The following is a 57,335-nucleotide window of genomic DNA, read 5'->3' on the forward strand; positions in this document are numbered from 1 at the left end:
TAAATACAACACACCGCTCCTCCCACTCCATAGCCCGGGCCGCTCGCTCAGCATCAACGTCCAATCCAATTGTTGATACCGCTACTCCGATTGCCTCTCCTATAAAAACTCAAAGATCAAAACTGCCGCCTGAAAAAAAGGCAAAAAGAACAAGAACAGAAGGAAATCCCGCACGAACTAAACACCAACAACAAGCATATGAAAAAGAAAGTAAATTAGCTGCCGACGCACGCAAATATGACGCACGTGAAGATAACCCAAGCAATTATGAAAATACGGAATTGCGAAATAAATTTGACGTACTAAACCAAGAACTAAGTGATATCAGAGCGCGACGGGCTCCATATGAACAGGTCGAGATGGTACGCAAGCGCGCTGGTTATGCTCGAAGAATTGCCAAGCAAAGCGCTATTACAAGTATTGAGAATCAAGCCAAAACAATTAGAAACAAATAGAGCAAAACTAACGTTGCTACAACTTCATACCCAAGCACCATAACTTCGGCGCGCAGACTACGGCTCCAACCCAATCCCCCGCAATATCACACTGGTCACCGTCTGTACCGCCCGCTCGAACTGCATATCCGACAACGGCTGATGATCATTGAGAATATTCACCTGATGATCAAAGTCAGCATAATGTTGAGTCGATGCCCAAATCATATAAAGCAGGCTCGAAGGCTCCACCGGCAAAATGCGTTTGTCCTCCACCCACTGGCGGATTTTCGCTTCTTTCATCTTGGCCCAGTCGTACAGGCTCGCATCCAGTTTCTCACCCAGGGTCGGCGCGCCGTGGATGATTTCGTTGGCCCAGACTTTTGACCCGTAAGGCCGGCTGCGGGAGTGGTTCATCTTGGCGCGGATGTAGCTGCTGAGTACCACCCGTGGGTCGTCGAACATCTCGAAGCACAGGGCGTCCTGTTTCCAGACTTCGAGCAGGTCGAAAAGCACGGCGCTGTACAGCTCGCTCTTGGTGCTGAAGTAGTAATGCAGGTTGGAACGCGGCAGCTGGACCTCGGCGGCGATGTCGGCCATGGCGGTGCTGCCGAAGCCTTTTTCGGCGAAGACCTTTTCGGCTCCCAGCAGAATTTTCTCGACGTTACTGCGGCGGATTTCGATCTTGTGATTGCCCATGAGGGCTCCCTGACACCAGCGTTGCTCAAGACTAGCATCCGCTCTACTTCGGGGCGACAGGGGAAAACGAATCTTCCTACGCCCGGTTTCATGCTCATGCAGGTAAACTGCCCGCCTCTTCGAACCTGCCTCTGAGGTATCCACGATGCTGCTCAAGAACGCCCTGACCACCGCCGCCCTCCTCGGCTCACTGTTCGCCGCCTCATCGGTGTTGGCCCATGCCCATTTGAAAAGCCAGACTCCGGCTGCGGACAGCACGGTGAGCGCACCGGCGGAACTGCGCCTGGTGTTTTCCGAAGGCGTGGAAGCGACCTTTACCAAAGTCAGCATCAGCAAGGACGGCGCCCCAGTCCCGGTGAAAAGCCTGGCCACCGAAGGCAGCGATAAAAAGACCCTGGTCGTGACTCCCGCGGCGCCATTGGCGGCCGGTGCGTACAAAGTCGAGTGGCATGCGGTGTCGGTCGATACCCACAAAAGCGAAGGCGCCTACGGCTTCAAGGTTGGCCAGTAATTCATGATCAGTGCGATGGTGCTGTGCCGTTTCCTGCATTTCACCGTGGTGTTGATGCTGTTTGGGGCCTGGGTATTCAAGCCTTTGCTGTCAGGCCGTGAAACCGCGCTGGATCGACCTCTGGCGCGGGTATGCCAGTGGCTTGCCGGGGTGGCGTTGTTCAGCGGTGTCGGCTGGTTGCTGCTGATCGCTGCCAGCATGGCCGGTAGCTGGGCGGCGGCATTCGATCCGTCGACCCTGGGCCTGGTGTTGGGCAAGACGTTTTTCGGTCAGGTCTGGCGCTGGCATTTGCTGCTCAATCTGCTGTTGCTGGTGTTGCTGCTGACGCCGCTGCGCGACAACCTCCCCTGGCGAATCGTCTTGAGTGGCCTGTTGCTGGCGACATTGGCCCCGGTGGGCCATGGCGCCATGCTTGACGGCAACGAAGGCCGGTTGCTGATCCTTAACCAGATCATCCATCTGATCTGCGTCGGTGCCTGGCTCGGGGGGTTGATGGTGCTGGTGATGATCCTCCTGCGACCGGACACACACGCCGTCAAAGCGATCTTGCAACGCTTCAGCGGTGTCGGTTATGCATTGGTGGCGGGGCTGGTGATCACGGGGCTGATCAATGTGCGGGTCCTGACCGGGCAATTCTGGCCTACGCCACTGCTGTCGGGTTTCGCACTGATTCTGCTGATCAAGGTGGTGCTGGTCGCCGCCATGTCGGGACTGGCGCTGTTCAACCGACTGCGGATCAAGGATTGCGAACAGCGGCAGTCAACCCTGAAAACAAGTGTGATCCTGGAATGGTTGCTGGGGATTGGGGCGGTGGCGGCGGTATCGCTGCTGGGGACCCTGCCGCCAATGATCATGAGCTGAAATACGCCCCCCTGTAGGAGCGAGCTTGCTCGCGAAGAACCTGAGAGTGCCGCCGGGTGTCAGGTTTCCAGCGTTATCGTTGACGTCCATCGCGAGCAAGCTCGCTCCTACAGAGTTCACCGACATACGACCAAAGTCGTTAAGTCATCGTATAACTTCTAATTGACAATCCCCGGAATCCTCGCAAATAATCGCCCTATGTTGTACGACGACGTATGACGACAATAAAAACAAAAAAGTAAACGGGAGCGTCACAGTGAGCAAGCTCGTCCGCAATTCCTCCGTCAGCACCCCTCGTCCTACCTTCGCACGCCGTCATGCCCTGGGCCTCATCAGCTTCAGCAGCCTGGCTTTCGCCCTGCCCCTGACCGCCAACGCCGAGGGCTTCGTCGATGATGCCAAGGCCACGTTGAACTTGCGCAACGCCTATTTCAATCGCAACTTCACCAACCCGGCCAACGCCCAGGGCAAGGCTGAAGAGTGGACGCAAAGTTTCATCCTCGACGCGAAGTCAGGGTTCACCCCGGGGCCAGTCGGTTTTGGCGTAGACGTACTGGGTATGTACTCGCAGAAGCTTGACGGTGGTAAAGGCACCGGCGGCACGCAGTTGTTGCCGATCCATGACGACGGTCGCCCCGCGGACAATTTCGGGCGGCTGGGTGTGGCGCTGAAAGGCAAAATCTCGAAGACTGAAGTAAAGGTTGGCGAATGGATGCCGGTGTTGCCGATCCTGCGCTCCGACGACGGCCGCTCCCTGCCCCAGACCTTCCGCGGTGGCCAGGTGACCTCCACCGAGATCAGCGGCCTGACGCTCTACGGCGGTCAGTTTCGCGCCAACAGCCCGCGCAACGACGCGAGCATGGAAGACATGTTCATGAACGGCAAGGCTGCCTTTACCACCGACCGGTTCAACTTCGGCGGCGGTGAGTACGCGTTCAACGAAAAGCGCACCCAGGTCGGTGTCTGGTACTCGGAACTCAGCGACATCTATCAGCAGCAGTATTTCAACCTGAGCCACAGCCAGCCCATCGGCGACTGGACCCTGGGCGCCAACCTCGGGTACTTCATCGGCAAGGAAGACGGCAGCGCCCTGGCCGGCGACCTCGACAACAAAACCGCATTCGCCCTGCTCTCGGCCAAATACGGCGGCAACACCTTCTACGTCGGCCTGCAAAAGCTCAGCGGCGACGATGTCTGGATGCGGGTCAACGGCACCAGCGGCGGCACCCTGGCCAACGATAGCTTCAACTCGAGCTACGACAACGCCAAGGAAAAATCCTGGCAGCTGCGCCACGACTACAACTTCGTCGCCCTCGGCATTCCGGGCCTGACGATGATGAACCGCTACATCAGCGGCGATAACGTGCACACCGGCGCGATCACCGACGGCAAGGAATGGGGTCGCGAATCGGAACTGGCCTACACCGTGCAGAGCGGCGCGCTGAAGAACCTTAACGTCAAATGGCGCAACGCGACCATCCGCCGGGATTTCAGTACCAACGAATTCGATGAAAACCGGATTTTTATCAGCTATCCGCTTTCGTTGCTTTAAGGCGTTTTTTGGCTGGCAAATACCTCGGTGCAACACACGTCCCCTGTAGGAGCGCAGCTTGCTCGCGGTGGTTTCAAGAGCGCCGTGTATCCAATCAGCGCGCGTCATCGTTAACGTCCATCGCGAGCAAGCTTCGCTCCTACGGGGGTAGGTCTGCCGGAAAAGATAACCCCCCGTCAATTTCACCCAAAGTCGCGTTGACAAAACCCGGGAAGCCTAACGATACTTTGACCAAGTCGTACGACAACCTACAACGCACCCTAACAATAACTGCTGTCCAGGGACTTCCATGACTACTACTCAAACAGCCCCTTTCAATCGCCTGCTGCTAACCGGTGCCGCCGGCGGCCTCGGTAAAGTGCTGCGCGAAACGCTGCGGCCTTATGCCAACGTGATTCGCCTGTCGGACATTGCCGACATCGCCCCGGCCATCGATGACCGGGAAGAAGTCGTCACCTGCGACCTTTCCGACAAACAAGCGGTGCATCGACTGGTCGAAGGCGTGGACGCCATCCTGCACTTCGGCGGCGTGTCGGTAGAGCGCTCGTTCGAAGAAATCCTCGGCGCCAACATCTGCGGCGTGTTCCACATCTACGAAGCGGCGCGCCGGCATGGCGTCAAGCGCGTGATTTTCGCCAGCTCCAACCATGTGATCGGCTTCTACAAGCAGGACCAGGTCATCGACGCACACTCCCCGCGTCGCCCGGACAGTTACTACGGCTTGTCCAAGTCCTACGGCGAAGACATGGCCACGTTCTACTTCGATCGTTATGGCATCGAGACCGTCAGCATCCGCATTGGCTCCTCGTTCCCGGAACCGCAAAACCGCCGGATGATGAGCACCTGGCTGAGCTTCGGCGATCTCACGCAATTGCTCGAGCGTGCGTTGCTCACCCCAGGCGTCGGTCACACCGTGGTGTATGGCATGTCCGATAACAAGGATATCTGGTGGGATAACCGATTCGCGACCGCCCTGGGCTATGCCCCCAAAGACAGCTCCGAAGTGTTCCGCGGCAAGGTCGAAGCCCAGCCGATGCCCGCCGCTGATGATCCTGCGCGTGTCTATCAGGGTGGCGCCTTCTGTGCGGCCGGCCCGTTCGGCGACTGAACCCGCAACGATCCCAACCATAACAGCCCAAGGGAATGAGTCGCCATGCACGCCGAATTGATTGTCGATGCCCGTAACGCGGTGGGTGAAAGCCCGGTCTGGGTCGCCGAGGAAAATGCCCTGTACTGGGTCGATATTCCCGCTGGCGGCCTGCAACGCTGGCGTGCCGACAGCGGTCATGTCGATGCCTGGACCGCCCCGCAAATGCTTGCCTGCATCGCACGTCAAGGCAATGGACGCTGGGTGGCCGGCATGGAAAGCGGCTTCTTTGAGCTGCACCCGCATAACGACGGCAGCCTCGACAGCGAACTGCTGGCCGGCGTGAATCACGCTCGCCCCGACATGCGCCTCAACGACGGTCGTTGCGATCGTCAGGGGCGCTTCTGGGCCGGGAGCATGGTGCTGAACATGGGCGCCAATGCTGCCGAGGGCAGGCTCTATCGCTACAGCGCCGGGCAACCGGGGCCGCTCGAGGCGCAACTCGGCGGGTTCATCGTGCCCAACGGCCTGGGCTTCAGCCCGGATGGCCGCACGATGTACCTGTCGGATTCCCATCCCCTGGTCCAGCAGATCTGGGCCTTCGATTACGACATCGACACCGGCACGCCGTCCAGGCGCCGGCTGTTCGTCGACATGCATCAGTTCCCCGGGCGTCCCGACGGCGCCGCGGTGGATGCCGAAGGCTGCTACTGGATCTGCGCCAACGACGCCGGGCTGATCCATCGTTTCACCCCTGATGGCCGACTGGACCGCTCCCTCGCGGTCCCGGTGAAAAAACCCACCATGTGCGCCTTTGGTGGCAGTCGACTGGACACGCTGTTCGTGACCTCGATCCGCCCCGGTGACGACCGGGACGAACAGTCCCTGGCCGGCGGTGTATTTGCCCTGAATCCCGGGGTGAAAGGTTTGCCGGAACCTGCGTTCAACCCATTGCCGTAACCGCTTGTGCTGCACCGCTGCGCCTTGAAAACAACAATAACAAGACTGGAGACACAACCCATGGACTTCAAACGCACCTTGCTCGCCGCTGCACTCCCCTTCGTTTTCACCCTCAGCAGTACCGCCCACGCGCTGGAAATCAAATTTGCCGACATCCATCCCGCCGGTTACCCGACCGTGGTGGCGGAAGAACAGTTGGGCAAGACTCTGGTGGCCGACAGTAACGGCAAGTTGACGTTCAAGATGTTCGCCGGCGGTGTGCTCGGCTCGGAAAAAGAAGTGGTGGAACAGGCCCAGGTCGGCGCCATCCAGATGGCCCGGGTCAGCCTGGGCATCGTCGGGCCGGTGGTGCCGGACGTGAACGTGTTCAACATGCCGTTTGTATTCCGCGACCAGGCGCACATGCGCAAAGTCATTGACGGTGAAGTCGGCGACGAGATCCTGGCGAAAATCACCGATTCCGAATTCGGCCTGGTCGCCCTGGCCTGGATGGACGGCGGCACGCGCAACATCTACACCAAGAAACCGGTGCGCAGCCTCGCCGACCTCAAGGGCATGAAGATTCGCGTGCAAGGCAACCCGATGTTCATCGAAACCATCAACGCCATGGGCGGCAACGGCATTGCGATGGACACCGGCGAGATCTTCAGTGCGTTGCAGACCGGGGTGATCGACGGTGCGGAAAACAACCCGCCGACCCTGCTCGAACACAACCACTACCAGAACGCCAAGTTCTACAGCTTGACCGGGCACCTGATCCTGCCCGAGCCGATCGTGATGTCGAAAATCACCTGGGACAAACTCACCCCCGAGCAACAAGTGCTGGTGAAGAAAACCGCCAAGGCGGCACAGGCCCAGGAACGCACGTTGTGGGACGCAAAATCCACCAGCAGCGAAGAGAAACTCAAGGCGGCCGGCGTCGAGTTCATCACCGTCGACAAAAAACCTTTCTATGAGGCCACCGCCTCGGTCCGGGAAAAATACGGCGCGCCCTACGCCGATCTGATCAAGCGCATCGAAGCCGTTCAGTAACCCTCCCTGCATTCATGAAAGGCCCGGCGCCGCTGACGTTGGTGTAGGTCAGCGCGCGCCCGGTTACGGTGGAACCCGATGAAGAATCTGCTGCTGCGTATCAACGACAGGATTTACATGACCTGCATCTGGGTCGCGGGGATGTCAGTCCTGGCCATTTCCCTGATCATTCCCTGGGGCGTGTTTGCCCGTTACATCCTCGGCACGGGCTCGAGCTGGCCGGAGCCCACCGCCATCCTGCTGATGATGGTCTTCACCTTCATCGGTGCCGCCGCCAGCTATCGCGCCGGCGCGCACATGGCCGTGGCCATGCTGACGGATCGCATGACGCCGCACCTTCGCAGGACCATGAGCATCGTCTCGCAACTGCTGATGGCAACGATCTGCCTGTTCATGACGGTCTGGGGCACCAAGCTGTGCATCTCCACCTGGAACCAGTTCATGAGCGCCCTGCCCACCCTGCGAGTCGGCATCACTTACATGCCGATCCCCGTCGGCGGTCTGCTGACGCTGATCTTTGTCCTGGAAAAACTCTTGCTCGGTGACCAGAGCAACCGTCGGGTCGTGCGATTCGACCTGGTTGAAGAAAACGAAGGTGCCGCCTGAATGGACGCTCTGATTCTGCTGGGCAGTTTTATCGCTTTGATCCTGATCGGCATGCCGGTCGCCTACGCCCTGGGCCTTTCCGCCCTGATCGGCGCCTGGTGGATCGACATACCGTTCCAGGCCCTGATGATTCAGGTCGCCGGTGGCGTCAACAAATTCTCCCTGCTGGCGATCCCGTTTTTCGTCCTGGCGGGCGCGATCATGGCCGAGGGCGGCATGTCCCGGCGGCTGGTCGCGTTTGCCGGTGTGTTGGTGGGTTTCGTGCGCGGCGGATTATCGCTGGTCAACATCATGGCCTCGACCTTCTTCGGTGCGATCTCCGGTTCCTCGGTGGCGGACACCGCGTCGGTGGGCTCGGTGCTGATTCCAGAGATGGAACGGCGCGGCTATCCCCGGGAATTCGCCACGGCGGTCACCGTCAGCGGCTCGGTGCAAGCGCTGCTGACCCCGCCCAGCCACAACTCGGTACTCTACTCGCTGGCTGCCGGCGGCACGGTGTCCATTGCTTCGTTGTTCATGGCTGGCGTAGTTCCGGGCCTGTTGATGAGCGCGTGCCTGATGGTGCTGTGCCTGATCTTCGCCAAAAAGCGCAACTACCCCAAGGGCGAAGTCATTCCCATGCGGCAGGCGCTGAAGATCTGCGGCGAAGCGATGTGGGGCCTGATGGCCATGGTGATCATCCTCGGCGGCATTCTTTCGGGGATCTTCACCGCGACTGAATCGGCGGCCATTGCGGTGTTGTGGTCGTTCTTCGTCACCATGTTCATCTACCGCGACTACAAGTGGAGCGAGCTGCCAAAGCTGATGCACCGCACGGTACGGACGATTTCGATTGTGATGATCCTGATCGGTTTTGCCGCCAGCTTCGGCTACATCATGACCCTGATGCAGATCCCGTCGAAGATCACCACGATGTTCCTGACGCTGTCGGACAATCGCTATGTGATTCTGATGTGCATCAACGTCATGCTGCTGTTGCTTGGCACGGTGATGGACATGGCGCCGCTGATCCTGATCCTGACACCGATTTTGATGCCGGTGATCCTGGGCATTGGCGTGGACCCGGTGCAGTTCGGCATGATCATGCTGGTGAACCTGGGGATTGGTTTGATCACGCCGCCGGTGGGTGCGGTGCTGTTTGTGGGGTCGGCGGTGGGTAAAGTCAGTATCGAGAAGACCGTGAAGGCGCTGCTGCCGTTCTATGCCGTGCTGTTCCTGGTGCTGATGGCCGTGACCTACATTCCGGCGCTGTCGCTGTGGTTGCCGCATTTGGTGTTGTAGAACGCGGGTCCCGGCCCTGGCAAAAACATTCGCAACTGTAAAACGCAATGCCTGTAGGAGCCAGGCTTGCCGGCGAAGGCGTATTTGAGATCGTCTTCGCCGGCAAGCCTGGCTCCTACAAGCGAAGGCGTATTTGAGATCGTCTTCGCCGGCAAGCCTGGCTCCTACAGACGAAGGCGTATTTGAGATCGTCTTCGCCGGCAAGCCTGGCTCCTACAGGCGAAGGCGTATTTGAGATCGCCTTCGCCGGCAAGCCTGGCTCCTACAGGTACTCATTCATATCGCGGGGCAACATGACGCCAACACTCCTCGAACTCAAAGACGACCTCACCCACCTCACCCTCGCCCCCGAACTCGGCGGCAGCATCGTCAACTGGACAGTGCGCAGCACCGGCCAACCGCTGCTGCGCCACAGCGACGCCCACGCGCTGAACACCGGTCTGCCGGGCAAACTCGGCTGCTTTCCCTTGGCCCCTTGGTCAAACCGTATTTCCGAAGGGGGATTCGACCGCCCCGACGGCTGGCTGGCACTGACGCCCAACAGCCTCACCGATCCCCTGCCGATCCACGGCAGTGCCTGGCAACAGCCGTGGCAGGTGGTGTCGCACACTCAGGATGAAGTGGTCCTGCAACTCGACAGCACCACGCCCTTCACTTATCGCGCCAGGCAACGTTTCCAACTGAGCGAGGGCAAGCTGAGCATCGGTTTGCACGTCACCCACCTGGCCGAACTCGCCGCCTGGCATGGCCTGGGGTTTCATCCCTACTTGCCGCGCACGGCGGGCACTCGACTGCAGGCACGGGCCCGACAAGTCTGGTTATGCGATGGGGTAAAACTACCGACAAAATTGACGTCGGTGCCCGCCGAATGGGATTTCCAGCACCTCAAAGGCTTGCCCGACACCCTGGTCGACAACGGTTTCTGCGAGTGGGACGGTCAGTGCCTGATCCAGCAACCGGACCTCGGTTATGAATTGCAATGCCAGGCCACCGACAGCGATTTCTACCTGCTCTATTGTCCGGTAGATTTGAAATTTTTCTGCATCGAACCGGTGAGTCACCCGGTCAATGCTCATCATCTGCCCGGGCGTCCGGGACTGGTGTTGCTCGAGCAAGGCCAGTCCACCGAGCTGGGGTTCAACCTGCAGTATCGCGAACTCGGCTAGCCCAGTATCTGGCTCAACACCGCGCGCAACTTGCCGGGCTTCACCGGTTTGTTCAGCAGCGGTGCCTCGAGCCTTTGCAAGGCGCTGCGACACTGGTCGGTGCGATCCGCGGTGATGATCACCGCGGGAATCACCAGGCCGAAATGCTGACGCAAATGCCGGACCACCTCACAGCCCACCACCCCGTGATCGAGGTGGTAGTCGGCCAGGATCAGTTCCGGTGCCTGGCCCTCCAAGGCTGTCAGCGCGGAGGCTTCATCAGTGGCGACCACCACGTCGCAGCCCCACTGCCCCAGCAACGCACTCATGCTTTCAAGGATGCTGACTTCGTTGTCCAGCACCAGCAATCGCCGCCCTGGCAGCGGGTTGCCCGCACCCGGCTGGGGCGCGGCTTGACTGATCGGCAACGGGACCTCATGGGAAATCGGCACGTCGATGCTGAACATCGATCCACGCCCCGGCCGCGAATGCACCTGGATCCTGTAGTCGAGAATTTTCGCGATGCGCTCGACAATCGCCAACCCCAGGCCGACACCCTTGCGATCGGCGGCACGGCCGACGTCCAGCTGGTTGAACTCGAGGAAGATCGAATCCAGCCGGTCAGCGGCAATCCCGCGTCCGGTGTCCCAGACTTCCAGGCGCAGCATCGTACCGCGCCGCCGGGCCCCCAGCAGGATGCTGCCCGCGTCGGTGTAACGGCAGGCGTTGCTGAGAAAGTTGCGCAAGATCCGCGTCATCAGCCGCAAGTCGGTATTGATGGCGTAGTCGCCCATGTGCACGCGCAGGTTCAATCCGGCGGCTTCGGCCACCGAGCGGAATTCCGACACCAGCGGACCGAGCAATTCATCAAGGCGGTACAGGGCAATGTCCGGTTTGACCGCGGCCTGATCGAGCCGGGATATGTCGAGCAGATCGGTGAGCAAATCTTCGGCCCCTTCCAGGGCCTGGTGCGTACGCTCCACCAGCACCTGTTCGACCTCGGGCAGTCTGCGCTCACGCAAGGTCGAGATCAGCAAGCGCGCGGCGTTGAGGGGTTGCAGCAGATCATGGCTGGCGGCGGCGAGGTACTTGTCCTTGCTGCGATTGGCGGCCTCGGCCGCGTCCCGGGCATCGCGCAAGGCTTCGGCGATCTGTTTACGCTGGGTGATTTGCTGCTGCAGGTTGCGGTTGGCTTCGAGCAATTCGTCGGTGCGCGCCGTGACCCGCTGCTCCAGTTGGTCATTGAGCTGTTGCAGGCGCTGCTGGGCGAGTTTGCGTTCGGTGATATCGGCGACAAAACCTTCGACCAATTCTTCCTGATCGGGTTTGAGCAGCAGGTTCATCAGCACGTCGAGACGGCTGCCGTCCTTGCGCCGCAATTGGGTTTCGTAACCATTCAGGCTGCCTTGGTGCCTGAGGATTTCGCCAATGTTTTCCAGCTCCCGTGCCCCGCCGACAAACAGGTTGCTGGCCAGGTCCGCCAGCGAGAACAACACCTCCTGCGGATTCTGATAGCCGAGCATCCGCGCCAGTGCCGGGTTGGCGGCGCGCATGCCTTCGAGCAAGCTGGCCTGGAAGATCCCGTGCACCGCGTTTTCGAACAGCCACTTGTAGCGATTACGCTCGGCTTCCAGCTCATCCAGGCGCGCGGCCAGTTCCGGGTAATGACTCTTGCGCGCCGAATGGCTGCCTAACCCGAGCAGTCCTGCCAGCGCCCGTTGTTGCTCGTCAGAGGGCTTCGCCATAGACGACCTCGACATCACGCTGGCTGGACTCGCGCGGGTTGGTGAGAATGCACGGGTCGTGCATGGCGTGCTGCGACAGGAATGGAATATCCGCGGTGCTGACCCCATGCAAGCCGAGGGTTTCATGGAAGCCGATCGCATGCTTGAGGGCGATCAGGTGCTCCACCAGGCGCCCGCAGATCTGCCGGTGATTGAGGCCCCGGCAGTCAATGCCGAAGGTCTCGGCGATCACCTTGAAGCGGTCAGGCGCCGAGTTGTAGTTGAACGCCACCACGTGTTCCACCAGTACCGCGTTGCACAGGCCGTGCGGCAGGTCGAGAAAGCCACCGAGGCTGTGGGACATCGCGTGCACCGCACCGAGAATCGCGTTGGAGAACGCCAGCCCGGCCTGCATGCTGCCGAGCATGATTTTCTCGCGTAGCGCGATGTCGCCGGGATTGGCGATCATCTGCACCAGGTTGCCGTTGATCAGGCGCATGGCTTCCAGCGCATGGGGATCGGTCAAGGGGCCATGACCGGTAGAAACGAAGGCCTCGATGGCATGTACCAGGGCGTCGATACCGGTACAGGCCGACAGGAACGGGTCCATGCTCAGGGTGGTTTCCGGGTCGATCAGCGACACGTCCGGCACCACGGCCTTGCTGACGATGGAGAATTTCATCCGTTCTTGCTGATTGGAAATGATCACGAATTGCGAGACGTCCGCCGAAGTGCCAGCGGTGGTCGGAATCAGGATCAGCGGCGGGCTGGGCACGCGGATGGTGTCCACCCCCTCGAACTCGAGGATGCTGCGCCCATGGGCGACGACGATGCCGATGCCCTTGCCGCAATCCATCGGGCTGCCGCCGCCGACGGCGACGATCACATCGCAGTGGTTCTCCCGGTACAGCTCGGCGCCGAGCATGACTTCTTCGACCCGCGGGTTGGGCGACACGTCGCTGTACAGGAAGTAGTCGATGCCCTGGGCTTGCAGGCTGGCCTCGACATCGGCCACCCATCCGGCGGCAATCACCCCGGGATCGCTGACCACCAGCACCTTGCGGGCACCGAAGGTCTTGGCGCAGTTGCCGACGTTGTGCCGGCAACCGGCACCAAAGATGATTTCAGGTGAAACGAATTTACGCAGCTGGCTGAGACTCTGGCTCATTGGAAAGCCTGTTTTTTATTGTTTTGGAAGGTAAAGCCACACTAACGCATCCGGCGGTGAATGCAATCAGACCAATGGTGTAGCAGGCTGCGGCTACTCAAATCTTGTATCCACCGCAGCCCCCTGTGGGAGCGAGCTTGCTCGCGATAGCGGAGTGTCAGGCAACATCATTACTTCTGGAAGTCCGCTATCGCGAGCAAGTTCGCTCCCACAGGGGATTTGTGTCGCTTGATTATCCGCGATAGATCAGCCTGGAAGCCTTTTCATTGCGCAACGTCAGGTGTTCCATGCCCGACCCCGGCGCATCGGCCTCCTCCCGGGCCTTGAGGATCACCCCATGGTGCGGCGACTTGCTGCACACCGGGTCGGCATTTTCCGCATCGCCGGTCAACATGAACGCCTGGCAGCGGCAACCGCCCAGGTCCTTGTGCTTTTCATCGCAGGAGCGGCACGGCTCCTTCATCCAGTCATCGCCGCGAAAGCGGTTGAACCCAAACGAATCGGTCCAGATGTGCTCGATGCTGTGCTCGCGCACGTTGGGAAACTGCACCGGCAACTGCCGCGCGCTGTGGCAAGGCAGCGCCGTGCCGTCCGGGGTGATGTCGAGAAACAGGTTGGCCCAGCCGTTCATGCAGGTCTTGGGGCGTTCTTCGTAGTAGTCCGGCGTGACGAAAATCAGCTTGCACGGATGACCCTGGGCCTCCAGACGCTCGCGGTACTCGTTGGTGATGCGCTCGGCTCGCTGCAATTGTTCACGGGTCGGCAACAGGCCAACGCGGTTGAGTTCGGCCCAACCGTAGAACTGGCAGGTGGCCAATTCGACGAAATCCGCCTCCAGCTCCAGGCACAGGTCGATGATCTTCGCGATCTCGTCGATGTTGTGTCGATGGGTAACGAAGTTCAGCACCATCGGATAGCCCTGGGCTTTCACCGCCCGGGCCATCGCCAGCTTCTGGGCGAATGCCTTGCGCGAGCCGGCAAGCATGTTGTTCACCGCTTCGTCGGCGGCCTGGAAGCTGATCTGGATATGGTCCAGCCCGGCGACCTTGAAGTCGCGAACTTTCTGCTCGGTCAGGCCGATGCCGGAGGTGATCAGGTTGGTGTAGTAGCCCATGTCCCGGGCCGCCTTGATCAACTCGGCCAGGTCTTGCCGTACCAACGGCTCGCCGCCGGAAAAGCCCAGTTGCGCGGCCCCCATGTCCCGGGCTTCGCGGAACACCCGAATCCATTCTGCGGTGCTCAACTCTTCACCTGCCTGGGCAAAGTCCAGCGGATTGGAGCAATACGGGCATTGCAGCGGGCAACGATAAGTCAGCTCCGCAAGTAGCCACAGCGGCGGCCCGGGCGGCGAGTCATTCGATCCAGAATTGCGCATGGGCCACCTCCAGGAACGCCAGCACGTCCTCGTCGATCCCCGGCACCCCAGGGAAGTTCTCGGACAGCAGATCGATGATCGCCGCCACGCTGCGCCGGCCGTCCAGCAGGTCTAGGATCTGCCCGGCACTGACGTTGAGCTTGATCATGCCTTCAGGGTACAGCAGCACGTGACAGTCCTGACGCGGCTCCCATTGCAGGCGAAACCCTTGGCGCAGGGTCGGAGCCTGATCGCGTTTGATCGGGCTCACAGGGCGATCCCCCGGTGCCAGACTTTCTCCGTCGTCACCGTGTGATACGGCGGACGTTCCAGCTCGTAGGCCATGCTCATGGCGTCGAGCATGCTCCAGAGCACGTCGAGTTTGAACTGCAGAATCTCCAGCATGCGTTGCTGGCCCTCGAAGGTCACGTAATGCGCCAGGGTGATGCGCAACCCGTGCTCGACATCGCGCCGCGCCTGGCTCAGGCGAGTGCGGAAGTAGTCGTAGCCGGCGGCATCGATCCACGGGTAATGGCTCGGCCAGGCGTCGAGTCGGGACTGGTGGATCTGTGGCGCGAACAGTTCGGTCAGGGAACTGCTGGCCGCTTCCTGCCAGCAGGCGCGGCGGGCGAAATTGACGTAGGCGTCCACGGCGAAGCGTACGCCCGGCAGTACCAGCTCTTGCGAGAGGATTTGTTCGCGATCGAGGCCCACGGCTTCGCCCAGGCGTAGCCAGGCTTCGATGCCGCCTTCGCTGCCAGGCTCGCCGTCGTGGTCGAGAATCCGTTGCAGCCATTCCCGGCGTACCTCGCGGTCGGGGCAGTTGGCGAGGATCGCGGCATCCTTGAGCGGGATGTTCACCTGGTAATAGAAACGATTGGCGACCCAACCCTGGATCTGCTCGCGGCTGGCGCGGCCGGCGTACATGGCTTGGTGGAAGGGGTGGTGGATATGGTAGTAGGCGCCTTTGGCGCGCAGGGCCTGCTCGAATTCGGTGGGGGTCAGCGGGGTGTCGGTCATTGCGGTTCTCCAGGGTTCTGCGGTGTCTGACCTGGCCTCTTCGCGGGCAAGCCCGCTCCCACAAGGACCTGTGGTGTACACAAGGATCTGTGGTTGTACACACAACCCCCTGTGGGAGCGGGCTTGCCCGCGATGGGGCCATCAGCTACAGCACAAATGCTCATGCCGTCATAAGCCACCTCTATCCCCCGCCGCTCCAGCTACGCCCGCTCGGCCGAGGCAGGCCCGGCCAACGCCACGGCTGGCCGGGTGGACAATCAGCGGTTGGCGAAATACATCGTCACTTCGAAGCCAATGCGCAGATCGGTAAACGCGGGTTTAGTCCACATGGGTCAATCCTCTTCTTGTGCCGGACGATTCCGGTAAGGCCATTAATGCACGGGGTGCGGGGCGACCGAATGCTACTTTCGAAGGAGGTGGCGGCGTGCGTTGGTAGGGGGTGTAGCGGGGTGTCAGACACGGCCATTCGCGGGCAAGCCTCGCTCCTACAGATCACCTGTACCTGTAGGAGCGAGGCTTGCCCGCGAAAGCCATCACACGGTTTCGTGTCGAATCAAAAGAATCCCAGCGGATTGATGTCATAGCTCACCAGCAGGTTTTTGGTCTGCTGATAATGGTCGAGCATCATCTTGTGATTCTCACGGCCGACACCGGACTTCTTGTAGCCACCGAACGCCGCATGGGCCGGGTACAGGTGATAGCAGTTGGTCCATACGCGACCGGCCTTGATCGCCCGGCCCATGCGGTAGGCGCGGTTGATGTCGCGGGTCCACAGGCCCGCACCGAGGCCGAACTCGCTGTCGTTGGCAATGGCCAAGGCTTCGGCTTCGTCCTTGAAGGTGGTGATACCCACCACCGGGCCGAAGATTTCTTCCTGGAACACGCGCATCTTGTTGTGGCCCTTGAGCAGGGTCGGCTGGATGTAATAACCCGTCGACAAATCCCCCTCAAGATGCTCGGCCGCGCCGCCGGTGAGCAGCTCGGCACCCTCCTCCTGAGCGATCTTAAGGTACGAGAGGATCTTGTCGTACTGCTGCTCGGACGCCTGGGCGCCGACCATGGTTTCAGTGTCCAGCGGGTTGCCGCGCTTGATCTTGACGATCTTCTTCATCACCACTTTCATGAAGTCGTCGTAGATCGACTCCTGCACCAGCGCTCGCGATGGACAGGTGCAGACCTCGCCCTGATTGAAGAATGCCAGCACCAGGCCTTCGGCAGCCTTCTCGATGAACTGCGGCTCGGCTTGCATGATGTCTTCGAAGAAAATGTTCGGCGACTTGCCGCCCAGTTCGACAGTGCTCGGAATGATGTTCTCGGCCGCGCATTTCATGATGTGCGCGCCAATCGGGGTGGAACCGGTGAAGGCGATCTTGGCGATGCGCTTGCTGGTGGCCAGCGCCTCGCCCGCTTCGCGACCGAAACCCTGGACGATGTTCAGCACGCCGGCCGGCAGCAAATCGGCGATCAGCTCGGCAAAGACCATGATCGACAGCGGCGTCTGTTCGGCAGGCTTGAGTACCACGCAGTTGCCGGCGGCCAGGGCCGGCGCGAGTTTCCAGGCGGCCATGAGCAGCGGGAAATTCCACGGGATGATCTGCCCGACCACGCCCAGGGGTTCGTGGAAGTGATAGGCGGTGGTCAGCTCGTTGATCTCGGCGGCGCCGCCTTCCTGGGCGCGAATGCAGCCGGCGAAGTAGCGGAAATGGTCGGCGGCCAGGGGCACGTCAGCGTTCAGGGTTTCGCGCACGGCCTTGCCGTTGTCCCAGGTTTCGGTGACAGCGAGTATCTCCAGGTTCTCCTCGATGCGGTCGGCGATTCTCAGCAGCACCCGCGAGCGGTCCTGCGCCGAGGTCTTGCCCCAGGCATCGGCGGCGGCATGCGCTGCGTCGAGGGCTTTTTCGATGTCGGCGGCGCTGGAACGAGGGAATTCGGCGATCACTTCACCGGTGACCGGCGAAGAGTTGGTGAAGTACTCACCATTGACCGGGGCGACGAACTCGCCGCCGATGAAGTTGCCGTAGCGCGCCTTGAACGTCACGACGGCGCCTGGTGTTCCGGGTTGTGCGTAGATCATGGTGGGCCTCTGTCTGGGTCGATGCCTGTCGGGCAAACAGGCGATGGATCGATAGTAGAGAGCTCCGCGTGCCAGACGAATGCGCCGTTGGCAGGGGGATTCTCGTTATTTGGTAGTAGGAGCAAGCTTGCTAGCGATGGTCGCCAACGATAACGCTGGTGACCTGACACCCCGCGGTGCTCTCAGGTTTTTCGCGAGCAAGCCCGCTCCCACAGGGGTAAAGGGTGCTGTTTAAATAGCGCACGACGCAGTCTTTGTAGGAGCAAGCTTGCTCGCGATGGTCGTCAACGATAACGCTGGCGACCTGACACCCCGTGGTGTTCTCAGGCTTTTCGCGAGCAAGCTCGCTCCTACAGGGGTTATGCGGTGGATTCAGGGTTAGTGTTTGGCCACGACCAGGTCTTTAGGCAACTTGAAGGTCCAGAGCATCCCGCCCTGGTTGAAGTCCTTGATCCGCTTGGCCACTTCGCCACCCCACAGCGGTACCGCACCGCCCCAGCCCGAGAGCACCGAGACGTACTGTTCGCCGTCCATTTCCCAGGTCACAGGCGAACCGAGCACACCGGAGCCGGTCTGGAATTCCCAGACTTTTTCGCCGGTCTTGGCATTGAACGCCTGCAGGAAACCTTCCGGCGTGCCGGTGAACACCAGGTTGCCCTTGGTGGTCAGCACCCCGCCCCACAGCGGCGCAAAGTTCTTGTGGCGCCAGACTTCCTTGCCGGTTTTCGGGTCGATGGCCCGCAGCACGCCGATGTAATCTTCATTCAATGGCTTGATGGTGAACCCGGCACCGAGGAACGCCGCGCCTTTCTTGTAGGCGATGCCTTCGTTCCAGATGTCCATGCCCCATTCGTTGGACGGCACGTAGAACAGCCCGGTGTCCTTGTTGTAGGCCATCGGCATCCAGTTTTTCGCGCCGAGGAACGCCGGGGCGACGAATACCGAACTGCCTTTGGCTTCCGTGCCCGGCGCACCTGGACGGCTGGCTTCGTTGTAGATCGGCCGGCCCTCTTTATCGAGGCCGGTGGCCCAGGTGATCTTGTCCACGAACGGGAAGCCGCGGATGAATTTGCCGTTGGTGCGGTCGAGCACGTAGAAGAAGCCGTTACGGTCGGCAGTGGCGGCCGCTTTTATCTCTTTGCCGCCCTCGCTGTAGTTGAACGACACCAGCTCGTTGACGCCGTCATAGTCCCAACCGTCGTGGGGCGTGCTCTGGAAGTGCCACTTGATGGTGCCATCGTCCGGGTTGAGCGCCAGGCGCGACGACGAGTAGAGGTTGTCGCCAGGACGCAGGTGCGAGTTCCACGGGGCCGGGTTACCGGTGCCGAACAGCAGAAGATTGGTTTCCGGGTCGTAGTAGCCGCCGAGCCAGGGCGCGGCGCCACCGGTCTTCCACAGATCGCCGGGCCAGGTCTTGCCTGCTTCACCGCCGGAGATGCCGTTTTCTACCGCCTTGCCGTCCTTGTAGACGTAACCCATGTGGCCTTCGACGGTTGGGCGGCTCCACAACAGGTCACCGTTTTTCGGGTCGTAGGCTTCGATCTTGCCGACCACCCCGAACTCGCCACCGGCCACCCCGGTGATCAGCTTGCCGTTGATCACCAGTGGCGCGGCGCTGATCGAATAGCCTTCCTTGTGGTCGGCGACTTTCTTGCTCCAGACCACTTTGCCGGTGTCCTTGTTCAGGGCCACGAGCTTGGCGTCGAGGGTGCCGAAGAACACCAGGTCGCCGTACAGCGCGACACCCCGGTTGATCACGTCGCAGCACGGACGGATGTCATCGGGCAAGCGCGCATCGTATTGCCACAGTTTCTTGCCGGTGCGCGCATCCACCGCAAACACCCGGGAATAGGAGCCGGTCAGGTACATCACGCCGTCCTTGATCATCGGCTGTGCTTGCTGACCGCGTTGTTTTTCGCCGCCGAACGAGAACGCCCAGACCGGTCGCAAGTCCTTCACGTTACTGACGTTGAGGGTGTCCAGCGGGCTGTAGCGCTGACCCTGGACGCCCAGACCGTTGGTGACGATCTGCTCCGGGTTCTTGGGGTCCTGGAGAATATCCTGGTCGGTGACGGCGGCCGATGCCGGGCCGGACAGCAGCATGGCACTGAGCAGCGCGCTGAGGACCAAGGGGTGGCGACGTGCGGGTTGGGTCATGACGGCTTCCTCTGCGGTTTTTGTTATACCCGGGAAATTTTCCCGGTCTGGTGCAGATTCTTGGCCGCTACCGTCCTGGCAACAATTGCCCGCAGTGTCTAGATTGCTAGTTCCTTAGTAGCGGGTCGCAGGGTATGAACACCGGATTTCGCGACCAACACCGCCCCCTGTAGGAGCGAGCTTGCTCGCGAAGAACCTGAGAGCGCCGCATTCCTCCAGCCAACCCTCGTCATCGTTGACCTCCTTCGCTGGCAAGCCAGCTCCTACAGGGGGCCGGTGTTGGTCATTTGATTGCGGCGGAATCGACTCGGGTCATTTGTGCGCGTTCGTAGCGTGGGTAGAGATGACTGACACTGCGGATCAGCTCATAGCGGCTCAGGCTGATCCCGGTAAACCGTTCGGGAATCGGGCTGCGGATCATCTCGGCCATGTCGCTGCCGCTGGCGGCACCGTCGCGCATCAGTTGATCGAGCCAACCCAGGTAATCTCGCATCTGCTCGAACGGCTTTGCATCCGTGGCCACCGGGCCATGCCCAGGCACGATCAGCGTCCAGGGCAACCCTTGCAGGGTCGCTATGTCCGACAGCCAGACAGCAAGCCCCGGACTGTTGGGCGTGGTTAGCGCCCGTTGGTAAAACACCAGATCCCCGGCAAACAGCACGCCGGTTTTCCGGTCGAGAATAACCAGATCCGCACCGGTGTGCCCACCCAGGCTCAGCAGGTGCAAATCGTGATTCCCAAAACCTTGCACCCCGGGCGTCAGCGTCCGGGTTGGCAATACCACCTCGGTGCCGCGCATCCAGTCGCCCACCAGTCGATACATGTTCTCGGCCATCGCATCGCCCTGCTGCCGCAACAGCTCGGTGGTGCCGGCCAACGCGCCGATCGGCACGTCGGTGAAAGCCTGGTTGCCCAGCACATGATCGGGGTGGTGATGGGTCAGCAGGACCTGGATCACCGGTTTATCGGTGATCGCGGCAATAGCCTTGCGCATCGCCTCGCCGTAACGTTTCGATGGCCCTGTGTCGATCACCACCACCCCAGGTTCGGTAACGATGAACGCGGTATTGACGATGTTGCCGCCGTTGGCCTTGGCGAAGTTGTCGGTGCTGCCTTCCAGCAACCAGGTGTCCTCGGCGATCTGCCGGGGCTTGAGTGAGTAGTCGAGCTCGGCCAGGGCCGGCAGGCTCAGGCTCATGAACAACAGCAGCATCCAGTGCATGACGCGCTCCTTGGGGTCAGGGTATGGCCGCATCGAATTGATTGCCGCTGTTGTCGCGCAGCAACAGGCGCGTCTGCCCTGCCCCTTCGATATCGAAGGCCAGGTTGGGGTTTTCGCTGACGGCGGGAAACAGCTCGAGACGGGCCAGCAGTTGATCATTACCGTCGCGCAATTCGGCATGGTTGATGAAGAATTCGGGAATGCCGCCGACCATGCCGTTGTCCATCGGGTGTGCCACTTGCAAGCGCAAACGGCTGAATTCGCCACGGGGATAACGACCGCCGAGCACTTCGCCAATGTGCTCCTCCCAACCCGGCTGGGTCCGCACTACGCTGGGTGCCGTACACCCGCCGCCTGCGGCATCGATCAGGGTCGAGCCGACATGCCACAGGCCATCGCGGGTCAGTACCGCGGCGCGCAGGGGCGTGGCTTGCTCAATACGGATGCGCAACGACAGCCATGGCAGCACCCGATCCAGCGGCTGGAAATCGACGATTTTCGGCAAGGGATTGAGTTCGGCCCAGGCGAGGATTTTCACCACTTCGCCCTTGAAGGCCCGGGCGTCGATTTCCAGCGGCACTTGCCGGGCGTCTTCGGCGAACGGCGGCGCGTGCAGCTTGACCCGATCGTCAAACACGAACGGCGCGTCGCCGAGCATTTGTTTGTGGTAGAAGGCCCACATCACCGAGGGCACCGGGTCCTTGCCCGGCTCGATGCCTACCGCATGCGCGGCCATCGGCAGCCAGCAGGCCAGCAGACAACTCGCTCGCCAGTTCACTGTTGATACATCTCGGGCACGTCATAGCGCAGGCCGTAATGGCCATAAATGGCGTTGACCGAGCCGTCGCGAATCAAGGCTTCCAGCGCTTCCTCCACGGCGTAAGCCAACTGCCGGTTGCTTTCATGCACCGCCATGCCGATCTCCCAGAGTTGCTTGCCCATGTTCGGGTAGGCGTTTTCCGCCAGCGCCACCTGCGGGTCCGCCGCCTGGTGAACCTGCCAGTCGATCTCGCCGCGCATGGCCATCACCGCATCGATTTCGCCGGCCTTCATCGCGGCGAACGCCTGGGGCACGCCAGGGTAATGATGAGTCTTGCCGGCGAGCATGCCGTTGAACACCGACGTCAGGTAGAACGACGGCACACTATCGACCTCGACGCCGATCGGGTGGTGCTCGAACACGGCGACACTGCCCACCTTGTCCAGCCGTCGGCGGTCATAGGCGACTTGCCATTGTTCGTTCTGGTACGGCCCGAACATCACCACATGGCCGTTCTCCAGTTCGCCCAACTCGTTGCGTTTACGGGCGTAGTCCTGATCGTAGGGCACGCGCATCATCAGGTCGGCCAGTTGCAGGTCGTGCAACTGGCTGGCACGCCAGATGTAGTCGCGCAGGTCGTCGTCGAGCTTCTCGCCGGCCGGTGCCCAGATCAACGCCAGGCGCACGTCAAGCGCCCGGGCCAAGGCCTGGGCGAGTTCGACGTCGACACCGCGCGGCTGGCCGGCGTCTTCAAAACTGTAGGGGGCGAAGTCCTTGTAGACCGCCACTTTCAGTTCCCCGGCGGCGATCATTTCGTCATAGGTGCGGACCTGCGCCTGCGCCACCTGGCAACACAGCAACACAGCGCTGAACAACACAGCGAGCAGGCGCATGGGTCATTCCTCGACGTGAACGCTATCCAGATAAGTGCGTACCGCCCACAAGGCTTCCTGGCTCAGGTAGTCGGCCATCTTCGGCATGTACACCCGGCCATCGCGCACGGCGCCGTGGCGGACCCGTTCGACGAACCATTCATCTCCGGCCTCGCCGACATCGAGCATGCGCAGGTCGGGAGCGATGCCGCCGGACTTGGCTTCCAGGCCATGGCAGGCCGCACAGTTCTGGTTGTAGGCCGACGAGCCGATTTCCACCGCCTTGTCATGTTCCGGGGTGGTGCGGTACGGGTTCACCGCCGCCCAGCCATCGGCATCGACCGGCACGCCGGCGTCCTTGATCGGGGTCAGGCCCTGGGTTGCGACGGCCTGGGGCACGACGTTGCCGTGGGCCCAGACGGAACCTGCACTGATAAAGCCGGCCAGCAGTCCGGCTACGAGTAAGGCGTTGCGTTTTGTTGTCATTGTTATGCCCTCGAGGTTGCACGCAAAACCTCTTTGAAGAGGCTATGGCACCCATCTTGGGACAGGCTTGGCGTACGCCCCATGCTGCTTTGGTGTCCGCCACCCGGTACCTTGGTAGTAGGGCTTGTGGCGCACGCCCAAATCAGGTGCCCCATGGGAATTTTTCCCGGCAACAGCGGGACTTTTTCCGTATCCGGCAACACACCGGGCGCACCACCCTGTGCAGGCCAAAACCTCCACTGGGAACTGCAACCATGACAATAAGATCGCTACCCGCCCTTTCCCCGCTGACCCTTGCCGTGCAGGCATTTTTGCTGGTGGGCACCTTGTCCCTGGGCACTGCCAGCTACGCCGCAACCGCCCCCGCGGCCCCCACCCGCAACGTGACCTGGGAAGACATTGCCAACGATCACCTGACCACCAAGGACGTGCTGCAGTACGGCATGGGCACCAACGCCCAGCGCTGGAGCCCGCTGGCCCAGGTCAACGACAAGAACGTGTTCAAGCTGACACCGGCCTGGTCCTATTCGTTCGGCGACGAGAAGCAGCGCGGCCAGGAATCCCAGGCGATCGTCAGCGACGGTGTGGTGTACGTCACCGGTTCCTATTCCCGGGTATTCGCCCTGGACGCCAAGACCGGCAAGCGGCTGTGGACCTACAACCATCGCCTGCCGGACAACATTCGTCCGTGCTGCGACGTGGTCAATCGCGGGGCCGCCATCTATGGCGACAAGATCTATTTCGGCACCCTCGACGCGCGACTGGTCGCCCTGGACAAGAACACCGGCAAAGTGGTGTGGAACAAGAAGTTCGGCGACCACGCCGCGGGCTACACCATGACCGGCGCCCCGGTACTGATCAAGGACAAGACCAGCGGCAAGGTGCTGCTGATCCATGGCAGCTCCGGCGACGAGTTCGGCGTGGTCGGGCAGCTCTTTGCCCGCGACCCGGACACCGGCGAAGAAGTCTGGATGCGACCTTTCGTCGAGGGTCACATGGGCCGCTTGAACGGCAAGGACAGCACCACCACCGGTGACGTCAAGGCGCCGTCCTGGCCGGATGACCCGACCACCGAAACCGGCAAGGTCGAAGCCTGGAGCCACGGCGGCGGCGCCCCTTGGCAGAGCGCCAGTTTCGATCCGGAGACCAACACCATCATCGTCGGCGCCGGCAACCCCGGCCCGTGGAATACCTGGGCGCGCACGTCCAAGGACGGCAATCCCCACGACTACGACAGCCTCTACACCTCGGGCCAGGTCGGCGTCGACCCGAGCACTGGCGAAGTAAAATGGTTCTACCAGCACACGCCGAACGACGCCTGGGATTTCTCCGGCAACAACGAGCTGGTGCTGTTCGACTACAAGGACAAGGACGGCAAGACGGTCAAGGCCACCGGTCACGCGGATCGCAACGGCTTCTTCTACGTGGTCGATCGCAACAACGGCAAACTGCAGAACGCCTTCCCCTTCGTCGACAACATCACCTGGGCCAGCCACATCGATCTCAAGACCGGCAAGCCGGTGGAGAATCCCGGTCAGCGTCCGGCCAAACCGTTGCCCGGCGAAACCAAGGGCAAATCCGTGGAAGTGTCGCCGCCGTTCCTGGGTGGCAAGAACTGGAACCCGATGGCGTACAGCCAGGACACCGGGCTGTTCTACATTCCGGGCAATCATTGGAAGGAGGAGTACTGGACCGAGGAGGTCAACTACAAGAAAGGCTCGGCCTATCTGGGCATGGGCTTTCGCATCAAGCGCATGTACGACGATCACGTCGGCAGCCTGCGCGCCATGAACCCGACCACGGGCAAGGTGGTCTGGGAGCACAAGGAAGCGTTGCCACTGTGGGCCGGCGTACTGGCGACCAAAGGCAACCTGGTGTTCACCGGTACCGGCGACGGTTTCCTCAAGGCCTTCGACGCGAAAACCGGTGCCGAGCTGTGGAAGTTCCAGACCGGCAGCGGCATCGTCTCGCCGCCGATTACCTGGGAACAGGATGGCGAGCAGTACGTGGGTGTGACCGTCGGGTACGGCGGCGCGGTGCCGTTGTGGGGTGGTGACATGGCCGAACTGACCAAGCCGGTGGCTCAGGGCGGGTCGTTCTGGGTGTTCAAGATTCCGAGTTGGGATAACAAAACCGCGAAACGCTGATACCCCCTTCGCTGTAGGAGCCAGGCTTGCCGGCGAACGGGACGCCACGGTGTATCACGGTGTATCTGTTGCACCGCGGCGTCCCGTTCGCCGGCAAGCCTGGCTCCTACAGCGAAAGCGCCCACCCACACGACGAGAACCCACCATGAAATACTTGCCTCTTGTGCTGTTGCTGACCACCCTCCCGGCATTCGCCACCGACACCGACCAAGACACCCCACTGATCATCAACGGCTGCACCATCGCCGCCCACAGCCAATGCCCCGGCGCCAATCTCAAAGGCGCTAACCTGAGCAATCAGGACCTGCGCAACATGAACCTCAGCGGCGCCGACCTGCGCGGTGCAGACCTGCGTCACGCCCGCCTCGACCTTGCCAACCTGGAGAAAGCCCAACTTCAGGGCGCCAACCTGACCCGAGCCAGCCTGCAACAAAGCAACCTGCGTGTGGCGGACTTCACTGGCGCGACACTGATGGCGATCCAGGGTTGGGGGCTGTTTGCCCAGGGCGCGCAGTTCCAGGATGCCAACCTCAGCGGCGCCTACCTGCAATTCGCCCGCCTCTCCGGCGCCAGGTTGCACAACGCCGATTTGCGGGCTGCGGATCTGGAAATGACCTGGCTGAGCAAGGCCGATCTCAAAGGTGCCAACCTGGGTGATGCCAATCTGCAGGAAGCCAAGTTTGGTGAGAGCAATCTGGAGCAGGCGAACCTCAGCGGGTCGCGCCAGCATTATGCGAACTTTCAGGATGCGAACATGGAGGGGTGTACGGGGTGTCCGACCAGCTGGAATAAGTGACCCCCTCTACCGGTTGACGGATAACCCTATGGGAGCGAGCTTGCTCGCGATGCACCTGAGAACGCCACTGGGTGTCAGGCTACCCGCGTTATCGTTGACGACCATCGCGAGCAAGCTCGCTCCTACAGGGTCTGGCGGTGGATTGAATCAATTCGCCACCCGCACCACCCCCATATCAATCCCCAGATGCACCAGCTCGGCATGGGAACTGACCTGCAACTTGCTCTTGAGCAACGTCAGGTGATTGGAAACAGTCTTGCTGCTGATGCTCAACTGCTCGGCAATCACCCGCGCTGGCGTCCCCTTGGCGAGCATCACGAAAATCTCCAGCTCGCGCTGGGTCATGCTCTGCAACCGCGGATCGCTGGCGTCCTGTTGCGGATGGCACGCCAGTTGGGTGGCCAGCGGCTGTTCGATATAGGCATGCCCCGCCAGGATCCGTCGCACAGCTTCAATCAGCACCTGCGGCGCCGAGCTTTTGGTCAGGTAACCCGACGCCCCTGCATCCAGTGCCTGGCGCACCAGCGGCAACTCATCGTGCATGCTGAAAAACAGCACCCGCAATTGCGGCAGGCGCTGGCGCAGCCGGCGGGTCGTTTCCAGGCCACTGATCCCCGGCAGGCCAAAATCCATGATCACCAGGTTCGGCACAGCTTCTTGAACCCGCGCCAACGCCTCTTCCCCCGTGGCCGCCTCACGGACTTCCATCGCCGGCAGCAGCGCCCGCAACAGACTGGCATAGCCCTGGCGGACCACCGCATGGTCATCGACCAGCAAAATATTCATGACGCCTCCAAAGGCATGCTCAAGGCCAGTGCCCAACCGGCACCGGGATGGCTGATGATTCGCAACTCGCCGCCCAGGCTGCGGGCGCGTTCGAACATCGAATACAACCCGACGCCGGGCCGCTGTGGCTGTTGTGCGCCGCGACCGTTGTCGCGAATCAGCAAGCGCAGATGCCCGCCGCGATAGTGCAGGCGCACCCTCACTGCGCTTGCACCGGCATGCCGGGCGACGTTGGTCAAAGCCTCCTGCAACAGGCGGTAGAGATGGGTTTTGTCCGGCCCGGACAGCGGCGGCAAGTGTGGGCTGACTCGAAGCTGGCAATCGATGCCCTGCCGGTCCTGCCATTGTTCCACCAGCAATCCGAACGCTTCCGCCAGCGGCAGGTGCTGCAACACCACCGGGTAGAGATCGTGCACCAACGCCCGAAAGCCGTGTTGCAGATGCTCGCAGTTGTGCTCGAGCTCGCGCGCGGTGCGTTCTACCGCCACCGGTTGATCCGCCACCAGCCGCAACAGACAGGCCTGGGCGCGAATGCCGGCCAGGTACTGACCGAGGTCATCGTGCAGGGTTTGCGCCAGATGAGTGCGTTCCTGCTCCTGCACCGCCAGCAAGGTCCGGGTCAGCCGGGTGTTATCGCCACGCGCCTGTTCCAACGCTTGGGTCATGTGATTGAAATGCAGCGCCAGTTGCCGCGCCTCCGGCATGCCTTCGGTGCGCAGCCGCACGTTCAGTTGGCCTCCGGACACCTGCTGCAACGCCCGCAGCAAGTCATCAAGCAGCCCCATGCCCCGGCGCACGGCCCAGCGGATGGTCAACAGGCTCAACAATAACGCCAGGCCACACAGGCTCAACAACTGTTGCAGCGAGTCCCAGACCTCATCGATTTCATCCCGCGGATCGACCGCGATCTGTACCCGCCGCCCATCCTGCAAATCCAGCACCCGCGCACTGTGCGGGGTTTGGGCGAATAACAGCCGCCCGAGCCAGGCATCCAGCCCGTCCCGGACCGGCAGCCGCGCCACCTCGCCCGGCTCCAGCCAGCTCACCCGCACATGACGCAAGCTGCCGGTCAGCCGTGGCTGCAGGCTGGCGGGATTGCGCTCGGCGGTTTCGCTCAAGTACTCCACCACCGCTTCGGCCGATTGCAGCTCGCGCTCCACGTCCGCCAGCGCCTGGTGCACCAGCAAGCCCATGCACGCCAGGGTCACCAGGGCAAAAAATCCGCACACCCACAGGTTGATCCGCCACAGGGCCGACACGGTCAGCGACCCGGGGTCGCGGGCATCACCGGCAACAGTGCCGGGCGCGGGCCGTGAAGCTTGTCGACTCCGATCAGGGTCAGGATCAGCAGCAACGGCAGGAGCAACGCCTTGAGAATACGCATGGTCAAACTCCTCCTGAGTGATGGCCGTATTGCCCATGCTAAAACCGCGCCGGCCGGAGCGAGTTACTACCTTGGTACTGGCTGACTGGTACTTTCTGCATATTTCATCCCTGTCCAAGGGTTCCTATGCTGGCGCTACCTGTAAAGGAGTGCCTTATGCGCCAGCTTGCCCCTTACGCCCTGATCTACCTGCTGGCGATTGCCTGCGCTGCCGGGCTGGCCACCCAAAGTCAGGCCGCGGACCCGCCGTTACAGGTGCAGATCGGTTACCTGGGCTATCGCCCCGACCCGGGCCCGCTGTTGTCGAACGTCATTCCCGAGCCGGTCGATGCCGGGTTGCGTGGCGCCGAGCTGGCGATTACCGACAGCAACAGCACCGGGCGTTTTCTCAACCACAGCTACCGCCTGAGCAGCGCCAGCGCCGACAGTCCCGAAGCCCTGCTCGACGAGGCCAAAGCCCAGCACGAGCAAGGCCTGCGCCTGTTCGTGGTGAATGCACCGGCTGCGAGCCTGCGCCAACTCAGTGCCGCCCTGCCCGACAGCCTGTTGTTCAACGCCGGCAGCCCCGACGACAGCCTGCGCACCACCGACTGCCTGCCGAACGTGCTGCACAGCCTGCCAAGCCGCGCGATGCTGGCCGATGCGCTGGCGCAATTTCTGGTGGTGCGCAAATGGCAACGGGCGTTGCTGATCGTTGGCCCGACCCCGGACGATCAAGCCTATGCTGCCGCCCTGCGGCGCGCCGCCAAACGTTTCGGCCTCAAACTGGTGGCGGAAAAAGCCTGGAGCTTCGACAACGACCAACGCCGCAGCGCCCAGGCCGACATGCCGCTGTTCACCCAGACCGCCGAGTACGACGTGGTGCTGGTGGCCGATGAACGCGGCGACTTCGGCGAATACGTGCCCTACCAGACCTGGTACCCGCGGCCGGTTGCCGGCACCCAGGGACTGACCCCGGTGGGCTGGCACAAGACCGTGGAAACCTACGGCGCCGCGCAGTTGCAGAAACGTTTCGAAGCCCTGGCCGGACGCTGGATGAACGACCGCGATTTCGCCGCCTGGATCGCCGTGCGCAGCATCGCCAGCGCGGTGAGCAAATTGCGCCAGGTCGATCCGGTGGCGATCCGTACGCTTGAGACCGGCGATCAATTGCCGCTGGACGGCTTCAAGGGGCGCAAGCTCAGTTATCGCCCATGGAACGGCCAGTTGCGCCAGCCGATCCCCATCGTGCAACCCCGGGCGCTGGTCAGCACCTCGCCGCAAGACGGTTTCCTGCACCCCTTCAACGAAATGGACAGCCTTGGGTATGACAAGCCCGAGGTCAGCTGCCGCTTTCCCTGACCCTCCAATCACAACAACAATAAGGAATCCGCCATGCGCCGCACCCTGCTTTGCCGCTCCCTGCTTACTGGGGCCCTGCTGCTCGCCGCCGGGCACGCCGGCGCCACTACCGCCTGGGTTTCCAACGAAAAAGACAACAGCCTGAGCCTGATCGACCTGCAGACCCTGCAAGTCACCGACACCCTGGCCGTCGGCCAGCGTCCGCGTGGTTTGCTGCTGTCCCACGACAACAAGCTGCTGTACATCTGCGCCAGCGACTCGGATCGGGTCCAGGTGATGGACGTCGCCACGCGCAAGATCATCAAGGAGCTGCCCTCAGGCAAAGACCCCGAGCAGTTCGCCCTGCACCCGAACAATCGCTGGCTGTATGTCTCCAACGAAGATGACGCGCTGGTGACGGTGATCGACACCGAAACCTCCAAGGTGCTGAGCCAGATCAGCGTCGGCGTCGAACCCGAAGGCATGGCCGTCAGCCCCGACGGCAAGTGGGCGGTGAACACCAGCGAAACCACCAACATGCTGCACTGGATCGACACCGCCACCCAGACCCTGGCGGACAGCACCCTGGTGGATCAGCGGCCGCGCTTCGTCGAGTTCACGCCCGATGGCTCCAGGCTCTGGGCCTCGGCGGAGATCGGCGGCACGGTGACGATTCTCGACGTCGCCAGCCGCCAGGTCCTCAAGACCCTGACCTTCCAGATCAAGGGCGTGCACCCGGATAAAGTCCAGCCGGTGGGCATCAAGCTCAGCGCCGACGGCAAGTACGGATTCGTCGCCCTTGGCCCGGCCAACCATGTGGCGGTGATCGATGCCAAGACCTTCGAGATTCTTGATTATCTGTTGGTCGGGCGTCGGGTCTGGCAGATGGCGTTTACCCCGGATCAGAAGCAACTGCTGGCCACCAATGGCGTCAGCGGCGATGTGTCGGTGATCGATATCGACAGCCTCAAGGTGGTCAAATCGGTCAAGGTCGGCCGTTATCCGTGGGGTGTGGTGGTGACGCCATGAACGCCCTGGACGTCAGCGACCTGAGTTTTGCCTATGGCGCGCGGGAGGCGTTGCGCCAAGTCAGTTTCAGCCTGGCACCCGGGCGATTTGCGGCGCTGCTGGGACCCAACGGCGCGGGCAAATCAACGCTGATCGCCCTGCTCACCCGGCTCTATGAGGTGCAGCGTGGCGACATCCGGGTCGGCGGTTGTTCCTTGCGCGACGCGCCGCGCCCGGCACTCAAGCAATTGGGCGTAGTGTTCCAGCAAAGCACCCTCGACCTGGACCTCAGCGTCGAGCAGAACCTGCGTTATCACGCCGCGCTGCATGGGATGTCGCGGCGTCAGACCGGCCTGCGGGTCGACGCCGAACTGGCCCGGCAGACCCTGACCGAACGCCGTCGCGAGCGGGTGCGCGAGCTCAATGGCGGCCATCGGCGCCGGGTGGAAATCGCCCGGGCCTTGCTGCATGAACCGCGCCTGCTGCTGCTCGACGAAGCCAGCGTCGGCCTCGACCCGGCCAGTCGCCTGGCGCTCAACCAGCACATCCGCAGCCTGTGCCGCGAGCAGCACCTCAGCGTGCTCTGGACCACCCATTTGCTCGATGAAGTGCACGCCAGCGACGACTTGCTGATTCTCCATCAGGGCCGGCTGGTGGCCAGCGGACAGGCTGATGCCCTGAGCCTGGAACATGGTGGCGACCTTGGGTCGGCTTTCGCTCGCCTGACGACCACTGGAGTCGCCCCATGAATGCTTACTGGCAGTGTTTCAGCGGCATCGTATTGCGCGAGTGGCTGCGTTTTGTATTGCAGCGCACCCGATTCCTCAGCGCACTGGTGCGGCCGCTGCTGTGGCTACTGGTGTTCGCCGCCGGCTTTCGCGCGGCACTCGGGATCGCGATCATCGCGCCTTACGACACCTACATTCCCTATGAGGTCTACATCGTCCCTGGGCTGGCCTGCATGATCCTGCTGTTCAATGGCATGCAAGGGTCACTTTCGATGGTTTACGACCGGGAAATGGGCAGCATGCGCGTACTGCTGACCAGCCCCCTGCCCCGGACCTTCCTGCTGTGCAGCAAGCTGCTGGCCACTGCGTTGATTTCGCTGTTGCAGGTGTATGCCTTTCTGGCGATCGCCTGGGTGTACGGCGTGCAGCCACCGGCCATGGGTTTGCTGATGGCGCTGCCGGCGCTGTTGCTGGTGGCGTTGATGCTCAGCGCGCTGGGTTTGCTGCTGTCCAACGCTATTCGCCAGCTGGAGAACTTTGCCGGGGTGATGAACTTCGTGATCTTCCCGCTGTTTTTCCTGTCGTCGGCGCTGTATCCGCTGTGGAAGATGCGCGATTCCAGCGAGTGGTTGTACTGGTTGTGCGCGTTGAACCCTTTCAGCCATGCGGTGGAGCTGGTGCGGTTTGCCTTGTACGAGCGCTTCAATCCATTGGCGCTGGCGGTATGCGTGGGGCTGACGCTGGTGTTCGCCCTGCTCGCCGTCCTCACCTTCAACCCGCAACACGCCGCCCTGCGCAAATCCACCTGACACCACAAATGCCCCCTGTGGGAGCGGGCTTGCTCGCGAAGGCTGCTTCTCATTCAACATTTACGTTGGCTGATACACCGCCTTCGCGAGCAAGCCCGCTCCCACATTTGGCCATCGCCGACTTCAGGATTGGTGCATGCAGCAGGTAAATTTACTACTTTAGTACTGCTTCACCTGTCCATCGTCGCATTCCATTCGCACCGCCACTGGCATGTAATAGGTTCATAACTATAAGGATCGAACCCCATGCCGCGTGCCCGACCCTGTCTGCTACGCCCTTCTCTCGCTGCGCTGTCGCTGAGCCTGTTGCTGGGCGTCGCCCAGGCCGACACGCCGCTGTTTTCAGCCGACGGCTATCGCATCGGTCTCTACCGCAGCCCGACCCCGAATCAACTGCAGGGTGGGGCCATCATCGACACGCCCGCCCTGCAAACCCTGCTCAGCCAAACGCCGCGCCCGCTGCTGATCGACGTCTACCGGCGCCAATGGCTGCACGGCCGTTTCATCGAAGATCAGCCCCACGAGAACCTGCCCGGCAGCCATTGGCTGGCCAATACCGGTGACGGTGATCTGCCACCCGCCTGGCAGGACTATTTTGCGCGTAACCTGAACACATTGACCGCCGGTGACCTGGCGCGACCGCTGGTCTTCTACTGCCGCTCCGATTGCTGGCTGAGCTGGAACGCGGTCAAGCGTGCCGCCGCCATGGGCTATAAGACACTGTATTGGTACCGCGACGGCCTGGATGCCTGGCAAGCGGCGAATCTGCCCGTGACCCCGGCCCAACCCGAGCCCTTTCCCTGATCTTTACGCTTGCGCGTTATTGCCACACCATAATCAAAATAATGAGGTGAAAGGCCATGTACAAAATCCTGATTGCCGACGATCACCCGCTGTTTCGCGAAGCCATTCATAACGTCGTCAGCGATGGTTTTCCGGGCAGCGAGGTGATGGAAACCGCCGACCTCGACAGCGCCCTGGCCCTGACCCTGGAGCATGACGACCTGGACCTGATCCTGCTCGACCTGAACATGCCCGGCATGCACGGGCTCAACGGCCTGATCAACCTGCGCAACGAGGCGCCGACCATTCCGGTGGTGATCGTCTCCGCCGAACAGGACAAACAGATCGTGCTGCAGGCCATCACTTACGGCGCGGTGGGATTCATTACCAAATCCTCGCCACGGGCGCAGATGACCGAGGCCATCCAGCAGATCCTCAACGGCAACGTCTACTTGCCGCCGGACATCATCCGCACGCAGAAAAGCGGCACCCATCGCCGGATGAACGATAACCCGAGCTTTCCGCCTGAACTGCTCCAGGCCCTGACCCGCAAGCAGTTGCTGGTGCTGGAACGCATGACCAAGGGCGAGTCGAACAAACAGATCGCCTACACCCTGGAAATCGCCGAAACCACGGTCAAGGCCCATGTCTCGGCGATTCTGCGCAAACTCAATGTGCATAATCGGGTGCAGGCAATTTTGAGTGCCGGGGATATTGATTTCGGGTCTTATCTGCGGCGCTGAACATTGGGGCAACCAGAAGACCGAGTCGGCCCTTTCGCGAGCAAGCCCGCTCCCACATGAGATCTCCAGTGAACACAAATTTTGTGACCACCCGAGATTAAATGTGGGAGCGGGCTTGCTCGCGAAGAGGCCCGCACAGACACCACAAGCCTCAAGGCCTGCCGAGCAAATGACTCATCGCCGTCTTGAGCTTCATCGGCCGCACCGGCTTGTGCATCAATGTGTGCCCCAGTTCACGGATCTGCTGCTTGAGTTCGTTGCTGTAGTTGGCGGTGATCATCATCGCCGGAATCGCTGAACCACGCCGGACGTTGATTCGGGCCACGGCATCGACGCCGTTCTTGTCATCATCCAGGTGATAGTCGGCAATCAGCAAATCCGCTTCGGCGTGATAGTTGTCCACCTGGCGCGCCAGATCCTGCTCCGACAGCGCCGTCACCACCAGGCAACCCCAGCCTTCCAGCAACGTGCGCATGCCGGCGCAAATGGCCGCGTCGTTGTCCAGCACCCACACCCGCGCCCCGCGCAGACGCTCCAGCATCGGCTCGCTCATCAGCAGGCTCGGCAGCGCCTTGGGGGCCGTGGCGCTCAACGGCACCTCGACCGAGAACATCGAGCCCTTGCCCGGCCACGAACGCACGTGAATCCGGTGCCCGAGAATCCCGGCAATCTTTTCGACAATCGCCAGCCCCAGCCCCAAACCACGGTCCTGGTCGGGACGCTGCACATCGCCGCGCTTGAACTCCTGGAAAATCTCTTCCAGGCGGTTTTCAGCAATGCCCATGCCGCTGTCCCACACCTGGATCGACAGCCGCTGGTGATGACGCCGGCAACCGAGCACCACCCGCCCACTGTAGGTGTAGCGAATGGCATTGCTCAGCAGATTGCGCAGGATCCGCGCCAGCAGTTGAATGTCGCTGCGCACCAACGCCGAACACCCGATGAAATGCAGTTCCAGACCTTCGCTGCGGGCGACCTGGGTGTATTCCGCCGCGAGGTTTTCCAGCAGCTCGCTCAGGGCGAACGGTGCAATGTCGGCCTTGATCACCCCGGCATCGAGCTTGGAAATATCCACCAGGGTACCCAGCAGGTTTTCCACGTCTTCCAGGGAATTGCTGACATTGCGCACCAGCACCGCGTTGGCCACCGGTTCGCGGCGCTCCAGCAGCGCACTGGTGAACAGCCGTGCGGCATTCAAAGGTTGCAACAGGTCGTGGCTGACGGCGGCCAGAAACTTGGTCTTCGACAGGTTGGCCTGTTCGGCTTCGAGCTTGGCCTCGCGCAGGCGTGACTCCACCCGCCGACGCTCGTCGATTTCCCGCAGCAACTGATCATTGAGGGTAGTCAATTCCGCCGTGCGTTCGCGCACCCGCAGTTCCAGATTCTGATAAGCCTGGTGCAAGGCTTCGGCGGTGCGCCGGCGTTCGGTGATGTCGCGGATCAGCACGAAGATCCCCACCACTTCGCCGCTGGCCAGGCGATTGGGCACGTAGGAGCGCAGCATGTAGCGCTCCTGATTATTGATGTTGATCTCGGCAAATTCGAAGGTCACGCTCTCACCGGCCAGCGCCCGGGCCACATAGGCTTCCAGGCGCTGGTAATGCTGCTCGCTGTGCACTTCGCGCAGGCTCTGCCCGAGCATCACGCCCCGGGGCCAGCAATACCATTCTTCGTAGACCTTGTTGGTGAACTCATACACCAGATCGGCATTGAGGTAAGCGATCAGCGCCGGCACATGGTCGGTGATCAGGCGAATCCAGCGCTCGCTTTCGCTGAGGGCTTCGGCATGCTGGTAGCGCTCGGTGATGTCGGTGAAGGTGTTGACGAAGCCACCGGTGGGCAACGGATGGGTGCGGATTTCCAGGACCCGGCCATCATAAAGGCGCTGCTCGCATTCCTGTACCGGGCGCCCGTTGCCATCGCGACTGGCCGGGGTCAGCAGGTTCAGCTCGCTGTCGGCAATCACTTCGGTGAACGGCCGATGAGCCGCCACCGGGGCCAGGCCGCTCAGCTCGAGAAAACGCCGGTTCCACAGCTCCAGGATGCCTTCGGCGTTGACCATGGCCACGCCCTGGGACAGGTTGTCGACCGCCCGTTGCAGCAGATGGGATTTCTGCGCCACGGCTTGTTCGCGGCGCACGGTCTCGCTGAGTTTGACGTCGGTGATGTCGGTGAACAGAATCACCCGCCCGCCTTCCTGGGTCGGCCGTTCGCTGACTTGCAGCCAACGGCCGTCCTGCAGGCGATAGAGCAGGTTTTCATCGGCATGGCCCCGGGGTTCTTCGGTGAACAGCCCGGTGACACTCATCAGCCGCTTGACCTCGGCCAGACGCATGCCGGCGTTGATCCGCACCCGGCTGTTGCCCCAGAACGCCTTGAAGCGGCTGTTGAACAGCACGATCCGCTGCTCGGCATCGAACAGCACGAAGGCGTCGGAAATGCTCTCGATGGCATCGATCAAATGCCGGTGCGCGGTTTCAGCCCGCAGGCGCGCTTCGCTGAGCAAGTGATTGCCCGACTTGAGTTCGGCCATGGCCTGGTTCAGGGCGTCGGTGCGCTCACGCACCTGTTCGGCCAGCACCACCGAATGCTGGAACGCCGCGTAGGGGTCGTTGCCTCGGGTGATACCGGACTCGATCCGTTCGATCAGCGCACTGTTGATCCGCTGCAACTTGTGGTTGTCATGCTGCAGGCTGGCGATTTGCGCCTGCAGCTCAGCGACGTCCAGGGGACCGGTCTCGGGCAATGGCAACCCCGGTGAAGGTCTGGTTGATGTGCATGCCATTGAACTGTTCTCCGTAGGTGTTGAAACCCATCACCCGCTGGTCACGCAAAAAGCCGCCGATCTGCTCCAGGTTTCCGCCGTCTTCCAGCTCCAGGCGCCTGAGAAAACAATCGCAGCCAATGGTCAGCAACAGCTCGCCGAGACGTTCCTGCAAGCCTTCGAACAGGTGTTGCAGATTGGGCAGCATCGGCCCCGGGGTCATGACCGTGAGAACGATGCCGTTTTCCACCGCGCAGTAGAAACTCAGGCTCAGGTCCGGATGAACCTGCTGGATCGCCCGCACGTAATACTGATCGTTGATCCGCACCGCCAGCGGGTGCGCGGCGAAGATCCGGTGATCGAGTTCGGCCACCGGGACGCCAATGTGCCGGGCGTACTCCTCGGCGGCAGGTTCGGCATTGAGCTCGAACACCCGGCGCGAGGCGCTGTCAGCCCCGGTGACCACCAGTTTCTCCGCCCGGGGCAGGATGTGGTGAGTGGTAAAGACCTCGAAGTCGAGCCAGGTATTGACCAGCACCACCACCGCCGCACCGCTGTGAAACTCGCCATTGAAATAGACGTGGGTGTGGGTCAGGTAGTTGTCATCACCGGCCGAGCCACCGAAATGCGGGATGTCGCCCAAGGCCGCGCTCAAGGCGGCGAGGACCATTTCTTCGCGGCTGGACAGGCCATCGAGCAAGGTCAGGGCAAAGCTGTTGCCCTTGATCGGCGCCAGGGTATTGCTGCGGCAGCCACTGACCAGGCGTTCGACCATCTGCTGGGCGTCGATCAGGCTGAAACGCTCCATCTCGCAGATCAGTTCGGCGTCGATCGAGAAATGTCGATGATCGAAGCCCACCGCGGTCACGCAGTTGCGACCGTAGCCCAGGGGGGTGATTTCCCCGGCGCTGGTGCAGCCCACCAGGCGAATGCCGCCGAAACTCTGCTCCAGGGCCTGGCCCAGCGCCTGCAAGTCGTACTCGGCGGAGCAGAAGAACAGCACGAAGCCCAGATGGGGATGCAACAACTGCCGCGCCAGCTCCTGGGCCACTTGCCCGGCATCGGTGGCCTGGGACATGGCACTGACCACACCTTCACTCTGGACCTGCTGCATCGTCGCCTCCCGCAGGTGCGTGTGTATGAGGGGTGAGTGTACGAAGGCTGTGGGGGGCGACCTATGCTACTTGGGTAGCGGTCTGGGGGTTCGATGGGATGAGAGAAGTGTCAAACGTCCCTGTGGGAGAGCAGTGTCAAATCCACAAAACACCACACATCCCTGTGGGAGCGAGCTTGCTCGCGATGGCGTAGTGTCAGTCAACATGGATGTTGAATGTTAATCCGCTATCGCGAGCAAGCTCGCTCCCACAGGGATTAGCGTTGGCCCAGCTGGGGTTACCAGGTCAGCACCGCCCCCACCGCAAAGGTATCGGTGTCTTCATTCTGCGCACTGCTGTCATACCCGTTGATTTCGAACTGGTTGTACTCGGCCACCAACTTGAGGTTGTCGTTGACGTCATGGAACAGCGCAACGCCGCGGGTCTCGTAATCCGCACCGCTGCCGACCACGCCATTGCCGTCGTCCTCGGTCTTGCCATACGACAGGGCCAGGCGGTTCTTGCCCAGTTTGTAGGAGCCTTGCAGCAGGTAGCCGTCGCTGTCGACATTGCGCAGGGTCGGCTCGCCGGCGTTGTTGGTGAAAAACGGATTGATACCCTTGGCCTGGAACCCGGAACCGGTCAGCGACAAGCCGCCCATCTTGGCCTGCACGCCATAGCCGACGCCTTTGGAGGTGATTGATTCAACGCTCGAGTCGGTATTGTCCGACGTCTGGTAGCTGCCGTTGACCCAGCTATAAATCTTGGCCCCGGCGAGGTCGAACTGATAGGTGATCTCGCTCTCGGTGCGCGGGTTCTCCTGGTACGCCTTGCCCGTCGGGCTGCTGTCGTTGGTGTCTACGGGGTCCATGATCCCCACGGCCACCCGCAGGCCGTCCATCACCGGCGTGCGGTAGGTGATCTGCGAAGTGGGGAACGGATACGGGTAACCGGTGCCGATGTTGCCGAACGACACCCCGCCACCGTCCACCAGCCCCAGGGTATCGCTGACCTGGCCATAACCGGCGAGCAATTCATCCAGCAATATGTTGGAACGGGCAAACAGACCGAAGTCCTTGCCGATCAGCACCTCGCCCCATTGCGGGTTGGCCACCGTGCCGTAGAACTGCCGCACATCGATGGCGGTGTCGGTGCCGTTGGTTTCGCTGTCGTTGATGGTGACCCAGAACGAGGCACGGGCGCCGAGCTTGAGGTCATCGACCTGCTTGCCCATGTTGAAGCCCAGGTAGTTGGGCAGAAAGCCCATCTTGACCCGCGACTGCCGCCGGTCGTACTGCTCGCCGGCGCGGTCGACATCGCTGTTGACGTAGAAGGCGTTGACGTAGCCGTCGGTGGAAAACGTAGTCTGGTCCTTGTCGTACAGCATGATCTCGGCCTCGGCCATGGCACTCAAACCGAGGGTCGACAGGCTGGCGAAAAAGGCAGGCAAGTAACGATGCTTGAAGTTCTTATTGTTGTGCATGGCGCGCTCCGCGACGGGGGACTTGATTTCGGAGGCGATTATCGAAAGTGGACCGGCGGCGTCATACGCTGCCTTGGCGCTGGTTTTGAGCTGCTTTGGAGTGGCGGGTACAGCGCGGCGAATTCGATGTAGGACCGCGCGCTGGCAAGGCTCGCCACTTAAGACGTACACCTGTGGATGCGACTGGCGTCCACAGGAACCGGTACCCCCTAGGCGCCCGCTCTGTAGAGCATGTAAGCGGCGACCATCACGCAGATGCTGGCGAAGCCGATCTGCAGGAGCCGGGCCGGGACGCGCGCGCAAAGCTTGCGGCCAATGACCATGCCGAGGATGCTGGCGACGATGAACACCACGCCCACACCGTCGATGCGTACCCCGGCGTGAAACGCACCGATGACGCCGATCGCCGAAATCAGGCTGATCACCATCAAGGAGGTGGCGACGATCCCGCGCATCTGCACGTCGGTCAGTTGCTTGAAGGCCGGGACAATCAGGAATCCGCCGCCCACCCCCAGCAACCCGGAGACGACCCCGGTCACCGCGCCGAGTGCCGCCAGGGTCGCGGTGCATTTGGCGGTCCAGGAAAAGCGCCCGGTCTGCTGGTCGAGCATGCAGTTCTTCTGGCCCCAGTTGGCGTGGCCATGGTCGCTCGGCCCTGGCTCCCGGCGCTCGCGGCGCAGCATGCGCCAGGCGACCATGACCATCAGCAGGCTGAACAGGATCATCAGGATTTTTTCCGGCAACTGGTGGGCGAAGAAAATGCCCACCGGCGAAAAAATCGCCCCGAGCAAGGCGATCAATAGCGCCGCGCGGTAGCGCACCAGCCCGTGACGCAAACCATCGATGGCGCCGACCGCCGCCGCACTGCCCACCGCAAACAGCGCAACCGGTGCCGCCTGGGTCATGGTCAGACCCAACCCCAGCACCAGGGCCGGCACCGCAAGAATCCCGCCACCGGCTCCGGTCAATCCAAGGACCAGGCCCATCACCACGCCAAAAAAACCTGCCAACAACATAAGGCACTCATGATCCGCAAAATAAAAGCCGGGAACGCCCGGTATCGTTTGAGTAACAGGATAGAGCCCGTTCAGCTTTTTTCATTAACTGAATCAATACGGGGGTGGTCAACCCGAGGGAAATGAAACTACCCTCAAGGTCTGTCCCCTCCAAAAAAAGCCACCATGCCCGCCTTGATTGAAGCCTTCCTCGACCCCGCCTCGTCCACTTACAGCTACGTCATCTACGAAGCCGACGGCGGTCAATGCGCGATCGTCGATCCGGTGCTCGATTACGACCCCGCCGCCGGACGCACCGGCACGACTCAGGCCGACAGGCTCATCGCCTTCGTCCGCCAGCATCAATTGCAGGTGCAATGGCTGCTGGAAACCCACGCCCACGCCGATCATCTGTCCGCCGCGCCCTACTTGCGCCGGCAACTGGGCGGCAGGATCGCGATAGGTGAGTCCATCGGCAAGGTTCAGGACGTGTTCAAGGCCCTGTTCAACCTGGAAGCGGAATTTGCCGTCGATGGTTCGCAGTTCGATCACCTGTTCGCGCCGGACGAGTCATTCATGATCGGCAACCTCAAGGCCACGGCCCTGCATGTGCCCGGCCACACCCCGGCGGACATGGCCTATCTGGTCGATGGCGAGCAGATTCTGGTGGGCGACACGCTGTTCATGCCGGACGTCGGTACCGCCCGTTGCGACTTCCCCGGTGGCAATGCCAGCCAGATGTTCACATCGATCCGCAAACTGCTGGCCTTCCCCGCCAGCGTCAGTCTTTACGTCTGCCACGATTACCCTACCGGGGGCCGCGAATCCCGGTGCATGACGACAGTGGGCGAGCAACGAAAAAGCAATATCCACGTCCATGACGGCATCGACGAAGCCGCGTTCGTAGCCATGCGCAATCAGCGCGACGCGGGATTGGGCATGCCGACGCTGTTGCTGCCGGCGATCCAGGTGAATGTGCGGGCGGGGAACTTGCCGCCCGCCGAAGGCAATGGCATGACCTACCTGAAAATCCCCCTTAACAAATTTTAAACGCACAACCTGTGGGAGCGAGCTTGCTCGCGAAGGGGCCGTACCAGTCGACATTGATGTTGCCTGACACACCGCCATCGCGAGCAAGCTCGCTCCCACAGGGTTTGCGTTTAGCTGCCGAGGGTCAGACCGTTGGCCGGCAACGGCAGCGCCGTCTTGTAGCGCACCTGCTTGAGCGCAAAGCTCGACCGGATGTTCGCCACCCCCGGGACCTTGGTCAGAAAATCCATCATGAAGCGCTCAAGTGACTGAATGGTCGGCACCAGCACCCGGATCAGGTAGTCCGGGTCGCCGGCCATCAGGTAGCACTCCATGACTTCCGGGCGATCCGAGATCGCCTCTTCGAAATGCTGCAAGGCCTCCTCCACCTGTTTCTCCAGGCTGACATGAATGAACACATTCACGTGCAGCCCCAACAGATCGGCATCCAGCAAGGTGACCTGTTCGCGAATCAGCCCCAGTTCTTCCATCGCCTTGACCCGGTTGAAACAGGGTGTCGGCGACAGGTTGACCGAGCGTGCGAGGTCGGCGTTTGTGATCCGCGCATTCTCCTGCAGGCTGTTCAAAATGCCGATATCGGTACGGTCCAGTTTGCGCATGAGACAAAAACACCTGTGATTTTATGTTTATGCAGATTTTTTATCCTCAAATGACTGCAAGTGCAACGAAAGACAGAGAAATATTCTCCTTGGCCCGGCCTATGATTGTTGTAGGACAAGAATTCTCCTACAGGAGAATGAAGGTCAGCTCACTACAAGAATTTCACAAAATCGAGCGTAGAAGCCATGAACCAAGCGTACGAACCGCTGCGCCTGCACGTTCCGGAACCTTCGGGCCGTCCAGGGTGCAAAACCGACTTCTCCTACCTGCGTCTGACCGATGCCGGGCTGGCGCGCAAACCCCCGATCGATGTCGAACCCGCCGAAACCGCCGACCTGGCCAAGGGCCTGATCCGCGTGCTCGACGACCAGGGCAACGCCCTCGGCGAATGGGCTGAAGGCGTGCCGTCGCAGATCCTGCGTAAAGGCATGCGCGCCATGCTCAAGACGCGGATCTATGACAACCGCATGGTGGTCGCCCAGCGTCAGAAAAAAATGTCGTTCTACATGCAGAGCCTCGGCGAAGAAGCCATCGGCAGCGGCCAGGCCCTGGCGTTGAACATCGACGACATGTGCTTCCCGACCTACCGCCAGCAAAGCATCCTGATGGCGCGGGACGTGCCGCTGGTGGACCTGATCTGCCAGTTGCTGTCCAACGAGCGCGATCCGCTCAAGGGCCGCCAGTTGCCGATCATGTATTCGGTCAAGGACGCCGGTTTCTTCACCATTTCCGGCAACCTCGCCACCCAGTTCATCCAAGGCGTGGGCTGGGGCATGGCCTCGGCGATCAAGGGCGACACCAAGATAGCCTCGGCCTGGATCGGCGACGGCGCCACCGCCGAATCGGACTTCCACACCGCCCTCACCTTTGCCCACGTCTACCGGGCGCCGGTGATCCTCAACGTGGTCAACAACCAGTGGGCGATTTCCACGTTCCAGGCGATTGCCGGTGGTGAAGCGACCACCTTTGCCGGTCGTGGCGTCGGCTGTGGCATTGCCTCCCTGCGGGTCGATGGCAACGACTTCGTCGCGGTCTACGCGGCTTCTGCCTGGGCTGCCGAACGCGCCCGGCGCAACCTGGGCCCGACCATGATCGAATGGGTCACCTACCGCGCCGGCCCGCACTCCACCTCTGATGATCCGTCCAAATACCGTCCTGCCGACGACTGGAGCTATTTCCCGTTGGGCGACCCGATTGCGCGCCTCAAGCAGCACCTGGTGAAAATCGGCCAGTGGTCCGAAGAGGAGCACCTCGCCGTCAGCGCCGAACTGGAAGCCGAAGTGATCGCCGCGCAGAAACAGGCAGAGCAGTACGGCACCCTCGCCGGTGGCCAGATCCCGAGCGCCGCGACCATGTTCGAAGACGTCTATAAAGAGATGCCGGAGCACTTGAAGCGCCAGCGTCAAGAGCTGGGGATCTGACATGAACGATCACAACAGCAATATTCAGTTGGATACCGCCATGACCACGACCACCATGACCATGATCCAGGCCCTGCGCTCGGCCATGGATGTGATGCTTGAGCGTGATGACAACGTCGTCGTATTCGGCCAGGACGTGGGCTACTTCGGCGGCGTGTTCCGTTGCACCGAAGGCCTGCAGACCAAGTACGGCACCTCCCGGGTGTTCGACGCGCCGATCTCCGAAAGCGGCATCGTCGGCGTCGCCGTGGGCATGGGCGCCTACGGTTTGCGGCCGGTTGCAGAAATCCAGTTCGCCGACTACGTCTACCCGGCTTCGGACCAGATCATTTCCGAAGCCGCCCGCCTGCGTTATCGCTCGGCCGGCGAGTTCACCGCGCCGATGACCCTGCGCATGCCTTGCGGCGGCGGCATCTATGGCGGCCAGACCCACAGCCAGAGCATCGAGGCGATGTTCACCCAGGTCTGCGGCCTGCGCACGGTCATGCCGTCCAACCCTTACGACGCCAAGGGCCTGCTGATCGCCTCCATCGAAAACGATGACCCGGTGATCTTCCTCGAGCCGAAGCGCTTGTACAACGGTCCGTTCGACGGTCACCACGATCGTCCGGTGACCCCGTGGTCGAAACACCCCGCCGCACAAGTGCCGGACGGTTACTACACCGTGCCGCTGGACGTTGCCGCCATCACCCGTCCGGGCAAGGCGGTGACCATCCTGACGTACGGCACCACCGTCTACGTGTCGCAAGTCGCCGCCGAAGAAACCGGCATCGACGCCGAAGTCATCGACCTGCGCAGCCTGTGGCCGCTGGACCTGGACACCATCGTCAAGTCGGTGAAGAAAACCGGACGCTGCGTCATCGTTCACGAAGCGACCCGCACCTGCGGTTTCGGCGCCGAACTGGTGGCCCTGGTGCAGGAACACTGCTTCCACTACCTGGAAGCGCCAATCGAGCGCGTCACCGGCTGGGACACCCCCTACCCGCACGCGCAAGAGTGGGCGTATTTCCCAGGGCCGTCCCGAGTGGGCGCGGCGTTGAAACGGGTCATGGAGGTCTGAATGGGCACGCACGTTATTAAAATGCCGGACATTGGTGAAGGCATTGCAGAAGTTGAATTGTCGGTATGGCACGTCAAGGTTGGCGACATGGTTGTCGAGGATCAGGTGCTGGCCGATGTCATGACCGACAAGGCGATGGTCGACATCCCGTCCCCGGTGCATGGCAAGGTGATTGCGCTGGGTGGACAGCCGGGCGAAGTCATGGCCGTGGGCAGCATCCTGATCAGCATTGAAGTCGAAGGCGCGGGCAACGTTAAAGAATCGGCCCAGCCAACGGTTGCTGCCGTGAAAGAAGTGCCGGTCGTAGCGCCGAAAGTTGCCGCGGCGGTTGAGAGCAAACCGGTTGCGGCACCACGTCCAGCCGCCGTTTGCCAGGGCCCGATGGTGGCTCGCGAAGCCGATGAGCGCCCGCTGGCTTCCCCGGCCGTGCGCAAACATGCGCTGGACCTGGGCATTCAGTTGCGCCTGGTGCGTGGCACCGGCCCTGCCGGTCGCGTGTTGCACGAAGACCTCGAGACCTATCTGGCCCAAGGTCAGCAACCACAGTCGTCCGCGGCTGCCGCTTACGCCCAGCGTAACGATGAAGAACAGATCCCGGTGATCGGCATGCGCCGCAAGATCGCCCAGCGCATGCAGGATGCCACCCAGCGCGCTGCCCACTTCAGTTATGTCGAGGAAATCGACGTCACCGCCGTGGAAGAGTTGCGCGCGCATTTGAACGAAAAACACGGTGCGACCCGTGGCAAGCTGACCTTGCTGCCGTTCCTGGTCCGCGCCCTGGTCGTCGCCCTGCGCGATTTCCCGCAGATCAACGCCCGTTACGACGACGAAGCCCAGGTCATCACCCGCCTCGGCGCGGTGCACGTGGGCATCGCCACCCAGGCCGACATCGGCTTGATGGTACCGGTGGTGCGTCACGCCGAAGCCCGCAGCCTGTGGGACAGCGCCACGGAAATCTCGCGCCTGGCCACCGCTGCGCGCACCGGCAAGGCCAGCCGCGATGAACTGTCCGGGTCGAGCATCACCCTGACCAGCCTCGGCGCGTTGGGCGGCATCGTCAGCACCCCGGTGCTGAACCTGCCGGAAGTGGCGATCGTCGGCGTGAACAAAATCGTCGAACGCCCGATGGTGGTCAAAGGCCAGATCGTTATTCGCAAGATGATGAACCTTTCCAGCTCCTTCGATCACCGCGTGGTCGACGGCATGGACGCGGCGCAATTCATCCAGGCGGTTCGTGGCTTGCTCGAACAACCCGCCACCTTGTTCGTGGAGTAAGACATGCAGAATTTGAACACCACGCTGCTGATCATCGGCGGCGGCCCTGGCGGTTATGTGACGGCGATCCGTGCCGGACAGCTGGGCATCCCGACCATTCTGGTGGAAGGCGAATCGTTGGGCGGTACTTGCCTGAACATTGGCTGTATTCCGTCGAAAGCGTTGATCCACGTGGCCGAACAGTTCCACCAGACGCAGCACCACAGCCAGCACTCGGCGCTGGGCATCAGCGTTTCGGCGCCGACCCTGGACATCGGCAAGAGCGTCGAATGGAAGGACGGCATCGTCGATCGCCTGACCACTGGCGTCTCGGCGCTGCTGAAGAAGCACAAGATTCAGGTGATCCTGGGCTGGGCCAAGGTCATCGACGGCAAGACCGTTGAAGTCGGCGACACGCGGATCCAGTGCGAGCACCTGGTGCTGGCCACCGGTTCGAAAAGCGTGAACCTGCCGATGCTGCCGATTGGCGGACCGATCATCTCCTCTACCGAAGCCCTGGCGCCGACTTCCGTGCCAAAACGTCTGGTGGTGGTGGGTGGCGGTTACATCGGTCTGGAGCTGGGGATTGCCTATCGCAAGCTCGGTGCCGACGTCAGCGTGGTCGAGGCGCAAGAGCGGATCCTGCCAGCCTACGACGCCGAACTGACCCAGCCCGTGCATGACGAGCTGAAAAAACTTGGCATCAGGCTTTACTTGAAACACAGCGTGCAAGGCTTTGATTCACAAAGTAATACGCTGCAGGTTAGTGACCCGAATGGTGACACACTGAATCTGGAAACCGATCAGGTACTGGTCGCCGTCGGACGTAAACCCAACACCCAGGGCTGGAACCTCGAAGCGCTGAACCTGGATATGAACGGCTCGTCGATCAAAATCGACAACCGCTGCCAGACCAGCATGCGCAACGTGTACGCCATCGGCGACCTGAGCGGCGAACCGATGCTCGCGCACCGGGCCATGGCCCAGGGCGAGATGGTTGCCGAATTGATCAGCGGTAAATCCCGCGAATTCAACCCGACCGCCATCGCTGCCGTGTGCTTTACCGACCCGGAACTGGTGGTGGTCGGTAAGACCCCGGACGAAGCCAAGGCTGCGGGGCTGGACTGCATTGTGTCGAGCTTTCCGTTTGCGGCCAATGGCCGGGCGATGACCCTGGAATCGAAAAGCGGCTTCGTGCGGGTCGTGGCGCGGCGTGACAATCATGTGATTGTCGGTTGGCAGGCGGTGGGTGTGGGCGTGTCGGAGTTGTCGACTGCATTTGGCCAGAGCCTGGAAATGGGTGCGCGGCTGGAAGACATCGCCGGGACGATCCATGCGCATCCGACCTTGGGCGAAGCGGTGCAGGAAGCGGCGTTGCGGGCCCTCGGCCACGCACTGCACCTATAAACCGGACCTGTAGGAGCGAGGCTTGCCCGCGAACAAGACACCACGGTGTATCTGAACCACAGCGTTATCGTTGTTCGCGGGCAAGCCTCGCTCCTACAAAGGATCGCATTCCGGGCTGCGAAAAGGGCCCGGAATGAAGTATTGTTGTCCCCATCCAGAAAAAACGTCAGAAGCCTTGAACCGTTTCGGCGGTTGTTAAGCGATAGAGGGTGTCATGGGTAACGAAAGCATCAATTGGGACAAGTTGGGTTTTGACTACATCAAGACAGACAAGCGCTATTTGTCGCACTGGCGTAATGGCGAGTGGGACGCAGGCACCCTGACCGAAGACAATGTGCTGCACATCAGCGAAGGCTCCACTGCCCTTCACTATGGCCAGCAATGCTTCGAAGGCCTGAAGGCCTATCGGTGCAAGGACGGCTCGATCAACCTGTTCCGCCCGGACCAGAACGCCGCCCGCATGCAGCGCAGCTGCGCTCGCCTGCTGATGCCGCAGGTGTCCACCGAGCAGTTCATCGAAGCCTGCAAGGACGTGGTCCGCGCCAACGAGCGTTTCATCCCGCCTTACGGCACCGGCGGCGCGCTGTACCTGCGTCCGTTCGTGATCGGCGTGGGTGACAACATCGGCGTGCGTACCGCCCCCGAGTTCATCTTCTCGATCTTCTGCATCCCGGTCGGCGCCTACTTCAAGGGTGGCCTGACCCCGCACAATTTCCTGATCTCAAGCTACGACCGCGCAGCCCCACAAGGCACCGGTGCGGCCAAGGTCGGTGGCAACTACGCCGCCAGCCTGATGCCGAACTCCCTGGCCAAGAAGGCGCACTTTGCCGACTGCATCTACCTGGACCCGATGACCCACACCAAAATCGAGGAAGTCGGTTCGGCCAACTTCTTCGGGATCACCCACGACAACAAGTTCGTCACCCCGAACTCGCCGTCGGTGCTGCCGGGCATCACCCGCCTGTCGTTGATCGAACTGGCCAAGTCCCGTCTGGGCCTGGAAGTGATCGAAGGCGACGTGTTCATCGACAAACTGTCCGATTTCAAGGAAGCCGGCGCCTGTGGGACTGCCGCGGTGATCACGCCGATCGGCGGCATCAGCTACAACGACAAGTTGCACGTGTTCCACAGCGAAACCGACGTCGGCCCGATCACCCAGAAGCTCTACAAAGAGCTGACGGGCGTGCAGACCGGTGACGTCGAGGCGCCAGCAGGCTGGATCGTCAAGGTTTGATCTGACGACACAGTTCCTTTGCGCAAAAAAAGCCCGGCCATCGGTTTGATGGCCGGGCTTTTTTATGGTTGCCCAATTACAGGGCGACTGGGCGGGCGCCATCGCGAGCAAGCTCGCTCCCACATTTGATGTGTGAACGCCGCAGATCCGTGTGGGAGCGAGCTTGCTCGCGATGGCGATTTGATGAACGACACATCAGGCGAGAGAATCAGGCAGGCGTCGGCAACCACAATCTGAACCGGGCCCCGCCCAGCGGCGACGCCTCGACGGTCAGCGTTCCGCCCTGGGCCTCCAGTGCCCGGCGACTGATCGCCAATCCCAGGCCAAAACCGCCCGTGGCGCGATCCCGGCTGCGGTCCAGGCGATAGAACGGCTCGAAAATCCGCTCACGTTCATCGTCGGGAATACCGATGCCATCGTCGTCGACCCAGATCTCACATCCCTTGGGGCCAACCTGTACACCGATCTGAATCCGTTTTTCGCAGTAGCGCATGGCATTGCGCAGCAGGTTCTGCAAGGCGCGGGCGGTCAGGCGCGGGTCGAGGCTGAAGCGTTCGAGCTGGCCGTGGAGCAATACATCGATGACGATGTTCGGCGATTCCAGCTCTTCGTCGACGCTGCCAAGGATGCTGTCGATGAATTCATCCAGCGAGACGTCAACCCGCTCTGGCAGCCGCGCCGGGTTTTGCAGGCGGCTGTAGGACAGCAACTCCAGCACCAGCTCATCGAGTTCACGGATGTGATCCACCAGGCCTTGCAGGCGCTCGCGGCTGGCGGCCGGCAGGTCATCAGACAGCGCCAGGGCCAGGCCGAAATCCAGGCGCGTCAGGGGCGTGCGCAGTTCGTGGGAGACGGCATTGAGCAAGTCCCGCTGCTGGTTGAGCAGGTTCTCGATGTCGCCGGCCATGGTGTCGAACACATTGGCCAGGCTGCCGATGTTGGAGCTGGCGGAGATCTGCGTGCGCTCGCTCAACTGCCCCTTGCCGAAGCGTTCCGCCGTGCCCTTGAGGCGTTCCAGGTCGCGCCAGTGCGGGCGCAGCCACAGCAACAGACAGGCAAGCATGGTCGCGCCGATCAGCACGTTGATGCTCCAGTACAGCAAACTGACGTCCGTCGGGTCCGGCGGCACCACCATTTTCACCACCGTGCGCTCGTTCAGCGGCGACACCGCCAGGGTGCGCCAGCCCCAGTCGCCAATACGGACGATGTTCTCGCCGCGCTGTAGACGTTGCCGTTCATCGGGGGTGAAGTCGGCGTCGTCGTTGCCACTCAACACGATGTGCAGCGGCTGGAATTCCTTGTCCATCTCCGCCGCCAGGGCCGGCCATTGCGCCGGGGGCACGGAATGGAACTGTTTGACGATGAGGGTCTGCAGGCCTCGGGAATAGTCGAGGTTGTAGGTGAGAAAACGCTCGTGAAAGACTTTGATCACCAGGTCCGGCACCAGGTAGATCGCCGCGCTGAACGAGACGATGGTCACCAGGTACAGGCGAAAGAGGATTCTGAACATCGGCTCAGCATTCCCACTCGGAACGGCTGAACAGGTAGCCCTTGCCCCAGACCGTCTTGATCTTGCGCGCCTCGCCGGCGCAATCGCCGAACTTGCGCCGCAACTTGGAAATGGCCACGTCCACCGAGCGGTCGGTGCCGTTGAACTCGATGCCGCGCAGGCGTTGCAGGATCTGGTCGCGGCTGAGCACTTCGCCGGCATGCCGGGCCAGCACCACCAGCAGGTTGTATTCGCCGCTGGACAGTTCGACCGGTTGCTCGCGCCAGGTCACGGTGCGTTCGGACAGGTCGATGCACAGATTGCCCATGAGGATTCGGTCGTTGACGGCCTGGGGTTCGCCGAGGCTGCTGCGCCGCAGCAACGTCCGCACCCGGGCCAGCAGCACCCGTGGCTCGCAAGGTTTGGTGACGTAGTCGTCGGCGCCCATCTCCAGGCCCAGCACCTGGTCGTGGCTGTCGTCGCGGGCGGTGAGCATCAGGATCGGCAGCATGGCCGAATCGGCGCGCAGCAATCGACAGACTTGCAGGCCGTCCAGCCCGGGCAGCATCAGGTCGAGGATCACCAGGTCCGGCGGATCGACCCGGGCCCGTTCGCGCACATGGTCGCCGCGGCCGATCACGCTGACGCAGTAGCCGTTGCGTTCCAGGTAGCTGGCGATCAGTTCGGCGAGGGCGGTGTCGTCTTCGACCAGGAGGATGTTGGGCATGGGGTGTTTCCAGAAAGTGCTGTGGTTACTGTTCCGGCCTCTTCGCGGGCAAGCCTCGCTCCTACAGGTTTGGCGATATTGCAGACTGGCGCATGGCCTGTAGGAGCGAGGCTTGCCCGCGAACGAGCGCGAAGCGGTCGCCAAGGATATACGCCCTCACCCACACCTGAGTAAAACCCTTACACAATTTCACACAGCACCTACAAAGCTTAACCGATACCTTCCCCGCCTCCCCGTAGGATGGCGGGGTCATTATTGGGGTATTTACATGTCAAACAACCTGCTTGCCAGGCTCAGCCTGATCGCACTGGCCTTGACGCTGAGCGCTTGCGACAAGGCCCCGACTGCCGAAGAGCAGGCGCCACTGGCCACGGTTCGTATCGAAACCCTATCGACCCGGCCACTGTCGATCAGCAGCGAACTGAGCGGGCGCATTGCCGCGCCGCGCATCGCCGAAGTCCGCGCCCGGGTGGCCGGCGTGGTGCTGCAACGGACCTTCCGTGAAGGCAGCGACGTGAAACAGGGCGACGTGCTGTTTCGCATCGACCCGGCACCGTTCAAGGCTGACCTGGACAGCGCCGAGGCCGCGTTGCGCAAGGCCGAGGCCAATGCCTTCCAGGCGCGCTTGCAAGAGCAGCGCTATGCCCAGTTGATCGAAGGCAATGCCATCAGCGGCCAGGACTACGACAACGCCCGGGCGGCGGTACGCCAAACAGCCGCCGACGTCGCCGCCAACCAGGCCGCGGTGCAGCGGGCGAAACTGAACCTGGGTTACGCCACCGTCACCGCGCCGATTTCCGGGCGCATCGGCCGCGCGCTGGTCACCGAAGGCGCGCTGGTCGGGCAGAACGAAACCACGCCGCTGGCCTTGATCCAGCAGTTGAACCCGATTCACGCCGACCTCACCCAGTCGACCCGTGAACTCAACGAACTGCGCCGCGCCTTCCGATCCGGTCAATTGCAGCAGGTAGGCCAGGGCCAGGCCAAGGCCACGCTGATCCAGGACGACGGCAGCCTCTATCCGTTGCCGGGCAAGTTGCTGTTCACCGACATCACGGTCGACCCGGGCACCGGCCAGATCATCCTGCGCAGCGAGTTCCCCAACCCGGACCTCGATTTGCTGCCGGGCAGTTTCGTTCGCGTGCGACTGGAACAAGCGGTCAATGAGCAGGGTATCAGCGTGCCGCAACGGGCCATTCAGCGCGACAGCGCCGGCATCCCCCAGGTGCTGTTGCTCGACGCCGAACAACGGGTCGGCCAACAGCAGGTGGAACTGGGCCCCGTGCAGAACGATCGCTGGATCGTCACCGGCGGCCTCAAGGCCGGCGACCGCATCGTCGTCGAAGGCCTGCAACACGCCAAGCCCGGCGAGAAAGTGCAGATCGACGACTCCCCTCTTCCCCTTGCCCAGGCTTCTGGTCAGTAAGCAGGACGCTTTTTTATGCCGCAGTTCTTTATCGATCGCCCGGTGTTCGCCTGGGTGGTCGCCCTGTTCATTCTGCTGGCCGGTGCCTTGGCCATTACACAGTTGCCGGTGGCGCAGTACCCCGACGTCGCCCCGCCGCAGATCGAAATCTATGCCGTGTACCCGGGCGCGTCGGCGCAGACCGTGGACGAGAGTGTGGTCAGCCTGATCGAGGAAGAGCTCAACGGCGCCGATCACCTGCTGTATTTCGAGTCGCAAAGCAGCCTCGGCAGCGCGACGATCAAGGCCACTTTTCAGCCGGGCACCAATCCGGAGATGGCCCAGGTCGATGTGCAGAACCGCCTGAAAGTCGTCGAATCGCGCCTGCCGCAGGCGGTCACCCAGCAGGGTTTGCAGGTTGAGAAAGTCTCGGCCGGTTTCCTGCTGCTGATCACCCTGACCTCCAGCGACGGCAAACTCGACGAGGTGGCGCTCAGCGATTACCTGGCGCGCAACGTGATGAACGAGATCAAGCGCCTGGACGGCGTCGGCAAGGCCCAGTTGTACGGCGCGGAACGGGCGATGCGGATCTGGATCGACCCGCGCAAACTCATCGGATTCAACCTGACCCCGGCCGACGTCAACGCCGCCATCGTCGCGCAGAACGCCCAGGTCTCGGCTGGCAGCATTGGCGACTTGCCGACCCGCAGCACCCAGGAAATCACCGCGACCATCCTGGTCAAAGGTCAGTTGTCGACCCCGGAGGAGTTCGCCGACATCGTGCTCAAGGCCAACCCCGACGGTTCCACCGTGCGCATCGGCGACGTGGCGCGGGTCGAGATCGGCAGTCAGGAATATCAGTTCGGCACCCGCCTGAACGGCAAGCCATCGACTGCGGTCAGCGTGCAATTGGCCCCCGGCGCTAATGCCCTGAGCACCGCGACCCTGGTGCGGGCGAAGATGGATGAACTGGCGCGCTACTTCCCCTCCAATGTGGAATACAAGATCCCGTACGACACCTCGCCTTTCGTCAAGGTATCGATCACCAAGGTGGTCTACACCCTGATCGAGGCAATGGTGCTGGTGTTTGCGGTGATGTTCCTGTTCCTGCAAAACATCCGCTACACGCTGATTCCGACCCTGGTGGTGCCGGTGGCGCTGATGGGGACCTTCGCCACCATGTTGGCCCTGGGTTTCTCGATCAACGTGCTGACCATGTTCGGCATGGTGCTGGCTATCGGCATCCTGGTCGACGACGCGATTGTGGTGGTGGAAAACGTCGAACGGATCATGGTCAGCGAAGGCCTGTCGCCCAAGGAAGCGACGCGCAAGGCGATGCAGCAGATCACCGGCGCGATCATCGGCATCACCCTGGTGCTGGTGGCGGTGTTCATTCCCATGGCGTTCATGCAGGGCTCGGTCGGGGTGATCTACCGGCAGTTCTCCTTGTCGATGGCCACCTCGATCCTGTTCTCCGCGTTCCTCGCCCTGACCTTGACCCCGGCACTGTGCGCAACCTTGCTCAAGCCGATCGCGAAAGGCGAGCATCATGAAAAACGTGGGTTCTTCGGCTGGTTCAACCGGCGTTTTGAACAATTGACCGTGCGCTATCAGGGCTGGGTTGCCTATGCGTTGAAGCGCACGGGCCGCTACCTGTTGATCTACGGCGTGCTGTTGATCGGCCTGGGTATTTGCTTCAGTCGCCTGCCCTCCTCGTTCCTGCCGGTGGAAGACCAGGGCTACACCATCACCGACGTGCAACTGCCGCCGGGCGCGAGCAAGAACCGCACGGTGCAGGTGGTCGAACAGATCGAAGCGCACAACGCCACTGAACCCGGGGTTGGCGACAGCACGGTGATCCTTGGCTTCAGTTTTTCCGGCAGCGGCCAGAACGCGGCGCTGGCGTTCACCACGCTCAAGGATTGGTCCGATCGCGGCAGCGACGACTCGGCCAGTTCGATAGCCGACCGCGCCAATATCGCCCTCAGCCAGATCAAGGACGCCGTGGCCTTCGCCGTCCTGCCGCCACCCGTGGACGGTCTCGGCACCTCCAGCGGTTTCGAGTTCCGCCTGCAGGATCGGGGCGGCCTCGGCCATGCCACGCTGATGCAGGCGCGCACCGAGCTGCTCGAGGCCGCCGAGAAAAGCCCGATCCTGATGAACGTCCGCGAAAGCGCCCTGGCCGAAGCGCCGCAAGTGCAACTGATCGTGGACCGTAAACAGGCGAACGCGCTGGGCGTCTCGTTTGCCGACATTGGCAGCGTGCTGTCCACCGCCGTCGGGTCGGCCTACATCAACGACTTCCCCAACCAAGGGCGGATGCAACGGGTGGTGGTCCAGGCCGAAGGCGATCAACGCAGTCAGGTCGCCGATCTGCTGAAGATCCATGTACGCAACAGTAGCGGGAACATGGTGCCGTTGTCGGCCTTTGTCCAGGCCAATTGGACCCAGGGCCCGGCGCAGTTGACCCGTTACAACGGCTACCCGGCGATCAGCATTTCCGGCGAACCGAAACCCGGCCACAGCACTGGTGAAGCCATGGCCGAAATCGAACGACTGGTGGCGCAAGGGCCCGCAGGCCTGGGCCAGGAATGGACCGGCCTGTCGCTGCAGGAACGCCTGTCCGGCAGTCAGGCGCCGATCCTGCTCGGGTTGTCGCTGTTGATTGTGTTCCTGTGCCTGGCGGCACTGTACGAAAGCTGGTCGATCCCGACCTCTGTGTTGCTGGTGGTGCCGCTCGGGGTGCTCGGTGCGGTCCTGGCCGTGACCCTGCGCGGGATGCCCAACGACGTGTTCTTCAAGGTCGGGCTGATCACCATCATCGGCTTGTCGGCAAAAAACGCGATCCTGATCATCGAGTTCGCCAAGAGCCTGTACGACGAAGGCCACGACCTGATCGACGCCACGCTCCAGGCCGCCGGCTTGCGCCTGCGGCCGATCGTCATGACGTCGCTCGCCTTCATCCTCGGTGTAGTGCCGCTGGCGCTTGCCACCGGAGCCAGCTCGGCGAGCCAGCAAGCCATCGGCACCGGGGTGATCGGCGGGATGATCACCGCAACGTTGGCGGTGGTGTTTGTACCTGTGTTTTTTGTGGTGGTGATGAAACGCGTACGCAAGCGACCATCACAACACCACGAATCCGGATCATGATCCCGATAAATTGATTAAAGCCGGGATCGAACAATTTCCAGCAGCATCCCTGGCACGCACCTCGAATACTTCGGCGATGCCATGCGTCAAACCGGTGACCGGGTAGCGGGTTCGGCGGTCCTGGCTCACCGGCTCCCAGGCTCCCCCATTGCGGCGGATTTCATAACCGGTCACATCTACATTGTCATCAGAGGGATGCCAGCTCAGCCTTGCATTTCCCTCTGTCAGTGCCATGGACTGCAGCCCTCGCGGCGATGTGGGGGGCACTCGATCATGGGTCACTACACTGATCGACGCCGGTAATGCCGGGACGGGCCCTTCAGGTCTACGGGGCTGGACTTTGAACAGATATTCCTTCTCGGGGGTCAACCCCGTGGCGATGAATTCGAGCGCCGTGGTTCGTACCGGTTCTCGACCCGGGCAGGTGATTTCATAGTCAATCAAATAGGAGTGATCCTCAGGCCTGTCCCACTTCACCCACGCCTCGCAGAAGGTTCGACCAGGCGTGCGCAGGTTGCGCGGTTGCGTCCTGTCGGGACCGATCGTGATCGAGGTGCGTGAGGGCTCCGAGTGGCCACTGGCATTGAAGGCACGAACTTCGATGAAGTATCGGGCGTCAGGGACAAGATATTTGATGCCAGCCGTTAAATGTTCAGTGGTCAGCGTGTCGATGACTTCGGGATATTTATCTTCCAGGCCATAGGTCAATTCATAGCCGGGTTCCTTGGGGGTTCCCGCCCAACTGACAGCCACCCTGTCGTAGGTGACGATCAGGTGCAAAACACCTGGATGCGAGGGTATGGGGGGGCCGTCCAGGGTCTTTTCCGTGATGGTTGCGGGCAAGGAGTCGCCATTGGTATTGGCGGCACTCACTTCGATAAAGTACGACGTATTTTTACTCAGGCCTGTCAACTCATGGTTCGGGTTGCTCGTCACCAGGGTCTGAGGGGCACCGCCAGGCTCGACACGATAGTGGACGACATATTCGATAGCCCCCGGGGACGGGGACCATGTCAGATTCATCTTGCTGCTGCCTGGGGTTACGTGCAGGTCCGCTGGCGGCGCGGGCACCTGCAATGTCTGTTTAACGATGCGGGCTGGAGCCGAATCACCGTTGCTGTTGGACGAGCGAACATCAATGTAATAGTTGGTATTAGACAGCAGCCCAACGATCGTACAGGCAGGGTCAAGCGAGGTGGTATCAGTCGCCGGACCACTGGGCGCAACGCCGTAACTGATCTTGTAGCAAGTCACATTGGCGGGACCGGACCACGTCAATGCCATGCTATCCCTGGTTGGCACAGCGTTCAGATTCGTCGGGGCGGCAGGCGGAGAAGTGGCCAGGCTGGTCGCTGCCTCCACCCACATGGGAGATGACGCTTCCTCGGTGTTGATGCCATAGACGTGGATGTAATATCGGGTCCCGGGAGCAAGCCCGGTGATCTCGAATTTCTTTTGAGGCAACGGCAAGTCTATTTGGTCGATGAAGTTGTCCTCCGACCGTTCGCGCCCCCATTTCACCCGGGTTCCGGTTTGCCCTCCACCAGCACCATAGCCCCAGCTGATTTTCACGGACGACTCTGAAGTGCTCGTCACGACCAGACCTGCCGGTGAACTGAGTCGTGACGATCCGGAAGAGTGGGACGTTGATAACAGAGAATGTCTTTTCACTTGTGTTCATCCTGAAACATTGCCAACGAAGGTGGCGATGCTTGCATTAAAGTCGTTCGCGCCGGCAACGCCACTAACAGACCTGTTAGTGGCGCGGCGCTAGCTTTATGCCAATGCCCGGCATCACTCCTCGTCAGATCAAAAGATCGCAGCCTTCGGCAGTGCCTACAAAACCCCGGTGACCTGGTCTATGGTGGGAGCAATCCTGCTTGCCGTGAGCTCACATGCCCTACCTCGCCCGCACCCACCCACGCCTGTCCGCCGCCGCCACGCTCGGCATCGCGGTAGGCATTCTCGCTCCTGCCGATTCGATCATCAGCAAAATCCTTTTCGGCTGGAATGCCGGGGTCTGGACGTACCTGATCCTGATGGTTTGGCTCACCGTGCGGGCCAAAGCGCCGGACGTGAAGCGCATTGCCGAGGTCGAAGATGAGAACGCCGGGCTGGTGCTATTTGTGGTGTGCAGCGCTGCGATTGCGAGCCTGGCGACCATCGCCTTCGAACTGGCCGGCAGCCGGGACCTGGAAACGACCCGCAAGATGCTGCACTACGGCTTTACTGCGTTGACCGTGATCGGGTCCTGGCTGCTGATCGGGGTCATTTTCAGCGTGCATTATGCTCGGCTGTTCTACACCTGGGACGGCAAGGACCCGGCGCTGCGTTTTGCTGAAGGCCTGACAACGCCCAATTACTGGGACTTCCTGTACTTCTCGTTCACCATCGGGGTAGCCGTGCAGACCTCGGATGTCGGTGTAGCGACACGGGATTTGCGCAAGATCGTGCTGGCGCAGTCGTTGATCGGCTTCCTGTTCAATACCGCCATTCTCGGCTTCTCGATCAACATCGCGGCAGGCCTGTTCAACTGACTCGTGCACAAACGTTCTAGGCATCGACCACGATTCCGGCGCTAAATAGGCCGGCAATCCGTCCCACAGGTGCAGCATGCCCCCTCACAACTGGATCGACCTGGCCCAGGACGCCGACACCGGCATCGAGACGCTGCGCGCGCATTTCGAGGGCCA

At 61.7% G+C, this 57,335-nt stretch carries 52 protein-coding genes (2 of these 52 only partly in view); 28 read left to right on the forward strand and 24 right to left on the reverse strand.

Annotated features, from left to right (window positions below; genetic code table 11):
• Positions 1 to 455: the final stretch of an RHS repeat-associated core domain-containing protein gene (locus PMA3_RS30825; protein WP_082930341.1), read on the forward strand. The gene continues 604 nt to the left of window position 1, outside the view; 455 of the gene's 1,059 nt are visible here — the last part of the coding sequence; its start codon lies beyond the left edge, outside the window; the stop codon is at positions 453 to 455.
• A 57-nt stretch (positions 456 to 512) separates the two neighbouring features.
• On the opposite strand, the gene PMA3_RS15585 is transcribed toward PMA3_RS30825, so the two are convergent.
• A complete protein-coding gene (locus PMA3_RS15585; protein WP_064678001.1) occupies positions 513 to 1,133 on the reverse strand; it encodes a TetR/AcrR family transcriptional regulator in 621 nt (206 codons plus the stop codon).
• 145 nt (positions 1,134 to 1,278) lie between these two features.
• Here PMA3_RS15585 and copC point away from each other — a divergent pair, with 145 nt between their 5' ends.
• The 9 genes from copC to PMA3_RS15630 all read left to right on the forward strand — a co-directional run bounded on the left by copC (position 1,279) and on the right by PMA3_RS15630 (position 10,189).
• Complete coding sequence (copC, locus tag PMA3_RS15590; protein WP_064678002.1) at positions 1,279 to 1,644, forward strand: copper homeostasis periplasmic binding protein CopC; 366 nt, start codon at positions 1,279 to 1,281, stop codon at positions 1,642 to 1,644.
• Between the two features lie 3 nt (positions 1,645 to 1,647).
• Positions 1,648 to 2,505, forward strand: a complete 858-nt coding sequence (copD, locus tag PMA3_RS15595) for a copper homeostasis membrane protein CopD (RefSeq protein ID WP_064678003.1) — start codon at positions 1,648 to 1,650, stop codon at positions 2,503 to 2,505.
• 256 nt (positions 2,506 to 2,761) lie between these two features.
• The gene (locus PMA3_RS15600; protein ID WP_064678004.1) at positions 2,762 to 4,057 is read left to right on the forward strand and encodes an OprD family porin; all 1,296 of its coding nucleotides are present in this window, start codon (positions 2,762 to 2,764) and stop codon (positions 4,055 to 4,057) included.
• Between the two features lie 289 nt (positions 4,058 to 4,346).
• Complete coding sequence (locus PMA3_RS15605) at positions 4,347 to 5,165, forward strand: NAD-dependent epimerase/dehydratase family protein (RefSeq protein ID WP_064678005.1); 819 nt, start codon at positions 4,347 to 4,349, stop codon at positions 5,163 to 5,165.
• 45 nt (positions 5,166 to 5,210) lie between these two features.
• Entirely contained in the window at positions 5,211 to 6,104 is an 894-nt protein-coding gene (locus tag PMA3_RS15610; RefSeq protein WP_064678006.1) for an SMP-30/gluconolactonase/LRE family protein, read from the forward strand.
• Positions 6,105 to 6,164: 60 nt separating this feature from the next.
• Complete coding sequence (locus tag PMA3_RS15615; RefSeq protein WP_064678007.1) at positions 6,165 to 7,136, forward strand: TRAP transporter substrate-binding protein; 972 nt, start codon at positions 6,165 to 6,167, stop codon at positions 7,134 to 7,136.
• A 78-nt stretch (positions 7,137 to 7,214) separates the two neighbouring features.
• A complete protein-coding gene (locus PMA3_RS15620) occupies positions 7,215 to 7,742 on the forward strand; it encodes a TRAP transporter small permease (protein WP_064678008.1) in 528 nt (175 codons plus the stop codon).
• Positions 7,743 to 9,023 (forward strand): TRAP transporter large permease, encoded by a 1,281-nt coding sequence (locus PMA3_RS15625; protein ID WP_064678009.1) that lies wholly within the window; start codon positions 7,743 to 7,745, stop codon positions 9,021 to 9,023.
• 293 nt (positions 9,024 to 9,316) lie between these two features.
• Complete coding sequence (locus PMA3_RS15630; protein ID WP_064678010.1) at positions 9,317 to 10,189, forward strand: aldose 1-epimerase; 873 nt, start codon at positions 9,317 to 9,319, stop codon at positions 10,187 to 10,189.
• Here the strand turns inward: PMA3_RS15630 and PMA3_RS15635 are convergent.
• From PMA3_RS15635 to pedF, 12 genes are all read right to left on the reverse strand, one after another.
• Entirely contained in the window at positions 10,186 to 11,913 is a 1,728-nt protein-coding gene (locus tag PMA3_RS15635) for a PAS domain-containing hybrid sensor histidine kinase/response regulator (protein WP_064678011.1), read from the reverse strand. The genes PMA3_RS15630 and PMA3_RS15635 overlap by 4 nt on opposite strands.
• Positions 11,897 to 13,060, reverse strand: a complete 1,164-nt coding sequence (gene ercA / locus PMA3_RS15640; protein ID WP_064678012.1) for an alcohol dehydrogenase-like regulatory protein ErcA — start codon at positions 13,058 to 13,060, stop codon at positions 11,897 to 11,899. Before ercA ends, PMA3_RS15635 begins: the two co-directional genes overlap by 17 nt.
• A gap of 232 nt (positions 13,061 to 13,292) precedes the next feature.
• Positions 13,293 to 14,435, reverse strand: coding sequence for a pyrroloquinoline quinone biosynthesis protein PqqE (gene pqqE / locus PMA3_RS15645; protein WP_064678013.1), 1,143 nt, complete (start codon positions 14,433 to 14,435; stop codon positions 13,293 to 13,295).
• Entirely contained in the window at positions 14,413 to 14,685 is a 273-nt protein-coding gene (gene pqqD, locus PMA3_RS15650) for a pyrroloquinoline quinone biosynthesis peptide chaperone PqqD (RefSeq protein ID WP_064678014.1), read from the reverse strand. The genes pqqE and pqqD overlap by 23 nt, the downstream gene beginning before the upstream one ends.
• Positions 14,682 to 15,434, reverse strand: a complete 753-nt coding sequence (pqqC, locus tag PMA3_RS15655; RefSeq protein WP_064678015.1) for a pyrroloquinoline-quinone synthase PqqC — start codon at positions 15,432 to 15,434, stop codon at positions 14,682 to 14,684. The genes pqqD and pqqC overlap by 4 nt, the downstream gene beginning before the upstream one ends.
• A gap of 257 nt (positions 15,435 to 15,691) precedes the next feature.
• A complete protein-coding gene (pqqA, locus tag PMA3_RS30830) occupies positions 15,692 to 15,763 on the reverse strand; it encodes a pyrroloquinoline quinone precursor peptide PqqA (protein ID WP_003253598.1) in 72 nt (23 codons plus the stop codon).
• Positions 15,764 to 15,987: 224 nt separating this feature from the next.
• A complete protein-coding gene (exaC, locus tag PMA3_RS15660) occupies positions 15,988 to 17,508 on the reverse strand; it encodes an acetaldehyde dehydrogenase ExaC (protein ID WP_064678016.1) in 1,521 nt (506 codons plus the stop codon).
• A 378-nt stretch (positions 17,509 to 17,886) separates the two neighbouring features.
• A complete protein-coding gene (locus PMA3_RS15665) occupies positions 17,887 to 19,665 on the reverse strand; it encodes a PQQ-dependent methanol/ethanol family dehydrogenase (RefSeq protein WP_064678017.1) in 1,779 nt (592 codons plus the stop codon).
• A 283-nt stretch (positions 19,666 to 19,948) separates the two neighbouring features.
• Positions 19,949 to 20,887: a quinoprotein relay system zinc metallohydrolase 1 gene (locus PMA3_RS15670; protein WP_064678018.1), complete on the reverse strand. Its 939-nt coding sequence runs from the start codon at positions 20,885 to 20,887 to the stop codon at positions 19,949 to 19,951.
• A 16-nt stretch (positions 20,888 to 20,903) separates the two neighbouring features.
• Positions 20,904 to 21,665: a quinoprotein dehydrogenase-associated SoxYZ-like carrier gene (locus tag PMA3_RS15675; protein ID WP_064678019.1), complete on the reverse strand. Its 762-nt coding sequence runs from the start codon at positions 21,663 to 21,665 to the stop codon at positions 20,904 to 20,906.
• Positions 21,662 to 22,540, reverse strand: a complete 879-nt coding sequence (locus tag PMA3_RS15680) for a substrate-binding periplasmic protein (protein WP_064678020.1) — start codon at positions 22,538 to 22,540, stop codon at positions 21,662 to 21,664. The genes PMA3_RS15675 and PMA3_RS15680 overlap by 4 nt, the downstream gene beginning before the upstream one ends.
• 3 nt (positions 22,541 to 22,543) lie before the next feature.
• Positions 22,544 to 23,005, reverse strand: a complete 462-nt coding sequence (gene pedF, locus PMA3_RS15685) for a cytochrome c-550 PedF (RefSeq protein WP_064678021.1) — start codon at positions 23,003 to 23,005, stop codon at positions 22,544 to 22,546.
• A gap of 254 nt (positions 23,006 to 23,259) precedes the next feature.
• Between pedF and exaA the strand changes: the two genes are divergently transcribed.
• A complete protein-coding gene (gene exaA, locus PMA3_RS15690) occupies positions 23,260 to 25,152 on the forward strand; it encodes a quinoprotein ethanol dehydrogenase (protein ID WP_082930342.1) in 1,893 nt (630 codons plus the stop codon).
• Between the two features lie 145 nt (positions 25,153 to 25,297).
• Positions 25,298 to 25,948: a pentapeptide repeat-containing protein gene (locus PMA3_RS15695; protein ID WP_064678023.1), complete on the forward strand. Its 651-nt coding sequence runs from the start codon at positions 25,298 to 25,300 to the stop codon at positions 25,946 to 25,948.
• A gap of 147 nt (positions 25,949 to 26,095) precedes the next feature.
• Here the strand turns inward: PMA3_RS15695 and PMA3_RS15700 are convergent, their stop codons facing one another.
• From PMA3_RS15700 to PMA3_RS33420, 3 genes are read right to left on the reverse strand one after another with little or no spacing between them, the layout of a single operon-like run.
• Positions 26,096 to 26,734, reverse strand: coding sequence for a response regulator (locus PMA3_RS15700; protein WP_064678024.1), 639 nt, complete (start codon positions 26,732 to 26,734; stop codon positions 26,096 to 26,098).
• A complete protein-coding gene (locus PMA3_RS15705; protein WP_064678025.1) occupies positions 26,731 to 27,993 on the reverse strand; it encodes a HAMP domain-containing sensor histidine kinase in 1,263 nt (420 codons plus the stop codon). Before PMA3_RS15705 ends, PMA3_RS15700 begins: the two co-directional genes overlap by 4 nt.
• A 2-nt stretch (positions 27,994 to 27,995) precedes the next feature.
• Positions 27,996 to 28,118: a hypothetical protein gene (locus PMA3_RS33420; RefSeq protein ID WP_257784570.1), complete on the reverse strand. Its 123-nt coding sequence runs from the start codon at positions 28,116 to 28,118 to the stop codon at positions 27,996 to 27,998.
• A gap of 156 nt (positions 28,119 to 28,274) precedes the next feature.
• Between PMA3_RS33420 and PMA3_RS15710 the strand changes: the two genes are divergently transcribed.
• From PMA3_RS15710 to PMA3_RS15735, 6 genes are all read left to right on the forward strand, one after another.
• Positions 28,275 to 29,459 carry an ABC transporter substrate-binding protein gene (locus PMA3_RS15710; protein ID WP_064678026.1) on the forward strand — a complete coding sequence of 395 codons (1,185 nt, stop codon included), beginning with the start codon at positions 28,275 to 28,277 and terminating at the stop codon, positions 29,457 to 29,459.
• Positions 29,460 to 29,492: 33 nt separating this feature from the next.
• Positions 29,493 to 30,467 (forward strand): YVTN family beta-propeller repeat protein, encoded by a 975-nt coding sequence (locus tag PMA3_RS15715; protein WP_064678027.1) that lies wholly within the window; start codon positions 29,493 to 29,495, stop codon positions 30,465 to 30,467.
• Positions 30,464 to 31,195, forward strand: a complete 732-nt coding sequence (locus PMA3_RS15720) for an ABC transporter ATP-binding protein (RefSeq protein ID WP_064678028.1) — start codon at positions 30,464 to 30,466, stop codon at positions 31,193 to 31,195. Before PMA3_RS15715 ends, PMA3_RS15720 begins: the two co-directional genes overlap by 4 nt.
• Positions 31,192 to 31,983: an ABC transporter permease gene (locus PMA3_RS15725; protein ID WP_064678029.1), complete on the forward strand. Its 792-nt coding sequence runs from the start codon at positions 31,192 to 31,194 to the stop codon at positions 31,981 to 31,983. Before PMA3_RS15720 ends, PMA3_RS15725 begins: the two co-directional genes overlap by 4 nt.
• 246 nt (positions 31,984 to 32,229) lie before the next feature.
• Entirely contained in the window at positions 32,230 to 32,787 is a 558-nt protein-coding gene (locus PMA3_RS15730) for a PQQ-dependent catabolism-associated CXXCW motif protein (protein WP_064678030.1), read from the forward strand.
• A 56-nt stretch (positions 32,788 to 32,843) separates the two neighbouring features.
• The gene (locus tag PMA3_RS15735) at positions 32,844 to 33,509 is read left to right on the forward strand and encodes a response regulator transcription factor (protein ID WP_064678031.1); all 666 of its coding nucleotides are present in this window, start codon (positions 32,844 to 32,846) and stop codon (positions 33,507 to 33,509) included.
• 151 nt (positions 33,510 to 33,660) lie between these two features.
• On the opposite strand, the gene nahK is transcribed toward PMA3_RS15735, so the two are convergent.
• The 4 genes from nahK to PMA3_RS15755 all read right to left on the reverse strand — a co-directional run bounded on the left by nahK (position 33,661) and on the right by PMA3_RS15755 (position 39,866).
• Complete coding sequence (gene nahK / locus PMA3_RS15740; protein ID WP_064678032.1) at positions 33,661 to 36,255, reverse strand: hybrid sensor histidine kinase/response regulator NahK/ErcS'; 2,595 nt, start codon at positions 36,253 to 36,255, stop codon at positions 33,661 to 33,663.
• Positions 36,224 to 37,387 (reverse strand): nitric oxide-sensing protein NosP, encoded by a 1,164-nt coding sequence (gene nosP / locus PMA3_RS15745; protein ID WP_064678033.1) that lies wholly within the window; start codon positions 37,385 to 37,387, stop codon positions 36,224 to 36,226. The genes nahK and nosP overlap by 32 nt, the downstream gene beginning before the upstream one ends.
• Before the next feature lie 278 nt (positions 37,388 to 37,665).
• Positions 37,666 to 38,850: a porin gene (locus PMA3_RS15750; protein WP_064678034.1), complete on the reverse strand. Its 1,185-nt coding sequence runs from the start codon at positions 38,848 to 38,850 to the stop codon at positions 37,666 to 37,668.
• A gap of 209 nt (positions 38,851 to 39,059) precedes the next feature.
• Complete coding sequence (locus PMA3_RS15755) at positions 39,060 to 39,866, reverse strand: sulfite exporter TauE/SafE family protein (RefSeq protein ID WP_064678035.1); 807 nt, start codon at positions 39,864 to 39,866, stop codon at positions 39,060 to 39,062.
• Between the two features lie 165 nt (positions 39,867 to 40,031).
• Here PMA3_RS15755 and PMA3_RS15760 point away from each other — a divergent pair, with 165 nt between their 5' ends.
• Positions 40,032 to 40,895: an MBL fold metallo-hydrolase gene (locus PMA3_RS15760; protein ID WP_064678036.1), complete on the forward strand. Its 864-nt coding sequence runs from the start codon at positions 40,032 to 40,034 to the stop codon at positions 40,893 to 40,895.
• Between the two features lie 110 nt (positions 40,896 to 41,005).
• On the opposite strand, the gene bkdR is transcribed toward PMA3_RS15760, so the two are convergent.
• Positions 41,006 to 41,494, reverse strand: coding sequence for a Bkd operon transcriptional regulator BkdR (bkdR, locus tag PMA3_RS15765; RefSeq protein ID WP_016985245.1), 489 nt, complete (start codon positions 41,492 to 41,494; stop codon positions 41,006 to 41,008).
• 186 nt (positions 41,495 to 41,680) lie between these two features.
• Between bkdR and PMA3_RS15770 the strand changes: the two genes are divergently transcribed.
• The 5 genes from PMA3_RS15770 (at position 41,681) to PMA3_RS15790 (ending at position 47,871) form a co-directional block, all read left to right on the forward strand.
• Positions 41,681 to 42,916, forward strand: coding sequence for a 3-methyl-2-oxobutanoate dehydrogenase (2-methylpropanoyl-transferring) subunit alpha (locus PMA3_RS15770; protein ID WP_064678037.1), 1,236 nt, complete (start codon positions 41,681 to 41,683; stop codon positions 42,914 to 42,916).
• A 1-nt stretch (position 42,917) separates the two neighbouring features.
• Positions 42,918 to 43,976, forward strand: coding sequence for an alpha-ketoacid dehydrogenase subunit beta (locus PMA3_RS15775; RefSeq protein ID WP_064678038.1), 1,059 nt, complete (start codon positions 42,918 to 42,920; stop codon positions 43,974 to 43,976).
• A complete protein-coding gene (locus PMA3_RS15780; RefSeq protein WP_064678039.1) occupies positions 43,977 to 45,251 on the forward strand; it encodes a dihydrolipoamide acetyltransferase family protein in 1,275 nt (424 codons plus the stop codon). It begins immediately after the preceding gene.
• A 3-nt stretch (positions 45,252 to 45,254) separates the two neighbouring features.
• Positions 45,255 to 46,637 (forward strand): dihydrolipoyl dehydrogenase, encoded by a 1,383-nt coding sequence (lpdA, locus tag PMA3_RS15785; protein WP_064678040.1) that lies wholly within the window; start codon positions 45,255 to 45,257, stop codon positions 46,635 to 46,637.
• Positions 46,638 to 46,851: 214 nt separating this feature from the next.
• Positions 46,852 to 47,871, forward strand: a complete 1,020-nt coding sequence (locus PMA3_RS15790; protein WP_064678041.1) for a branched-chain amino acid aminotransferase — start codon at positions 46,852 to 46,854, stop codon at positions 47,869 to 47,871.
• 208 nt (positions 47,872 to 48,079) lie between these two features.
• Here the strand turns inward: PMA3_RS15790 and PMA3_RS15795 are convergent, their stop codons facing one another.
• Together PMA3_RS15795 and PMA3_RS15800 are read right to left on the reverse strand one after the other, a co-directional pair.
• Positions 48,080 to 49,381, reverse strand: a complete 1,302-nt coding sequence (locus PMA3_RS15795; RefSeq protein ID WP_064678042.1) for an ATP-binding protein — start codon at positions 49,379 to 49,381, stop codon at positions 48,080 to 48,082.
• A 4-nt stretch (positions 49,382 to 49,385) separates the two neighbouring features.
• Positions 49,386 to 50,087 (reverse strand): response regulator, encoded by a 702-nt coding sequence (locus tag PMA3_RS15800; RefSeq protein WP_064678043.1) that lies wholly within the window; start codon positions 50,085 to 50,087, stop codon positions 49,386 to 49,388.
• 268 nt (positions 50,088 to 50,355) lie between these two features.
• Here PMA3_RS15800 and PMA3_RS15805 point away from each other — a divergent pair, with 268 nt between their 5' ends.
• Positions 50,356 to 51,513, forward strand: coding sequence for an efflux RND transporter periplasmic adaptor subunit (locus PMA3_RS15805; RefSeq protein WP_064678044.1), 1,158 nt, complete (start codon positions 50,356 to 50,358; stop codon positions 51,511 to 51,513).
• A gap of 15 nt (positions 51,514 to 51,528) precedes the next feature.
• On the forward strand, positions 51,529 to 54,642 hold the full coding sequence (locus tag PMA3_RS15810; protein ID WP_064678045.1) for an efflux RND transporter permease subunit: 3,114 nt from the start codon (positions 51,529 to 51,531) through the stop codon (positions 54,640 to 54,642).
• Here PMA3_RS15810 and PMA3_RS15815 read toward each other — a convergent pair.
• Positions 54,637 to 56,313, reverse strand: coding sequence for a fibronectin type III domain-containing protein (locus PMA3_RS15815; protein WP_082930343.1), 1,677 nt, complete (start codon positions 56,311 to 56,313; stop codon positions 54,637 to 54,639). The genes PMA3_RS15810 and PMA3_RS15815 overlap by 6 nt on opposite strands.
• A gap of 224 nt (positions 56,314 to 56,537) precedes the next feature.
• Here PMA3_RS15815 and PMA3_RS15820 point away from each other — a divergent pair, with 224 nt between their 5' ends.
• Positions 56,538 to 57,179, forward strand: coding sequence for a DUF1345 domain-containing protein (locus tag PMA3_RS15820; RefSeq protein ID WP_064678047.1), 642 nt, complete (start codon positions 56,538 to 56,540; stop codon positions 57,177 to 57,179).
• Between the two features lie 76 nt (positions 57,180 to 57,255).
• Positions 57,256 to 57,335 carry the beginning of an AraC family transcriptional regulator gene (locus tag PMA3_RS15825; RefSeq protein WP_064678048.1) on the forward strand. It continues 790 nt past the right edge of the window, so the window shows 80 of its 870 coding nt (coding positions 1–80); it begins with the start codon at positions 57,256 to 57,258; its stop codon lies beyond the right edge, outside the window.

Origin of the sequence: Pseudomonas silesiensis (assembly GCF_001661075.1) — a bacterium.
In the GTDB taxonomy this organism is placed as follows: Bacteria; Pseudomonadota; Gammaproteobacteria; order Pseudomonadales; family Pseudomonadaceae; genus Aquipseudomonas; species Aquipseudomonas silesiensis.

Excerpts from the sequence above, each read along its gene's own strand:
- PMA3_RS15585 (WP_064678001.1), bottom strand. The coding sequence starts at position 1,133 with ATGGGCAATCACAAGATCGAAATCCGCCGCAGTAACGTCGAGAAAATT.
- copC (WP_064678002.1), top strand. The coding sequence starts at position 1,279 with ATGCTGCTCAAGAACGCCCTGACCACCGCCGCCCTCCTCGGCTCACTG.
- copD (WP_064678003.1), top strand. The coding sequence starts at position 1,648 with ATGATCAGTGCGATGGTGCTGTGCCGTTTCCTGCATTTCACCGTGGTG.
- PMA3_RS15605 (WP_064678005.1), top strand. The coding sequence starts at position 4,347 with ATGACTACTACTCAAACAGCCCCTTTCAATCGCCTGCTGCTAACCGGT.
- PMA3_RS15610 (WP_064678006.1), top strand. The coding sequence starts at position 5,211 with ATGCACGCCGAATTGATTGTCGATGCCCGTAACGCGGTGGGTGAAAGC.
- PMA3_RS15615 (WP_064678007.1), top strand. The coding sequence starts at position 6,165 with ATGGACTTCAAACGCACCTTGCTCGCCGCTGCACTCCCCTTCGTTTTC.
- PMA3_RS15620 (WP_064678008.1), top strand. The coding sequence starts at position 7,215 with ATGAAGAATCTGCTGCTGCGTATCAACGACAGGATTTACATGACCTGC.
- PMA3_RS15625 (WP_064678009.1), top strand. The coding sequence starts at position 7,743 with ATGGACGCTCTGATTCTGCTGGGCAGTTTTATCGCTTTGATCCTGATC.
- PMA3_RS15630 (WP_064678010.1), top strand. The coding sequence starts at position 9,317 with ATGACGCCAACACTCCTCGAACTCAAAGACGACCTCACCCACCTCACC.
- PMA3_RS15635 (WP_064678011.1), bottom strand. The coding sequence starts at position 11,913 with ATGGCGAAGCCCTCTGACGAGCAACAACGGGCGCTGGCAGGACTGCTC.
- ercA (WP_064678012.1), bottom strand. The coding sequence starts at position 13,060 with ATGAGCCAGAGTCTCAGCCAGCTGCGTAAATTCGTTTCACCTGAAATC.
- pqqE (WP_064678013.1), bottom strand. The coding sequence starts at position 14,435 with ATGCGCAATTCTGGATCGAATGACTCGCCGCCCGGGCCGCCGCTGTGG.
- pqqC (WP_064678015.1), bottom strand. The coding sequence starts at position 15,434 with ATGACCGACACCCCGCTGACCCCCACCGAATTCGAGCAGGCCCTGCGC.
- exaC (WP_064678016.1), bottom strand. The coding sequence starts at position 17,508 with ATGATCTACGCACAACCCGGAACACCAGGCGCCGTCGTGACGTTCAAG.
- PMA3_RS15665 (WP_064678017.1), bottom strand. The coding sequence starts at position 19,665 with ATGACCCAACCCGCACGTCGCCACCCCTTGGTCCTCAGCGCGCTGCTC.
- PMA3_RS15670 (WP_064678018.1), bottom strand. The coding sequence starts at position 20,887 with ATGCACTGGATGCTGCTGTTGTTCATGAGCCTGAGCCTGCCGGCCCTG.
- PMA3_RS15680 (WP_064678020.1), bottom strand. The coding sequence starts at position 22,540 with ATGCGCCTGCTCGCTGTGTTGTTCAGCGCTGTGTTGCTGTGTTGCCAG.
- pedF (WP_064678021.1), bottom strand. The coding sequence starts at position 23,005 with ATGACAACAAAACGCAACGCCTTACTCGTAGCCGGACTGCTGGCCGGC.
- exaA (WP_082930342.1), top strand. The coding sequence starts at position 23,260 with ATGACAATAAGATCGCTACCCGCCCTTTCCCCGCTGACCCTTGCCGTG.
- PMA3_RS15695 (WP_064678023.1), top strand. The coding sequence starts at position 25,298 with ATGAAATACTTGCCTCTTGTGCTGTTGCTGACCACCCTCCCGGCATTC.
- PMA3_RS15700 (WP_064678024.1), bottom strand. The coding sequence starts at position 26,734 with ATGAATATTTTGCTGGTCGATGACCATGCGGTGGTCCGCCAGGGCTAT.
- PMA3_RS33420 (WP_257784570.1), bottom strand. The coding sequence starts at position 28,118 with ATGCGTATTCTCAAGGCGTTGCTCCTGCCGTTGCTGCTGATCCTGACC.
- PMA3_RS15710 (WP_064678026.1), top strand. The coding sequence starts at position 28,275 with ATGCGCCAGCTTGCCCCTTACGCCCTGATCTACCTGCTGGCGATTGCC.
- PMA3_RS15715 (WP_064678027.1), top strand. The coding sequence starts at position 29,493 with ATGCGCCGCACCCTGCTTTGCCGCTCCCTGCTTACTGGGGCCCTGCTG.
- PMA3_RS15720 (WP_064678028.1), top strand. The coding sequence starts at position 30,464 with ATGAACGCCCTGGACGTCAGCGACCTGAGTTTTGCCTATGGCGCGCGG.
- PMA3_RS15725 (WP_064678029.1), top strand. The coding sequence starts at position 31,192 with ATGAATGCTTACTGGCAGTGTTTCAGCGGCATCGTATTGCGCGAGTGG.
- PMA3_RS15730 (WP_064678030.1), top strand. The coding sequence starts at position 32,230 with ATGCCGCGTGCCCGACCCTGTCTGCTACGCCCTTCTCTCGCTGCGCTG.
- PMA3_RS15735 (WP_064678031.1), top strand. The coding sequence starts at position 32,844 with ATGTACAAAATCCTGATTGCCGACGATCACCCGCTGTTTCGCGAAGCC.
- nosP (WP_064678033.1), bottom strand. The coding sequence starts at position 37,387 with ATGCAGCAGGTCCAGAGTGAAGGTGTGGTCAGTGCCATGTCCCAGGCC.
- PMA3_RS15750 (WP_064678034.1), bottom strand. The coding sequence starts at position 38,850 with ATGCACAACAATAAGAACTTCAAGCATCGTTACTTGCCTGCCTTTTTC.
- PMA3_RS15755 (WP_064678035.1), bottom strand. The coding sequence starts at position 39,866 with ATGTTGTTGGCAGGTTTTTTTGGCGTGGTGATGGGCCTGGTCCTTGGA.
- PMA3_RS15760 (WP_064678036.1), top strand. The coding sequence starts at position 40,032 with ATGCCCGCCTTGATTGAAGCCTTCCTCGACCCCGCCTCGTCCACTTAC.
- bkdR (WP_016985245.1), bottom strand. The coding sequence starts at position 41,494 with ATGCGCAAACTGGACCGTACCGATATCGGCATTTTGAACAGCCTGCAG.
- PMA3_RS15770 (WP_064678037.1), top strand. The coding sequence starts at position 41,681 with ATGAACCAAGCGTACGAACCGCTGCGCCTGCACGTTCCGGAACCTTCG.
- PMA3_RS15775 (WP_064678038.1), top strand. The coding sequence starts at position 42,918 with ATGAACGATCACAACAGCAATATTCAGTTGGATACCGCCATGACCACG.
- PMA3_RS15780 (WP_064678039.1), top strand. The coding sequence starts at position 43,977 with ATGGGCACGCACGTTATTAAAATGCCGGACATTGGTGAAGGCATTGCA.
- lpdA (WP_064678040.1), top strand. The coding sequence starts at position 45,255 with ATGCAGAATTTGAACACCACGCTGCTGATCATCGGCGGCGGCCCTGGC.
- PMA3_RS15790 (WP_064678041.1), top strand. The coding sequence starts at position 46,852 with ATGGGTAACGAAAGCATCAATTGGGACAAGTTGGGTTTTGACTACATC.
- PMA3_RS15795 (WP_064678042.1), bottom strand. The coding sequence starts at position 49,381 with ATGTTCAGAATCCTCTTTCGCCTGTACCTGGTGACCATCGTCTCGTTC.
- PMA3_RS15800 (WP_064678043.1), bottom strand. The coding sequence starts at position 50,087 with ATGCCCAACATCCTCCTGGTCGAAGACGACACCGCCCTCGCCGAACTG.
- PMA3_RS15805 (WP_064678044.1), top strand. The coding sequence starts at position 50,356 with ATGTCAAACAACCTGCTTGCCAGGCTCAGCCTGATCGCACTGGCCTTG.
- PMA3_RS15810 (WP_064678045.1), top strand. The coding sequence starts at position 51,529 with ATGCCGCAGTTCTTTATCGATCGCCCGGTGTTCGCCTGGGTGGTCGCC.
- PMA3_RS15820 (WP_064678047.1), top strand. The coding sequence starts at position 56,538 with ATGCCCTACCTCGCCCGCACCCACCCACGCCTGTCCGCCGCCGCCACG.